The organism is Streptacidiphilus sp. EB103A, from assembly GCF_041261405.1.
Lineage (GTDB): Bacteria > Actinomycetota > Actinomycetes > Streptomycetales > Streptomycetaceae > Streptacidiphilus.
Window position 1 is genome coordinate 115,343 of record NZ_JBGCAQ010000014.1, and the last position, 57,671, is coordinate 173,013.

At 69.5% G+C, this 57,671-nt stretch carries 45 protein-coding genes (2 of these 45 running past the window's edge); 21 read left to right on the top strand and 24 right to left on the bottom strand.

Translation table 11 applies throughout. The annotated features are described in order from the left end of the window. The 6 genes from ABH941_RS23420 to ABH941_RS23445 all read left to right on the top strand — a co-directional run. Window positions 1-229, top strand: partial view of a toxin glutamine deamidase domain-containing protein gene (locus ABH941_RS23420; RefSeq protein WP_370131401.1) — the 3' portion only. Its footprint begins 578 nt before the window's first position; 229 of the gene's 807 nt are visible here — the last part of the coding sequence; its start codon lies off the left edge, out of view; the stop codon is at window positions 227-229. Window positions 230-355: 126 nt separating this feature from the next. After that, window positions 356-649 carry a hypothetical protein gene (locus ABH941_RS23425; protein WP_370131402.1) on the top strand — a complete coding sequence of 98 codons (294 nt, stop codon included), beginning with the start codon at window positions 356-358 and terminating at the stop codon, window positions 647-649. A gap of 111 nt (window positions 650-760) precedes the next feature. Beyond that, window positions 761-2,191 (top strand): ADP-ribosyltransferase, encoded by a 1,431-nt coding sequence (locus ABH941_RS23430; protein WP_370131403.1) that lies wholly within the window; start codon window positions 761-763, stop codon window positions 2,189-2,191. A gap of 160 nt (window positions 2,192-2,351) precedes the next feature. Beyond that, complete coding sequence (locus tag ABH941_RS23435) at window positions 2,352-2,564, top strand: hypothetical protein (RefSeq protein ID WP_370131404.1); 213 nt, start codon at window positions 2,352-2,354, stop codon at window positions 2,562-2,564. Window positions 2,565-2,668: 104 nt separating this feature from the next. Then, entirely contained in the window at window positions 2,669-4,009 is a 1,341-nt protein-coding gene (locus tag ABH941_RS23440; RefSeq protein WP_370131405.1) for an ADP-ribosyltransferase, read from the top strand. Window positions 4,010-4,076: 67 nt separating this feature from the next. Continuing rightward, window positions 4,077-4,394: a hypothetical protein gene (locus tag ABH941_RS23445; protein ID WP_370131406.1), complete on the top strand. Its 318-nt coding sequence runs from the start codon at window positions 4,077-4,079 to the stop codon at window positions 4,392-4,394. A gap of 1,565 nt (window positions 4,395-5,959) precedes the next feature. On the opposite strand, the gene ABH941_RS23450 is transcribed toward ABH941_RS23445, so the two are convergent. The 9 genes from ABH941_RS23450 to ABH941_RS23490 form a co-directional block, all read right to left on the bottom strand. Continuing rightward, a complete protein-coding gene (locus ABH941_RS23450) occupies window positions 5,960-6,952 on the bottom strand; it encodes a ParA family protein (RefSeq protein ID WP_370131407.1) in 993 nt (330 codons plus the stop codon). A gap of 9 nt (window positions 6,953-6,961) precedes the next feature. After that, the gene (locus tag ABH941_RS23455) at window positions 6,962-8,737 is read right to left on the bottom strand and encodes a ParB N-terminal domain-containing protein (RefSeq protein WP_370131408.1); all 1,776 of its coding nucleotides are present in this window, start codon (window positions 8,735-8,737) and stop codon (window positions 6,962-6,964) included. 2,530 nt (window positions 8,738-11,267) lie between these two features. Next, on the bottom strand, window positions 11,268-12,071 hold the full coding sequence (istB, locus tag ABH941_RS23460) for an IS21-like element helper ATPase IstB (RefSeq protein ID WP_370131409.1): 804 nt from the start codon (window positions 12,069-12,071) through the stop codon (window positions 11,268-11,270). A gap of 30 nt (window positions 12,072-12,101) precedes the next feature. Further along, a complete protein-coding gene (gene istA / locus ABH941_RS23465; protein ID WP_370131410.1) occupies window positions 12,102-13,577 on the bottom strand; it encodes an IS21 family transposase in 1,476 nt (491 codons plus the stop codon). A 2,449-nt stretch (window positions 13,578-16,026) separates the two neighbouring features. Beyond that, entirely contained in the window at window positions 16,027-16,404 is a 378-nt protein-coding gene (locus tag ABH941_RS23470) for a DUF6009 family protein (protein WP_370131411.1), read from the bottom strand. A 177-nt stretch (window positions 16,405-16,581) separates the two neighbouring features. Continuing rightward, entirely contained in the window at window positions 16,582-18,108 is a 1,527-nt protein-coding gene (locus tag ABH941_RS23475) for a phage/plasmid primase, P4 family (RefSeq protein ID WP_370131412.1), read from the bottom strand. A gap of 12 nt (window positions 18,109-18,120) precedes the next feature. Next, a complete protein-coding gene (locus ABH941_RS23480; protein ID WP_370131413.1) occupies window positions 18,121-19,275 on the bottom strand; it encodes a bifunctional DNA primase/polymerase in 1,155 nt (384 codons plus the stop codon). A gap of 527 nt (window positions 19,276-19,802) precedes the next feature. Further along, window positions 19,803-20,384: a GNAT family N-acetyltransferase gene (locus ABH941_RS23485; RefSeq protein ID WP_370131414.1), complete on the bottom strand. Its 582-nt coding sequence runs from the start codon at window positions 20,382-20,384 to the stop codon at window positions 19,803-19,805. Window positions 20,385-20,641: 257 nt separating this feature from the next. Continuing rightward, window positions 20,642-21,952, bottom strand: coding sequence for a helix-turn-helix domain-containing protein (locus tag ABH941_RS23490; RefSeq protein WP_370131415.1), 1,311 nt, complete (start codon window positions 21,950-21,952; stop codon window positions 20,642-20,644). A gap of 186 nt (window positions 21,953-22,138) precedes the next feature. On the opposite strand from ABH941_RS23490, the gene ABH941_RS23495 reads away from it, so the two are divergent. Next, complete coding sequence (locus ABH941_RS23495; RefSeq protein WP_370131416.1) at window positions 22,139-23,575, top strand: restriction endonuclease; 1,437 nt, start codon at window positions 22,139-22,141, stop codon at window positions 23,573-23,575. 34 nt (window positions 23,576-23,609) lie between these two features. Here the strand turns inward: ABH941_RS23495 and ABH941_RS23500 are convergent, their stop codons facing one another. Continuing rightward, window positions 23,610-24,155 carry a hypothetical protein gene (locus ABH941_RS23500; protein ID WP_370131417.1) on the bottom strand — a complete coding sequence of 182 codons (546 nt, stop codon included), beginning with the start codon at window positions 24,153-24,155 and terminating at the stop codon, window positions 23,610-23,612. A gap of 545 nt (window positions 24,156-24,700) precedes the next feature. Between ABH941_RS23500 and ABH941_RS23505 the strand changes: the two genes are divergently transcribed. From ABH941_RS23505 to ABH941_RS23515, 3 genes are all read left to right on the top strand, one after another. Beyond that, window positions 24,701-25,222, top strand: a complete 522-nt coding sequence (locus ABH941_RS23505) for an NUDIX domain-containing protein (protein ID WP_370131418.1) — start codon at window positions 24,701-24,703, stop codon at window positions 25,220-25,222. Continuing rightward, entirely contained in the window at window positions 25,219-25,887 is a 669-nt protein-coding gene (locus ABH941_RS23510; RefSeq protein ID WP_370131419.1) for a 3'-5' exonuclease, read from the top strand. Before ABH941_RS23505 ends, ABH941_RS23510 begins: the two co-directional genes overlap by 4 nt. A 428-nt stretch (window positions 25,888-26,315) precedes the next feature. Then, the gene (locus ABH941_RS23515) at window positions 26,316-27,050 is read left to right on the top strand and encodes a hypothetical protein (RefSeq protein ID WP_370131420.1); all 735 of its coding nucleotides are present in this window, start codon (window positions 26,316-26,318) and stop codon (window positions 27,048-27,050) included. A gap of 99 nt (window positions 27,051-27,149) precedes the next feature. Here the strand turns inward: ABH941_RS23515 and ABH941_RS23520 are convergent, their stop codons facing one another. Beyond that, on the bottom strand, window positions 27,150-27,695 hold the full coding sequence (locus tag ABH941_RS23520; protein ID WP_370131422.1) for a hypothetical protein: 546 nt from the start codon (window positions 27,693-27,695) through the stop codon (window positions 27,150-27,152). A 56-nt stretch (window positions 27,696-27,751) separates the two neighbouring features. Between ABH941_RS23520 and ABH941_RS23525 the strand changes: the two genes are divergently transcribed. Continuing rightward, window positions 27,752-28,117 (top strand): hypothetical protein, encoded by a 366-nt coding sequence (locus ABH941_RS23525; protein WP_370131423.1) that lies wholly within the window; start codon window positions 27,752-27,754, stop codon window positions 28,115-28,117. On the opposite strand, the gene ABH941_RS23530 is transcribed toward ABH941_RS23525, so the two are convergent. Continuing rightward, window positions 28,075-29,373, bottom strand: a complete 1,299-nt coding sequence (locus ABH941_RS23530; protein WP_370131424.1) for an MFS transporter — start codon at window positions 29,371-29,373, stop codon at window positions 28,075-28,077. The two genes, ABH941_RS23525 and ABH941_RS23530, sit on opposite strands and share 43 nt — an antisense overlap. Window positions 29,374-29,490: 117 nt before the next feature. After that, on the bottom strand, window positions 29,491-30,828 hold the full coding sequence (locus tag ABH941_RS23535; protein ID WP_370131425.1) for a tetratricopeptide repeat protein: 1,338 nt from the start codon (window positions 30,826-30,828) through the stop codon (window positions 29,491-29,493). A gap of 385 nt (window positions 30,829-31,213) precedes the next feature. On the opposite strand from ABH941_RS23535, the gene tmk reads away from it, so the two are divergent. The 7 genes from tmk to ABH941_RS23570 all read left to right on the top strand — a co-directional run bounded on the left by tmk (window position 31,214) and on the right by ABH941_RS23570 (window position 37,862). Beyond that, entirely contained in the window at window positions 31,214-31,897 is a 684-nt protein-coding gene (gene tmk / locus ABH941_RS23540) for a dTMP kinase (protein ID WP_370131426.1), read from the top strand. A 44-nt stretch (window positions 31,898-31,941) separates the two neighbouring features. After that, window positions 31,942-33,249, top strand: a complete 1,308-nt coding sequence (locus tag ABH941_RS23545) for a radical SAM protein (RefSeq protein WP_370131427.1) — start codon at window positions 31,942-31,944, stop codon at window positions 33,247-33,249. 85 nt (window positions 33,250-33,334) lie between these two features. Beyond that, window positions 33,335-34,510 carry a DNA glycosylase AlkZ-like family protein gene (locus tag ABH941_RS23550; protein ID WP_370131428.1) on the top strand — a complete coding sequence of 392 codons (1,176 nt, stop codon included), beginning with the start codon at window positions 33,335-33,337 and terminating at the stop codon, window positions 34,508-34,510. A 95-nt stretch (window positions 34,511-34,605) separates the two neighbouring features. After that, a complete protein-coding gene (locus ABH941_RS23555; RefSeq protein WP_370131430.1) occupies window positions 34,606-34,929 on the top strand; it encodes a MazG nucleotide pyrophosphohydrolase domain-containing protein in 324 nt (107 codons plus the stop codon). 276 nt (window positions 34,930-35,205) lie between these two features. Further along, window positions 35,206-35,889 (top strand): restriction endonuclease, encoded by a 684-nt coding sequence (locus tag ABH941_RS23560; protein ID WP_370131431.1) that lies wholly within the window; start codon window positions 35,206-35,208, stop codon window positions 35,887-35,889. Next, window positions 35,886-36,773 carry a restriction endonuclease gene (locus ABH941_RS23565; protein WP_370131432.1) on the top strand — a complete coding sequence of 296 codons (888 nt, stop codon included), beginning with the start codon at window positions 35,886-35,888 and terminating at the stop codon, window positions 36,771-36,773. The genes ABH941_RS23560 and ABH941_RS23565 overlap by 4 nt, the downstream gene beginning before the upstream one ends. 216 nt (window positions 36,774-36,989) lie before the next feature. Then, window positions 36,990-37,862 (top strand): hypothetical protein, encoded by an 873-nt coding sequence (locus ABH941_RS23570; RefSeq protein WP_370131433.1) that lies wholly within the window; start codon window positions 36,990-36,992, stop codon window positions 37,860-37,862. Between the two features lie 225 nt (window positions 37,863-38,087). On the opposite strand, the gene ABH941_RS23575 is transcribed toward ABH941_RS23570, so the two are convergent. Both ABH941_RS23575 and ABH941_RS23580 read right to left on the bottom strand, forming a co-directional pair. After that, window positions 38,088-38,612, bottom strand: a complete 525-nt coding sequence (locus tag ABH941_RS23575; RefSeq protein WP_370131434.1) for a hypothetical protein — start codon at window positions 38,610-38,612, stop codon at window positions 38,088-38,090. 303 nt (window positions 38,613-38,915) lie between these two features. Beyond that, window positions 38,916-40,349, bottom strand: a complete 1,434-nt coding sequence (locus ABH941_RS23580) for a glycosyltransferase family 4 protein (RefSeq protein ID WP_370131435.1) — start codon at window positions 40,347-40,349, stop codon at window positions 38,916-38,918. A 374-nt stretch (window positions 40,350-40,723) separates the two neighbouring features. On the opposite strand from ABH941_RS23580, the gene ABH941_RS23585 reads away from it, so the two are divergent. After that, window positions 40,724-41,932: a HEPN/Toprim-associated domain-containing protein gene (locus ABH941_RS23585; protein ID WP_370131436.1), complete on the top strand. Its 1,209-nt coding sequence runs from the start codon at window positions 40,724-40,726 to the stop codon at window positions 41,930-41,932. A gap of 198 nt (window positions 41,933-42,130) precedes the next feature. On the opposite strand, the gene ABH941_RS23590 is transcribed toward ABH941_RS23585, so the two are convergent. The 6 genes from ABH941_RS23590 to ABH941_RS23615 all read right to left on the bottom strand — a co-directional run bounded on the left by ABH941_RS23590 (window position 42,131) and on the right by ABH941_RS23615 (window position 50,340). After that, entirely contained in the window at window positions 42,131-43,027 is an 897-nt protein-coding gene (locus ABH941_RS23590) for a hypothetical protein (protein ID WP_370131437.1), read from the bottom strand. 125 nt (window positions 43,028-43,152) lie between these two features. Continuing rightward, window positions 43,153-45,924, bottom strand: a complete 2,772-nt coding sequence (locus tag ABH941_RS23595) for a hypothetical protein (protein ID WP_370131438.1) — start codon at window positions 45,922-45,924, stop codon at window positions 43,153-43,155. Continuing rightward, a complete protein-coding gene (locus ABH941_RS23600) occupies window positions 45,921-47,036 on the bottom strand; it encodes an AAA family ATPase (RefSeq protein ID WP_370131439.1) in 1,116 nt (371 codons plus the stop codon). Before ABH941_RS23600 ends, ABH941_RS23595 begins: the two co-directional genes overlap by 4 nt. 18 nt (window positions 47,037-47,054) lie before the next feature. After that, complete coding sequence (locus tag ABH941_RS23605) at window positions 47,055-48,452, bottom strand: VWA domain-containing protein (RefSeq protein ID WP_370131440.1); 1,398 nt, start codon at window positions 48,450-48,452, stop codon at window positions 47,055-47,057. Next, window positions 48,449-49,870, bottom strand: a complete 1,422-nt coding sequence (locus ABH941_RS23610; RefSeq protein ID WP_370131441.1) for a hypothetical protein — start codon at window positions 49,868-49,870, stop codon at window positions 48,449-48,451. The genes ABH941_RS23605 and ABH941_RS23610 overlap by 4 nt, the downstream gene beginning before the upstream one ends. Next, entirely contained in the window at window positions 49,837-50,340 is a 504-nt protein-coding gene (locus ABH941_RS23615; protein WP_370131442.1) for a hypothetical protein, read from the bottom strand. Before ABH941_RS23615 ends, ABH941_RS23610 begins: the two co-directional genes overlap by 34 nt. 605 nt (window positions 50,341-50,945) lie before the next feature. Between ABH941_RS23615 and ABH941_RS23620 the strand changes: the two genes are divergently transcribed. Then, window positions 50,946-54,497: a hypothetical protein gene (locus ABH941_RS23620; RefSeq protein ID WP_370131443.1), complete on the top strand. Its 3,552-nt coding sequence runs from the start codon at window positions 50,946-50,948 to the stop codon at window positions 54,495-54,497. Window positions 54,498-54,729: 232 nt separating this feature from the next. Here ABH941_RS23620 and ABH941_RS23625 read toward each other — a convergent pair whose 3' ends face one another. From ABH941_RS23625 to ABH941_RS23635, 3 genes are all read right to left on the bottom strand, one after another. After that, window positions 54,730-54,984: a hypothetical protein gene (locus tag ABH941_RS23625; RefSeq protein WP_370131444.1), complete on the bottom strand. Its 255-nt coding sequence runs from the start codon at window positions 54,982-54,984 to the stop codon at window positions 54,730-54,732. Between the two features lie 322 nt (window positions 54,985-55,306). Continuing rightward, the gene (locus tag ABH941_RS23630; protein ID WP_370131445.1) at window positions 55,307-55,678 is read right to left on the bottom strand and encodes an ImmA/IrrE family metallo-endopeptidase; all 372 of its coding nucleotides are present in this window, start codon (window positions 55,676-55,678) and stop codon (window positions 55,307-55,309) included. Between the two features lie 274 nt (window positions 55,679-55,952). Next, the gene (locus ABH941_RS23635) at window positions 55,953-56,519 is read right to left on the bottom strand and encodes a hypothetical protein (protein WP_370131446.1); all 567 of its coding nucleotides are present in this window, start codon (window positions 56,517-56,519) and stop codon (window positions 55,953-55,955) included. A gap of 431 nt (window positions 56,520-56,950) precedes the next feature. Here ABH941_RS23635 and ABH941_RS23640 point away from each other — a divergent pair, with 431 nt between their 5' ends. Then, window positions 56,951-57,671, top strand: partial view of a DUF2637 domain-containing protein gene (locus ABH941_RS23640; protein WP_370131547.1) — the 5' portion only. Its footprint extends 371 nt past the window's final position; 721 of the gene's 1,092 nt are visible here — the first part of the coding sequence; its start codon is at window positions 56,951-56,953; its stop codon lies off the right edge, out of view.

Here is a 57,671-nt window from a genome sequence, read left to right on the forward strand (position 1 = left end):
CGAGCCGGGCTCGCGCGGGATCGTGTACACCCGCTGGAGCAGCGGCGGCGCGCACGTGTTCAACGTGGAGAACGTCGACGGCACCGTGCGGTTCGTCGACGGGCAGCCCACCCCGCACGTGACCGATGCCTCCGGCTACTTCAAGCGGGCCACGGTCGCGGGCTACATGCGGGTGGACCACCTGCCCACCCCCACCGCCGGGGCCATGGAGCGCTACCTGGCGACCTGACACCCGCTGCGTCGGCCCGGCCCGGCGCGAGGACCAACGCCGGCAGCCGAACCGGAGGCCGGAGAACATTGACAGCAGTCATAATACACTGTAGATTAATAGATGAAACGAAATGAGAGGGGTCCCATGACCATCACGTACGACAACGCCCGCGACCTGGTCCGCACCACCCTTGGCCGCGACTGGACGAACGGCACGTTCTGCCTCGACGACCGCACCATCACCGAGACCCCCACCCACTGGGTCTTCAACGTCGGAGCCCGCGAGTTCCTCGTGGACGACAACCCCGCCTTCGCCGAGATCGGCGGCGTGACCGCCGTCCGCAAGGACGACGGCACCATCGAGACGCTCTCCTCGCTGACCGTGGCCACCGACCCCACCACCGCCACCCGCCCCAACCCCTCCCCCACCTTCGAGTAGCCCGCACCGCCGCCACCCGGCGGCCTCTGTCCACAGGCCAACCGCCGCACCGTGGTCGGACCCACCCGGTCCGACCGCCCCCGCCCCAGGGGGCAGGAAGCGAGCGCCCCTGTGTGCAGATCCCTGTCTTCCGGCGGACGGCGGTGCGGCTGCTCCCACCCCGCCGTCAGGTCCGCCACCCGGGTCCTGACCCCGCACCTGCGCCGAGCCGTCGCCCAGGCCGGCCCCGAACACCCCGCCGCAGCCGCCCTCACCCAGGCATCCGCCTGGGCGGAGAGGACCCGGCAGGCGGCCCGCGACGAGGACCCCGAACGGGCAGCCCTGTACGCCGGCAACGCCCGCACCTGCGCGGCCGCCGCCCGCACCCTGCTCAATGACCCCCAGCGGCGCCAGCGCTACCCCGACGCCACCGACCCCCGCCACGCCTACGCCCTGACACCCACCCCGCGCCCGGCCCCCGAGCCGCCGGCCGAGCCGCTCCCGCGGTTCGAACCGCCCACCCACGTACGGGCCGCCGCCGCGCTCGCCGACGCGACCGGCATGGGACCACGGGCCGCCTTCAGCGTCCGCGAGGACGGCGGCCACAGCGTCGCCTGGGGCTCCCCCGGCTTCGCCGGCTGCGCCACCGTCTACCCGGCCGACGAGACCGGCCACCCGCAGGCCCGCGTCGAGCTGCGGGGCCTTGACCGCGACCGCTACCAGGCGCTGGCCACCTCGCCGTGGCCCTACCGCACCGAGGGCGGCGCGGTCGTCTACGACCGCGTCCCGGCCGACCAGGCCGAGCAGATCATCAAGGCCGCCGCCACCGGCCGCCACGGCCGCCCCTGGGAGCAGCACGGCCTGCAGGGCGCGGGTCGGCGCCACCAGCTCGCCGAGCAGGACGCCGACCCGCTGCAGCGCGAGTCCGACGCCTGGGCCGAGGACCTCAGCATCCCGGAGCGCTCGTGGGTCGCCGAGTACACGGGCTCCTCCAGCGAGTACATCAACCGCCACCTGTTCACCCACAAGTCCATGGACGAGGAGGTCGGCGACAGCGGCGTGCCCATGCGCGAGATCGCCGCCGCCATGGACTCGGCCCTGGCCAAGGCCCGCACCGACGGGCGGCTGCACACCGTCTACCGCGGCTACACGCCTCCCATGGACGTCAGGCGTTCCGACACCGTCCAGCAGTGGGCCCGCACGACGTTCCAGGTCGGCCAGACCTACCGCGACGACTCCTACATCTCCACCTCCCACTGCCCGCAGAAGGCCGCCGCCTTCTCCCACACACTGTGGAAGCACAAGAAGGGGGCCGTGGGCCCCGGGTGGACCGCCGACGGCAGCACCTCCGGTCACTCCTCCCACAAGGTCGTCTTCGAGATCGTCACCAGCCACGGCGCGCCCCTGGCGACCATGTCGGGGATGAGGAACCTCGAGCGCGAGCGGCTGTTGCCGCGCAGCTCCACCTTCCGCGTCGTCGGCATCCACGAGGACACCCACGTCGCCGGCGAGCGAGCTGTCCTGGTCCAACTCGTCGACGTCCGCGACATCCCCCAGTACTGACCGCGCCCGGCCCCGCCGCGGACCGGAGCGGCAGCGGCGGGGCCAGCGGAAAACTGCGGTGCGGATGTCAGTGGCGGCTGGCACTATTCCCCAGGCACCGCAGCCGGGCGCCACCGGTTGACCAGCCATTGAATTCCCTGTATATTAATAGTTTCCCATCTTGCTTTCCCCCCACCTGGAGACCCTCATGGCCCCGCACGCCACCAGCCGGCTCGCCAACCAGCCCGCACCCCGGCCCCTGACACCGCTCACCCCGCTGCAGCCGCGGCCCACCTGGGAGGAACTCACCGCCCAGAGCGCCGAACAACCCCAGCCCGGCCCCCCGCAGCCGCCGCAGGTCATCGCCCTGTGGCACCGGCCCCACCAGCCCTGACCGCCGGCCGACCCCGCGCGACCTCTGTCCACAGGCCGCCGCACGCACCGTAGTTGGACCACCCGGTCCGACACCGCCCCAGGCGGGAAAGCGAGCGCGCAGCCTTGTGCAAGTCCCTCTCGGCCGGCGGCCGGCGGTGCACCTCCTCGCACCGCGCCGTCCGGGCCGCCCACCGAGCACTCCCACCGGCACTGGGCACCGCCGTCGCACAGGCCGGCCCCGACCACCCCGCCGCCGAGGCCTACGCCCGGGCCGAGGAATGGTCACGCAAGACCGCCGAAGCCGTCCGCGACGGCGACGAGGACAAGGCCCTGCACAACAGCCTGCAGACCCGCCGGGCCGCCGACGACACCCGCGACCTGCTCGACCGCCGCCCCGCCGGCGCACCCGACCCCGACGAGTCCCGGGACAACCGGCCTCCTGCGGCCGTCTCCGACACCGAGCACCGCCGCGCCGCGAACGCCCTGGCCCGCGCCGCAGGAGCCGACGGCCCCGTCATCGCCCGCGAAGACGGCGGCCAGAGCGTCGCCTGGAACCGCGAGGGCTTCGCCGGCTCCGCCACCGTCCACCCCGACGGCACCGACGGCCACCCCTACGCCCGCGTCGCCTTCCACGACCTGGACCGCGACCGGTACGACGCCCTCGCCAAGTCCCCCTGGGCCTACACGACCGACAACGGCACCGTCGTCTACGACCGCATGCCCGTCGACCAGGCCGCACAGATCATCCGAGCCGCCGCCGACAAGCGCCCCGGCCGGCCCTGGCAGCAGTACGGCCTGGACGGCGACGGCGAACGCGAAGCCATCGACCCCTACTACCGCGAGCAGTTCGTCGAAGAAGCCGAGGCTTGGAGCAGCGGCCTGGAAGGCGACGAGGAGATCTGGCTCAAGCAGTACACCGAGAACTCCTTCACCGAGATCAACGAACACCTCTACAGCGGCCGCGGCATGGACGAGGACGTCGACGGCTACGAGGGCCAGTCCATGCGCTCCATCGCCAAGCACCTCGACTCCGCCCTCGCCACCGCCGAGACCCCCGAGGAACCCCACCGCGTCTACCGCGGCTACACACCGCCCTACGAAGTCCGCGAGAGCGACACCGTCGTCGCCTGGGTCCGCAAACGCTTCCGCATCGGGCGCACCTACCGCGACGCCTCCTACATGTCCACCTCCCACGACCCCCACGCCAGCGTTGTCTTCGCCCATGACGACTGGTACGACGACGAGGCCCAGGAGACCCGCTTCGCCTCCCACAGCGTCATGTTCGAGATCGTCTCCAGCAAGGGGGCACCCCTGGAATCCATCTCCGACTACGACGAGTACGAGCGCCTCATGCCCCGCGACACCGCCTACCGCGTCGTCGGCATCCACGAGAACGTCCACGTCGACGGCCGCAAGTTCTGCATGGTCCAACTCGTCGACGTCGACGACGTACCCCGCTACTGAAGCGCCCCCGCATCGCAACCACTATCGTCACCTGCACACCAGCCCAGCACACCGAGGAGCCAAGGACATGACCCCGCAGTCCCAGCCCGAGCCCCGCACCTCGCGCCTCGACTCCCAGCCCGCACCCCAGCCCGTGGACACCGCGGTCCCCGACGACAGCCGGCCCACCTACGAGGAACTTCAGACGCAGGCCGCTGGCGCCGACTTCACCGCCCTCGCACCCCACCTCGACGCCCAGGCCCGCGAAGCACTCGGCCTTCCAGCAGCACCCGCCCCGCTCACGATCGACCGCGCCACTGCCGACCGCGCCCGCGACTACTTCATCGCCCACCCCGACCGAATCGCCGCCCTGCCCGACAGGGTCCGCGACCTCCTCGCCCTGTAGCCCACGACTGCCACATGATGCTGCTGCCTACGGTGCCCACGCGCCAGCAGCCGTCTTCACCAGGGTGCGCTGTGTCACCAGGAGCACTCGTCCGCTCCCCCACCGCGGCCAGCAGGCCACCTCGCACCGGCCAACTGCTCCTACACGACGACGATCCCGCCGCCTGGTCCGCTCGCCACCCAGGCTGGTCGAGGAAGACCAACAGCCCGGCCAAGCCCGCGCCTTGAAACAGAAGCTCAGCCTCCGCGCGCCCGGCGGTGCCAACCACCAGGAGGCAATGGGCGGCTGTAGTCACGAGGACTCCGGAAGGGTAAGGGTCCTGCGGGCGCGCTGCCCCAACGAGGGCGTCACGGCCGCGCCGGGCGGGCACGACGGTCCGGCGAGAGAGCCGCCCCAGTCCACACTGGGGGAGGCTGGCTGGCACCGGGGGTAGCGCCGTCGCTTCACCGGAAATCCCCCATGCGCGGCCGTCCATGCTGCTGCTCACATTCCGCCACGAAAGCGCATCGGTCAACACTTCCTTGCCGATCCCGACGCCGACTTCCAGCCCCAGATTTTGCAGCCGGGTTTTTTGCATACCGCGACGTGGATGGAGCGTCATGCGATGATCCATGGCGAAGCCCCCCTCTATACACTCCGATGGGCTTGCTAGCCGCTGGTTTGATGCCCCGTCTGAATGCTGGGTGTGGGCGCCAACGACGTAGAGACCAAAGGTTAACCATGAACAGGGGGTTCTTGAGACCCCATTCCGGGAATCACCACCTCCCGCATCGTGAGGTCCTGCTAAAATTCTTCGCGAATCAATCGGACATATCAGAATTCCACACCCTGCTAGCGAGTCCTATTGAGTCCAGGACGCACTACGGGGCCTGCGACGGACCGCGGGTGCACCTGTGCATCGAGCTCAGCTACGGGACCCGCTGACTTCCTCCGCATACTTGCGACCCACCCGCGGAGCATCGGGCGCTTCGCTCCAAGCTGACGCTGCAGGCTTGGGCGCCATGGCCCATCTCAATCCCGGGATTCGTGCCGGCGAGCAGCTTCGCCTGATCCACTCTCAGAGATACTCCTGGTCCGTTCTCCGCGCCCCGGCCAGGAGATGACCGCCGGCCCCGTGTAGCAAGGTAATGGAGTAGTCGGCTCAATCGCACTTCTCGCTCGATCTTCCCAGGTCGGCCAGAACTGGGAGGGGTACGTTCAGGCAACCCCGAACGCCGTCGTAACGCATGGGCGGCGACTGCAGGCTGCCTAGACTGCCCCGCGCGACGACTCTTTCTCTGCGGGCCAGTTGACCCGTGCGCGCAGGAGACAGACGGAGTTACGGCGAGGGCATGTTCTAACGGCGTTGCGCAACAGCGGGTCCTCTTGCATGACGCCGACGAGCCCTGGCACTGAAACAAGGCAAGGCACCGAGGCCTCCCCCATGTCTCATCCGCTTTTGGGGGCTCCGAACTACACCAACGCAGTGGCTGGGCTTCCTTGGAAGCCCAGCCATTGTCAACATGCGAGGCGGCAGGGACCGCCAGCTCCGCACAAAACCGCTGTCAAGCTTACGGATGCCGGATTCAGGCTGCGACGATGCCGAGTGACACGGCGGCAGCGCGGTAGTCCGCCACCACCTCACTTGTCGGGTCGTACTGGGACAAGGTGATCTGCTGGTCGTACGCTTCGCCCACGCGCACGTCCTCGCGAATCATTCCCTTGACGACGCTGCCGTAGGCTTCCTCGAGATCGGAGACTCGTTTTGCCGCAGCCCCGCCTTTGAAGCGGTTCACTGTCCCGTCCTTCTTCTTGTGCACGCGGCCGACGATGATGCCCACCAGCTCAGGGAACACGTCGTGGCCGTCGTAGATGTTTCGCACGGCTTCCATGGAGAAGCTCGCCTTCACGAGTGCTTCCATTTCCTTGCCGCCCGGCGTGACACAACCGATGATCTCGGGTGCCGCCACCATCACTGCCGAGAGCCCACGATCGAGAGCGGCCGGGCAGTCGACGAGGTACAAGTCGTACTGATTGGCATCGATCAGGGGCTTCAACTTCCTCCTGAGCCAGAAGCCACCCATCTCCTGTTTTGCGATCTCCTCAACGGCATCCGCCATCAACTCGGACCCCAGGACAATGTCGAGATTTGGAACGGGCGCGAATGCCTCCGGGCTGTGATCATTCAGGTCGGGCGAGACTCGGTAGCGGGCCGGGAAGATGGCGCGTTCCATCGGCACGTCGAGCTTCTTCTGCTTGCCCGGACCATCGGGCACCTTCTCCCCTGCCAGAACCTCGAACACCGTGCGCCGGTCCAGATTCGCCTTGAGGTCGGGGTGGTCTTCCGCGAGGTCATAGAGGTACGGTCGGCCCACTCCGGGCAACCACTCATACCCACAGATCTTGGACGCATTGCACTGAGAGTCCAGGTCGATGAGGAGAACGCGCAGGCCAGCCTCAGCAGCGAGCCCAGCAAAGGCAGCCGCAGTGGTCGTCTTGCAGGATCCGCCGGCCTGGTTGATGAAGGCCATCACCCGGTGCGTATTAGCAACGGCGGTTGTCTTGGCCAAAGAGGACACGTGAGTCTCCTAGGAGAGGGGCGCGGCGTGCGTTGTGCCCGACGTGAGGTTTCCCTGGGAAACTTCGTCGATCTTGGACTGTTCCCAGGCCGAGGGAACGTAGTGGCCGCGGAGCGACAGGAATTCGACATGCGCAGCATCAGCCGCTGTCCAGACATGGCCAGGAAGCGTGAGGCGCAGTTCACGGCTGGCGAGGGCAACGCCCAGGGCAGCTCGGGCGCTCAGCTTAGCGTCTTCCGCTGCCGAGATGGAAGCGAAGTAGGTTTCAGCATTGGACGCTTCCGGGCCAATGCCCACCGATCGAAGCCACTGATATGCCTTGAGTTGGGCCAATGCGAGCGAGTTACTGTCGTGTTCCAGCGCAACGGAGACTAGCGAGCCATGCCATTCGAGCACGAGCGAGGTGGCATCCTCACTCTCGAGAACCATCTGGCAGGAGAGCTCCCGCTGCTCAACGGCATCCTCCTGGCCGACTGCGGAACGGGGTGATGGCACGTTCGCTTCACCTCGCGGCTCTGTACCCTGGCCCTCGGCCGACTCTGCGGGGCTCGCCACACGCGTCGCTGACGTCTCGTGAGACGGCATGGTAGCCCGGGAGGGTGAAGCCTCTTCCGTGGCCGACTCGGGCGTGTCGTCGGTCGCCCCTTCCGCAGGGCGCTCGGCGGCATCCAGGTCACCTTTTCCTTCTTCAGCCTCTACTTCCTCAACTGCCGCAAGCGGTGCAGCAGACGGCACGTACTGAGCAGAAGGCTCGCTGGCCGACTCAAGCGCTTCATTGGACGCCGGCTCTCCGGAACTCCCAGCAGCGCCCGAGTCACCCTCACCGGCCTCCGCCTCTACTTCCTCAACTGCCGTGAGCGGTGCAGCAGACGGCACGTGCTCGACGGAAGGCTGGCCGGCCAGCCCCGAAGCCGCCGTCGCTGGCGCGGACTCAACTTGCTTGTCCGTCTGCGGGATCTTCTTCGGAAACAATTCTTCGATCGCGCCGTCAGCGGTGAGTGTCCCCTCTCGCATCAGTTCCAGCACGGCGACCTGCTTGGCTTGTGCCTGGGTTCGTGCCTCCTCGTCGGCGAAAGCCGCAGCCGAGCAGAGCTGGGCGATTGCGTACGCGTCGCGCGGGCCCACCTCACCGCGGTGCGTCGCGTCCTGCACTTCACGAGCCATCCGCAGAAGCGAGAGGCGCTTGGAGGTCGTGCCCTTGGTGTACTTGAAAAGTCGCTCGCCAGCAGCCTCCGCCGTGATGCCCTTGCGCTGCCGGTAGTCCTGGATGGCCTCGGCCTGCTCAATCGGGCTGAGGTTGCTGCGCTCTTCGTTCTCCTCAACCATCGCCTCTTCGACGGCAAGTGTGCGAGCAATGTCATCTCGCAGGATCATCTTGATCAGAACGCCAGCTGCTTCAGCGCTAGCACGCCGACGGTGTCCGAAGATCGCTACCCACTCGCGCTGTTCCGTGTCGGGGTCGCATTCCGGGTAGTGCTCCACGAAGACCTCACGGTGCATCACCGCGCCCGGTTCGAGCACACCCTTGGACTTGATACTCGCGATAAGCGACGAGAGATCACCCAGGTGCTTTCGTGGATTGAGCGGGCACGGCGCGATGGCCTTCGGGTCCAGCTCGATTGTGTCGCCGTCAACAGGCAGGGCTGGCTCGCTCTCGGCGCCTTGCGGCGCACTGAACGTCCCTGCTGCCACTGTCGCAGCGATTCTGCGCTGGAGGATGGTATTGCTCGTAGCGTCGGGCGTGCCTCCGCCTTTGTTCCCGTTGCCGAGGACCCCGCGTGCCATGCGCCTTCTCCCTAGTGTCGGTGACTGCTGCGTCCACACGATAGCGGCCAGTGCGGCCCGGGGAACGCCCACCCGATGCGCGAGAGGGCGATTCATCCGAGATGTCATGATTCCGATAGTCGCGAGTTCCTGTGGTCTGGTCAGGCGCACCCGGGTGAGTACGCCTGCCCGCTCGGCTGGTCATGGGTCAGCAGGGGGTGGACGGACCTGGCGACACCGACGCTGGTTCGTCGCAGCCCGGTCGTCTCGCACAGATGCGGATGGCTAGTGACGTGATGGCTGGGCAGGGCACTGCATGGGTATCGCGGCGGTCAGCTGGCGTGGAGAGCATCGCCGATTGAGTCCGGTGCTGGCCCGTTCTCTCGAACGGGGCGGACTGAAAGCCTCAGCACTATGGCGTGTTGCCGCAGTACACCGCTCCGCTTCCGAGTCTGTCCGCCGGTCAGATCTTCCGCACCGTCAGCAGTGCATACATCCTGGGCATTGCCAACGCGGCGGTGGTGCGGTCACCGAACACAGCGTGATGCCAGCAACGCACGATGGTAGCCAGGCTGGCCTCATAAGAGACGGCCGCCAACCCCCATCTGGTAGACCCCCCTCCCCCAGCGTGCCGGCCCAAGTTTCCCCGGGAAACATCTGCTGCCGATCACTGGCAAGAGCTGGCACGAATGGAATCACCTCCTTCACATCCCCCTGGTTGGCTAGGCACCAATGGATCTCACATCGCCGTCCATCGGAGGTCGTGGGAATCGAGCGCCGGCTCATTTCCCTCACCACCACATCCAGGGGCCTGCGTCCGCAGCAGAGCGTGCCGCCCTGGGACAGCGCCGACAGCTCGATCACGGGCTGAAACTGCGTGCCCAAGCAGAGGCTGACGACGGACCGCCTATAGGAATCCGCGCCGTGGAGCGTCCGGACGCTAATCCGCACGGGGACCAACCTGGCGCCGTGACGAGACCCACCCTTCACCAAGCTAGCCCCGTCCGCCGACGCCGCAGCGATCTCGCCGAAGCGCCTCACCGCGGGCCTAGCCGGGAGCAGCCGGGGTCGTAGGCACATCGACGAGGGAACCGGCCACGGACACGGATTCACTGCAGGCAGCGCGCAGCGACTCACGCAGCCACATCTCTGGCGGTGGTGTAGCAGCCCGCGTCCCTGTAGCTCTCAGCGGTCGGACCGGAGCGTGTTGCTCAACGAACCACGAGGCGAACTGACTAGTGGGGTCGCACAGCGGCTCCGATACTCGGCGGGGGAGTCCTCCGGATGTTTCCCCGGGAAACATCCGGAGCCGCACGATGGCTATCGATGGGGCGCTTGAAGGCTGCCCCTGGCCCAGTGTCGCCCGGTCTGGGTTGAGGGTTGAGCGGGACTCATCATCCAGCGCCAATCGGCCGCCATCCCGTCACTCTCGCTGAGCCTGGGGACTCGGACGAGGATCATTCAGGACGACTCGCTAGAGCCTGCAGTGAGGCTCCGCTCCGCTCTGCTCCGCGAAATCTTGAGTGCTGGCGGTGGCCATGGATCGCCCAGGACTGTCGGCAATCCCTGAAGGATCGATCGCGAGCTGATCGCTGGTCGCAGATGTATCTCGGGCAGCGCCGACGCCGTCGGAAGCAGCCATCAGTTCTTCGCGGTGCGAACGTCCCGGGGTATAGCGGAAGAGACGAGGCTAGTTGGATCTGGCTGCCGCTCGCGCGGGCGAGACGCTAAATGATCGGGCCCGAGACTGCAGAAGTTTCCCGGGGAAACTAGCGCATCTAGATCTCACTGGTCCGCGCAGCGGTTGCGCCCCCACATCGACTACCGCTCGGACGGGCGGACAGGGTGCCCCACGTGTGCGTTCCTATCCAGTCGTTTGGCAGGCAGCGATGTCCAGGGCTCGTTCTGCGGCACCGACGGCCGGCTCATGGAGGTTGAGACCGCAGAGAATGCCCATCGGGCTCTTCTGAACGAGCAGAAGCGGGTCGCTGATGAGCTGGGCAGGTTAGGGGTCGTGCGGACAGCCTTGCTCCAGCGCGGGCCGACTTCGCCGAGCTTGGGGTTGAGGAAGTGAGCGGGCGACGATCGGCGACGCGTCCAGTCCACCGATTGCACGGGCGCCCTGCAGGCCCTCGACGAGTCGGACATCGCGACAGAGGAGATGCTGGTGGTCTACGGCAGGACGATGGTGGAGATCGAGGAGGGGACGGCCTCACCGAGCGAGGTCCATACGTAGGGCTTGTCGTCCACGCCAGCAGAGGAGCCACGCGTTGACGCCCAAGGTAGCTCGCGAGGCGGAGCTACTGCGACAGGACGCCATAGCCGCACTCGGCACTGCCCCGAGCCTGATTTCCACAGCCCGGCCTGGTCGAGACCGCTGCTTCTGCGCGGAGCGGGGTGAAACGGCGCTCCTGGGGTACCACGGAGGAGCGTCGATCTGCCGACAGTGTCAACGGTCATTGAGATGCCCAGGTGGGCGGTCATCTGGTGTCCAGGCTGGTGGCCATCAGAAATCCAGGCCTGTGGCCGGTGGTGTTCCTGGGGGTGGGGGTCAGTTCAGGGGGACCACTCCCTTGCCGGCGAGGGCCTCGGCGAGCCGGTGGGAGTCGCCGGTGGTGGTCACCAGGTGAGCGTGGTGCATGAGGCGGTCGGTGCTGGCCCCGGCGAGGGTCTTGGGCATGATCGTGTCGAAGCCCGAGGGGTGGATGTTGCTGGTCACCGCGATGGAGCGTCGTTCGTAGGCGGCGTCGATGATGCGGTAGAACGCCTCGGCAGCGTCCTCGCCGACCGGTAGTAGGCCAATATCATCAATGACGATCAAGTCGGCCCGGCAGATCCGCGCGACGGTTCGCGCGGTGGACCCGTCGACCTTCGACTTGCCGATCGCCGCGGCCAGGGTCTCCAGGGTGAACCAGGCCACCCGCAGGTCCTTCTCGATCGCGGCCTGGGCCAGGCCCTCGGTGAAGTGCGACTTTCCGGTTCCCGACGGGCCGGCGATGACCAGGTTCTCGGCGCGGCCGATCCACTCCAGGGTGGTTAGGGAGTTCTGGGTGGGTTCAGGGATGGTGGAGTCCTCGGCCCGCCAGGAGGCCAGGGTCTTGCCGGTGGGGAAATTCGCCGAGTGGCGTCGAAGGTGGCGGGTCGCGGCGTCGCGGCCGGTGACCTCCTCGGCGATCAGCAACCGCAGGACCTCGGCGGGGTCCCAGCGTTGCGCGCGGGCGGTGGCCAGCACGTCGGGTGCGGCCTTGCGCATGTAGGGCAGGCGCATCCGGCGCATCAGCTTGTCGAGTTCCTCGGGGATGGCCGGCGGGTTGGGAAAGCTCATGGCGGTGCCGTTCTCTTGAGTGACGTTCAATCAGGCTGCTGTGCTGGGCGGCCTGTCGGCTCAGCGGCCCAGGGCCTGCCAGCCGATGGTGCCGTTCTGGGCGGAGTGGGCCTCGTCCGCGCGCACGACCTGCCCGGCCGGCTTGTTCGCGGCGATGTGCTCCAGGATGGAGACCAGGTCGTCGTCGGCGAAGCGCCCGGCCGCTGCCGCCAGCCCCAGGGCCTGGTCGACCTTGTCGCCGCCCAGGACGGTGGCGAGCTCGACGGCGTGGGCCATCTTGGCGCGGATCCGGACCGTGCCTGCGGGTCCCGCCTCCTTGAGCCAGCGCCCCGCTCCCGGTCCGATGCCCACGAACGCGATCTCCGCCTCCGAGCGCGGTTGCAGTCGGGGCTGGTGGACCGAGCGACCGTCGGGATGGTCGGGGTAGTGCGCGTCGATGATCTGCGGAACGCCGGGCGTGGACAGCTGGTGGCGCCAGATCTCGGACAGGTCACCGGAGTTGGTGCGGGCGGTGATCGACAGTTCCTCGCCGACCACCCGGCACCAGACCCGGGCGCCGGTATATCCCGGCGGGGTCGAGTAGCGCACCGCTTGGAAGCTGATCGTGCGGTCCGAGCCGACCACCCGCTCCTCGCCCAGCGCGAGGGCAAGGGGCTCGGTGGGCAGGACGTGCAGCGTGGTGCGTTCGATGTCCAAGCGGTCCGCCGGGATCTGCCCGGTCGCTCGGTGGCGGCGCGTGTTCACCGCATCGCACCAGGTCAGGCAGGCGTCGGCGAGGTCGGCGAAGGTGTCGTAGGCGGGCAGCAGGTTCGCGTCGGTGGGCACCAGGTCGGCCTTGGCGATGCGGACGGTGGCCTCCGCGCCGCCCTTGGATTCGGGGTCGTAGGGCACGCAGGACACAACCTGGCAGCCGTAGTGCCGGCCGGCGGCGACCATCTGCGGGTGCCGCACCGGGATCCCGGCGATGTGCTCGACGGTGACGGTCTTCGCGTTGTCGGTCAGCACGTAGGTCGGGGCCCCGCCAATGCGGCGCAAGGTGGTGTCCAGGCAGGCCACCAGGGTGCCCAGGGTGCAGTCCCAGACCGGGATCACCACCCGGAAACGGGACCAGGACAGCCATGCGCAAAACAGCCAGGTCCGACGCCCGCCGATGCGCGGGCCCTCGCCCCAGTCGAACTGCAGCCACATCCCCGGCTCGGGGATCCACGGACGGTAGGTCCGCCGCTTGCCGGCCCTCCACGCGTTCTTCGCCGCATTCACCGCCCGCCGGGTCGAGCGCGCACTGCCCCCGAAGCCCATCTTCACGAGCTTGTCGTGGGCCACATCCGCGCGGATCGTCGCCTTCGACTGGTCGACCCAGTCCTCGACCTTCTCCAGGAATGCGTCGATCATCTTGGGCCGCGGCTCGCGCTCGTACGGGTTGCGCCCGCTGGCGCGGGCCTCGACATACCGCTTGACCGTCTTCGGGTCGTGTCCTGTCAGGGTGGCCGCCGACCAGACCGTCTCGGTCAGGTCGTACGCCTCGAATATTTCCATGATCTCTCTGTCAGACTTCGTCACAGGACCTCTCCGGCCGGTTCGCTGTTGCTTCGCAAACACCAGCAAACCGGACGGAGGGGTCTTCTTCAGATAAGGGAGCGATCAGGAACACCGCAGGCCGGACGGCCATCCACCTGGATTTCTGGTGGCCATCAGCCGGGACTCAACTGGCCGCACACCTGGACTCTGCCATGGCCGCCGACACGACAGTCTGACCAGCGCCATTCGTCCTCGGATATGAATGCGCCACGGACCAGGGGTCGCCGAGAAGCCGTCCACCTGTGGAATCACCAACCGGGTACTGGACCGGGCGACCGGGCGCCCCGGCCCATCCATTCGCCCACCTACTGAACGACGTGCTGGACTCCCGGCCGAGAATCGGCCACTTGATTCGCGCAAACATACCTCGGGGCTGCCTGGCAGAGTGCCTCAAGTGCCCGCAGTTCGCAAGAGTTGGAGAGTACCTGATGCTCGATCTCGCACATGGACATGCGGGCGGACATCAACCTTGCGGGTCCGACCCGGTACTCGTGGTACCGACGTCATGGACTCATCACTGGAGCGACATGCCGACCGTGTCGCAGAGCGCCAAGGTGGAAGATGGTCGAGGACCCACTGACTGAGCAGGCCACGGGTCGCTCCACCTGCCACCACAGTGTCAGCGGCCTGCCGGGGGATCGCTGCTGTGATCTATGCGAGTCGTTCAAGTTGGCGGGGATGGGCATCGAGCCACGTCAGTTGTCACGCACGCTGTCTCCCCTCCGATCTCATCAGCTTCGGTGCCACAGGAGTTGCCGGCGAACAACCGGGTCGAGTGGCTAGTCAGAAGGTCACGCCGGGGTTTCAGGACAGCCTTGGGATGCAAACTGGCAAGCGCCGCGAGACCACGCGACGAGTCGATTTCCATTGTGGAAATCCAGCCGCAGTAGGCTAGGTGCATGGAGAAACGCCAGCTCAGGCGGGGTCACCGTCGTCTTGATCCCACTACTCCCCTTATCAAGGCGCGTCCTTCGGCAGGGGCTGCTGGAGCCCGAGCCGCATCCGAATTGCGTGCCCTTTTGGTGGCGTGCGGGTCGGACGAGACTATGCTCCCGACGTCGGACGAACCGATCCAGCTTCTCCTTGCTGCTGGGCCCCTGTCGCGACGCATCGCTGATGAGAGCTCTCGGAGGACGGCACTCGTTCTTCGCGTGCTGCTATGCGAGTGGGTCAGGGGAGAGCTGGATGGCATGCAACTGCGCGCCGTGGATGACGCACGACGTGATGGTGCCGAGTGGGCTGAGCTTGCTCCTGCGCTGGCCGTCGAGACGGCGAGCGGTGCTCACAAGCGTGCTTCCCGGTTGCGGGCGGAGGCTCTGGGTTCACCAGGTGAGCCATCAGTTCGGCGGACGCCGGAGGCCGTCGTTGCTGTACTTGCAGACCGGGCAGCGGAGGAAGCCAGGACGAGGGCGACAGCGCTGGAGACGCGGAGGAATCAGGCGCGCATCCTGGACTCGGCGCATGCCCTCGTAGAGGCCCGCAGCGCCCTCTTGGTGGACGAGGACGTTGAGTATTGGTTGGACGAGGTCCTGGAGACCCTGGACAACGTCTCCAGGCGCGACGGGCCGACCGAAGTGCAGTTGGCAGCTCTCACCGGTTGCATGCGTGCCACGCTCCGCGGTGTTACTCGTCTGGCCAGGGATCGTGGTCAGGCCGCTGCGTCGAACGCAGCCAGTCAGCGCACCCTGGAGCAAGTTCGGCGTCTGCTCGACCGTGAAAGATCGTGACACGTGCCTCACTGCCCAGCAGAGTGAGCGCTATGCGGCCCTCGCCAGGCAGCCCGATGCGGGTTGCCCATTGGTGCACTGGGTGGGGGAGTGGTCGGAAGGGAGGACGTGCGTGCCGTCTGGGGCGTGCCGACGCGCCCGTCCCCGCATGGGCGGGACACTGGGCAGAACCGACCATCTCCGAGCCGGGATTAGGGCGGTGCACCGCCTGCCAGGGGGAGGGCTCTTGTGTGAGTGCTTGTCGAGCGGATTAAGGCACCAACTTGGTTCAGGCACTCCACAAAGCTGCAGTTCACAGCGCTTGTAGACTGGGCTCAGTGCCTGAAGTGCCCGTAATTCGAGGTTCGGAAAATGTGGGTAGGCCGCAGCGTCGCGTGGAGTCTGCCGACTGATCCGCAGCTCACGGTTTCCAGCCCTACTCACCGGCGGTCCAGCCGTAGGGTGCGGGGGATCGGCATCGGAATTCGTAGGGCCACTACATAGCTCCTCCACTGCGACCAGATTCAAGGAGCGAGCACGGCCCAGGACACCCAAGTCCTATGGAACACGGGGGCGGCACGAAGGTAGGGGTGCGGCAGGCGCCGGCGGACTCTGGTGAAGGGGCACTGGGAGTGTCGCCAGCCCAGGCGAGAGATGCGTGAAGGGCACCCGCGGTGCAGGTGCCCTTCTGATTGGCTTGCCTACGCAGCGCCCTGCGCTGCGACCTCATCTGGATGCTTGCCGAGGACACCGATACTCACTGTGCCCGGCACGATTGCTTCCGTCGGCGTCCCCACCTGATAGGGGCCGCTCGGATTGGCATCCAGGTCGTTGTTGTTGAGGTAGAAGACCCGGCGCAGCCACTTGTGCGGGCTGTCGGGAAAGCGCGGGTCTGCCGCCGCCCGGAGATTGCCCCATCCCAGCAGCGTGCCGTCTCTGTGGAATTCCGGCTTGCCTTGTCGCCGTCGGGTCCGCTCGATGCGCTGGCGGATGTAGCTGTACCTCGTGGGGTCGACGCCAGGCATCCACTCGATCGCGACCTCGTCTTCGAGATCGGCGTCGGTGATGAACACTGCCATCGTGGGTGACCTTCCTTGTAAGCAGGGTGTCGACCTGCTGGCTCTGCAGTTGGGACTGGTTTGTCTATTCCCCAAGGCCCTTGGTCGCATGCTCACACGGGCGCACTACCCGCATCATACGGGGCGCGCCCAGGCGTGGGTAGCAGACCGCCTGGGATGTCCGGATTCCATGGCGTCTCAACCGTCTTCCTTGAGGCCCAGGCCTGGGTAGTACTTCTTGCCGTTGGAGCGAGGTAGATCGTCGGGGGACTTGATCCCGAGGTCCTGGCGGACCCGTCCGTGGAAGGCGCGCTGGGACGACGGCTGACCGCCGATTCCCTCATCACGCCACCAGTCGCTGTACGCAAGGTAAAGCTGGGGCTGGAGTACTCGGATGGCTGGGTCGTTGGGGCGCCTCACGCACATCTCGGCGATGAAGCGACCAACGTGGTCCTCAGTCTTGGCGTACTCCTGCGTGGCCATCCGCACGATGGACGGCCCTTCGAGTGCGTCCGGATTTCGGAGGTAGCGCTGTGCACCTTCGATCAGAAACGCGAGGATGCCAGGCCCCTCCTCCTGGACGAGCTTCTCGGCGAGGTTGTGGACACGCCGATCTTCACTCACGGTCCTGGTGAAGGGGACGAGGCGGAGCCGACGCCAGAAGGCTGGATCTCCACCCGTGGGTACTTCGGGCTTGTGGTTACCGATGAGCCAAAGGTGGTGGGTCATCTTGAAGGTGTAGAAGTCCTTACGCATCCGACGCGCGGAGATGTCGCCGGAGCTCGTCAGGGCCTTAACGCGTTGCTCGTTGAAGCGGTCTGTTGCCTTGACCTCGTTGCAGAGCATGATGCGCCGACCGTGCAGCTCGGTGAGCTCAGTTGCATGCTCGGCGTAGGGCTTGGTCATCAGGAAGCCCTCAGGTGCCACTGCGGCGTAGTCGCCCATGAGCTCGACAACGGTGTCGAGAAGTACGCTCTTGCCGTTCTTTCCAGCGCCGTGCAGGAATGGGAGAACGTGAGCTCCGACGTCTCCAGTGATGGAGTAGCCCATCAAGATCTGGAGGTAGTTGATCAGCTCCTGGTCTTCTCGCTCCTGGCCGAAAGTGTCGTAGAGGAAGTTCTTCCACCGCGGTGTCGGCATCTTCTCCGGTGCGACCCGGGTCATGCGAGTATGCCGGTCCCTGCGGGAGTCGGGCGGAGTGATCTCGCCGGTGCGCAGGTTGATGATGCCACCGGGGGTGCAGAGCAACTCAGGGTCGGAGTCCATCTGCTCGGCCTCGAGGGATACCTCTTCGAAGGTGGCCGCCTGAGTCAGCATGGCCTTCATACCGGCGGTGGACTCGCTGCTGCGGATGTGAGCATCGACGGCCTTCTTGTCGAATCCGCGTTGGGCGAGATTGAGGCGGTCGATGTAGGCGCCCAGGGTGCCTGCGGTGTGTAGCGCCTTCTTCTCGCCCTCGCCTCGGGACCACCGGCTTCCGTCCCAGACATACCAGCCGACGTCGGTCACGTGCCGGAAGGTGCCGCCATGGAGCTGGACGAACAGCTCAGCGTTCCACCGCTCGGTCAGTCGACGGGGGAGTCGGATCTGCGTCTGCTGACCTTGGGCTGGGACCTCGGCACCGGACGGGTCAGGACTGTCGGACAGGTGGCCCTGGTCGTCGAGCAGAGCCATCTGCGCAGCCGCCGCGGGTGCATCGAAAAGTGCCTCGGTGGCGCTAGTCATCTGGAGCGGTCCTTAGTCCTGGAAGGGGCGGCTGGCCCCAGCCTGGATGCCTGAGTTGATGATTGCGGTGATTTGCCGGTGGTGAGGGCGAGCATGCTGTGCGGCGCTCTGGAGGAGAGCGACGGCGTCGTGATGGTCTAGGGTGCCGGCGGCGATGAGGCCGCCAGCGGTGAAGGCAGCCCGGTTAAGCTTCTCGGTGAAGGCGAAGCCCGTGGCTACGTTGGCGCAGGTGCGGATGTCTTCGAGTAGCGATGCCAGGCGCGTGGCCGCTGGAACTGTTCCGCGCCGCGGGGACCGCGGGGCGGGCATACATGGCAGCTCCGGCATTGGTCTGGGAGCCCTGTCGGCGTGGCCGGTGCGTAGGAGCTCGTCGATCAGCCAGTCCGGCGCCGGAGCCGGCATTCGCGCGGTGCCGTACGCGAGGTACCCGCCGGACCTGGTCATGGTGCCGGGGGCGACAATAGAGCTCCGCATTGCTTTGACGTCCACTTGCCATGCGAGGGCGACAGTCCCGTTGGTGCCCACGGACGACCGCAAGTCTGGCTGGGTGGGTAGCAGACGGTAGTACACGTGCATGCCGTGCTGCGGTGTGGCGACACGGAGTGTCGTGTCGTCGTCAGTTGGACTCCGCTGCCCGCGCAGTGCTGCCAGAAGAGCGAGTGTGTGGAATCCGTTCGCGAGACCTGTCAGGTCTACTGACGCGGGGATGTTGATCCCAGGCAGCAGCGCTGAGCGCTCAGGGACGACCACTGCATGACGGTCGACGTCCAAGACGAGAAGCCGCCCCGGGCCGGTGGAGATCGAGACACCGAACGCTGGGTTGTGGGTCCACCACTGGTGGATTCGCTCGGGACTCGTTGTCGCCGCGTGGAAGGCGTGGCACCAACGACCTGCCTCGATGCACCCACAGTCGCGTGCAGGGTGAGCTGGGCTTCCGTCAGATCGTGGCTGGCAACGACCGCAGTTCGGAGCCGGTCGCTTCGACAAAGGAGACAAGGGCCAGACCGGCCAGTCGCGGCGTGCCCACCAGAGGGCGACATCGAGGCTCCGTGAGTGGACGGACGTGCCCGTCTGCTGCCCTTCCATCGCCGACTTGAACCGTGCCTTTCGGTTGCTCACTGATCCGGGCACAGGCGGGCCAGTGCCCGTAGTGCCTGAGATCCGCATGTTGCGGTGACAGGAGCTTAGCGCGTGGCAGTAGGTAGGCGTGGGATCTGCGTCGCGATTTCCGGAGTTGAGTCACTTCGGACACTGCCCGGGGCGGCATAGAAGGAGTTACAGAGCTTTTGCCCCATTTTGCGAGTGCCCGAAGTGACTCAACTCCGAAGTTCATCGAAGAGGTGCCCAGCGAGGTGCTGAAGGAGTGCCTGAAGGCACTTCGGCCCTTGCCTTGGCGCGCGGTATACACCCGCCCCGCCTCCGGGCCAGAGGCTTGCTGACCAGCAAAGATACCTTCATGAGTTGGCTATCAGAGAGTCCAGCGTAGAGCCGAAGAAGTGCCTGAAGTGCCTGAACCGCCAATTACCTTCCTGCTGAGCCTTCTTGTGTACACACGCCCGTGAGTGAGTTCTGGTGAGCTGTAATATGCCGGACAGGCACTTCAGGCACTCCGCCAGCTGTGGCAAGCCCCTGAGCTGGGCATTTGTTTGTGCCTCAGCTTGTTACAAGGTGCCTGAACCGACACTGAGGCCCTCTCACCGGAGGTCCTGGGGGTCTTTCAACGCATTAACCTCAGAGTTTTGGCCAGTGCCTGAGAGCTGTGATGGAGGTTCCGCCCGCTGCGGAGGGCGAAGTGTCTTGCTCAGCGCCCGATTGATCAGAGGATCGCGGCCAGCGACGTAGGGCTCGATCAGGCCGTATCCGCAACGGGTGTAGAGGGCAAGGGCCGCATGGTTCTTGATACCGGTCTCCAGGATGACCTCGGACATGCCGTGCTCACGGGCGTCCTGCTCCAGGGCCTCCAACATCCGTCGCCCGTAGCCGCGTCCGCGGGCGGGCGAGGTCACGTACATGCGCTTCACCTCTGCGGTAGCAGCTCCGGCGGTCCGCCATCCTCCGCAGGCCACGGCGATCGCGTCCTGGCCGGTGGCGAGGAGGAACAGGCCGTGGGGAGGCGCGAACTCCGCGGCGGCGGTGGCCCCGGGGTCGTCGGCTCGCCCGTAGAGGGCGAGCTGTTCGCGCTGGAGGGCGCGAACGAGCGCGTGGGCGGCCGGGCTGTCGTAGGGGACGGCGGTGATCGTCAATGCATGCGCCGCGGTCGGGGGCGTCTGGGTCATGCCGCCGATAGTGCCGTGCTGACGGCTTCGGGTGCATCAGTTCCGTAGGTGGCCCGTCGGGGCCTGCCCGCTTGGGCGATCACATTCCGTCAGGACAACTTGCAGCCAACGGACAGGCTGCAAGGGATGCAGCCGCCCAGGGGCATGGCGCCGAGCGGCCGCCTCGGTGCCGCAGGCATCCAAGCCGACGCGGACACGGTTCGTGCCTCTTGCCCTGGTGCGGGCGTGGCGAATGACGCGCTACAGAGCCTGCAGTGTCACAGGGTGGAGTGGAAGGTGGTCATCAGCACCTTGGTGAGGGCGTCGGCTACGGCCGCATCCACCGCCGCGGTGTGCCGCTGGTGGGTGGGGGTGCCCCGGTGGAGCCGGTTGGCGTGGCAGTAGGCCGTCGACAGGTTCAGGCCCATCGCGACGACGGCGCCCAGCTCGTCGCGGTCGGCGTCCTGGCCGTTCAGCTGGCTTGCCATCACGGGGGAGGCGAAGCGGGTGATCGCGTTGCACATTTCACCGAGGATCGCCGGCCAGTCCCCTCGGTGCATGAGTGCGGGCAGGGTCACCGGCCCCAGGGTTCCGCCGAGGTCGCCGGGCGTTCGGGTGGGGCCCGAACGGGTACGCCGGGAGAGCAGGTCGGCCCCGGGATCGTCCAGGCCCTCACCCAGGTCCAGGAACCACATGCCGTTGCCGGCGCCGGGGCGGGTGGTCTCGTCGTGCCACACCGGGTGGGCGCGCAGCCGGGCCGCGTCCGTGGTGGCCCGGCGGACCTGGACGCCCTCGGTGCCGCAGTCGTCGGCGGGCGCTTTCCAGACGTCGGTGGCGGCGACCGTGCTGGCGGGGGTCCCATGTGAGCGTGGCGCTCCGCGTCGTTCCGGTGGTCCGGTGCGGTCCAGCAGCCGGGTGAACTCCTCGGCGCTGAAGCCGTAGGCGGCACTGAGGGCTTTCCAGTCCCGCGGACCGGGGATCGCCGTCCCCGACTCCCAGGACGCGACGGTGTTGACCGAGACGCCGCCGACGGCGGCTGCGACCTGGGCCCGGGTGCGGCCGGCCCGCTCTCGGCGCAGGAACAACTCACGCGGGACGATCGGGAGCTGCACCGCCCAGGTCAGCAGGTCGGTGGCGGCCTTCACCGGTGCTTCGGCGTCGCAGCCTTTGACCAGGCGGAGGACGATCCGTGCGAACTGCCTGCGCTGGCCAGCGGACTGGTCGGGCGGCGATCCCGCGTACACGCCCAGGGCCTGGTCGGGGACCTCGTAGAACCGGAAGTCGGTTCCCAGGTCGCCGCCGAAGATCTCGTCGGTGTCCTCGTGAGACTGGTCCGCCGATTCCTTGAGGCCGGTGATCGACAAGAGCGCCACGATGCCGTCCAGCGTCGTCCGGTCGGGGTCGGTGCCCGGCAGGCAGATCCGTACCAGGCGCGCGATCGCGCGGTTGAAGCCGGTGGGATCGGCGCCGGGCTGGGGCAGGTTCTCGGCCAGGAAGGCGAACTCCAGCAGGGCGGCGCCCCGTCGGCGCCGTACGTCGGGGTGCAGCGTGTAGGGGGGGACCTGGCTTGCGCGTTTCGGTGCGATCACCGCTCCAGCGTGACCGGCCCCGTCCCGTAGCGGCAAGGTTCCGCGAAAACTCTGGCATCGGCGCAGCGCACGCTCTTCTTCCGGAAACGGCGGCGGCGCCCGGCAGCGGGAGCAGAGGTGAAGGCAGCGCGGTGGCCGCCGGGAATCTGGCGGGGTGCGGTGCCTGTGGGGTCGACAATGGCGGGTGTGACCGACGATGTGGCGTTGCGCGAACTGATTCTGCGGTACCGGCGGCTGAGGACGATGGGCGGCCGGCAGGCCCAGGGGCGCGGGCAGGAGTTCAACACGTTCCTGCGCGACCTGCTGCGCGCCTGGGGCCTGGAGGCCCATGCCGACCAGCGGGGCCTGCGGAACCGCGACGAGACGGACGTGGGCTTCTCCGTCGGCCGGGCGTACTACATCCTCGAGGCGAAGTGGACCAAGGAGCCGATCAACCTCGACCCGGTGGCGAAGCTGTACCTGCGCTTGAGGGTCCGCCCGCCCAACACCGCCGCCGTCCTGGTGTCGATGGCCGGGTTCACCGGCCCGGTGCGGGAGTTCACCGAATACCACCCCGAGATCATCCTGCTGGACCGAACCCACATCGAGGCCATGCTCACCGGCCTGGTGGACCCCGACGTGCTGCTCCACCTCCTGTTCTCGTGGACCAGCCGGCGCGGCGGCTCCTACGTCACCGCGGCGGACCTCCTCCTGTCGCCCTACCCGCCGAACCTGCCCGTTTGGACCGGCCCCGGCGATTCCGTGTCCCCCGTCCCCGCTGTCACCGGGTTCGCGGACACGGTCGGTGCGTCGGTGGTGCTCACCGCGGAACCGCAGGAGGACCACTTCACCGGCATGTCCCTCGCGTCGGACCGATCGCTCCTGCTGACCTGCGGCTCCGGTGTCCAGCGGCTGGACCCCCGCTCGGGCCGCACGTCCTGGGAACTGCCCCTGGCCGGTACCCGCACCGCGGTCGCACCTGGTGCGAGCGGCGGACTGCTCGTCGCCTGCGAGAGCGGCATCGTCAGCTGGGACGGGGAGCAGCTGCTGCCGGTCGCCGGCGCGTTCCGGCCCGGGAGTCAGCTGATCACCGGCCCCGCCGGCAGCCGCTGGGTGTTCTCCACCACCGGCCCGACGGGCGATGTATGGAAGGGCTCGCACACCTTGACTCGGATCGGTGAGCGGGTCGGTGACGAGACTCACTGGCCGATCGAGTTCTCCGGTCAGGTCAAACGAGCGGCCCTGACCGGGACGGGGGACCTCTACCTCGGCAGCGGCTACCAGGGCGGTGTCCTGGAGGTCGGCGCCGGGATGAGGCTCGATGACAGCAACTGGTTCATTGCCGCTCCGCTCCGCGACCTGACCGCCCTGCTGGCCGTGGGGGAGCACACCGTCCTCAGCGCCGGCGCTTCCACCGAGGCCGGGCAGGTCGCCCTCTACTCCACCGACCTGAGGACCGGCCGGCACAGCGAACTGGTGACCGTCGAGGGCAATGCCGCGACCGCGCTGGCCGGCGACGGTGAGGGCGGCTGCTACCTGCTCCTGGACGCCTGGATTCCCCGCTCCACCCGGCCGCGCCCGGTGCTGATGCACCTGGCGGGTGCGGCCCAGGACATGCAATCTGCAGCCGTGCCCGCGAGCTGAAGCCGACCGGTGACGCCCCGGAGCCCGCCGGTCTCTACCGCGAACTGCTGGCCGTGCTCAGGAGCGTGACACCCGGCACCAGCTCCACCTCGTCGTCCGCCGCGGTCGGTGCCGGGTACTCCAAGAAGTCCCCGGCGCCGGCGAACATCAGCACGCGGGAACATCCGGTACGTGAGAAGACACGGTAGTAGTCGCCGATGTCGACGGCAGCGGGGCAGACCCGCGTCTCGCTGACCGTGAGCAGCCGGGAGAGGTACTCGGCGTCCGGGTGAAGTCGGGAGAGGCATTCGGTGAACGCCAGCTCCGGGGCGAGCGCCAGCCCGGCCTCTCGGGCCAGGTCCGGGCCCTGGACTCGGCCGCAGGACCCACAACGGACCCTCCACTGGTCCCAGTCCGCTCCCGGGTGCAGCCAGCGTCCGTACCGGGACCACGTGCCGGCGTCGAGCATCGCCCGCGCCGGCGCGAGCCGGGTGATCCGGTTCCCGCGCCGGGCAACGCCGCGTGCGTCGGTGTAGGACAGGCCCTGGAGATCGTCCAGCTGGCGGGCGGCCCGCTGGACCTTGCGATTGCGCTGAGGCATGGTGCTTCGCTTTCCCGGCTCCCATGCCGCCACCGAAGGCAGGCTCGAATCGCACTGACATCCGACGCTGGGTCAAAGACACTGCCCCGAACCGCAGTCCACGGGCTCCTTGCGGCCACCCCGGACGGCATGGGCGTCATCGGGACGAACCAGGCAGGCGCAACCACCTCGACGCAGACCCTACCGTTCCCCGTCCGGCCCCGCAGACAGCGCCACACCCGCACCGCCCCAGCGCCCGCCACCGCGCCACCGCCGGTCCCTGCCCGACGACAAGAGTGTCCGCACCCGCGCAGAAGGCCATGCTCGCCGCCTGGCCGCCGGATCCGCGGGCCAGGACAGCGATCGCGACGTCCGGCTTCAACCGCCGGGCCCGCCACGAGAGATGCTCGAACACGATCGAGTGAGTTCCGCCCATCGCCCCCGCGCGCCCGACGCACCCCCCTTATTCTGTTGGGTGTGCCCGCAGCGCAGAGCCAGAGGACGCAACCCCGCCGGTGGGCGCGCTGCGACGCGGCCACCGCCCTCGACAGCACCGGAGCGTGCCCATGACCGCCCCGCAGCCCCAGGCCGTGGACTCAGTCGTCGTGCGCGCCTGCGCGGTGATCTTGAATGCCGGGCAGGTCTGCTTGATCAGGCGACAGCGGGAGGGCGGTGAGCAGTACTCCCTCCCAGGAGGCATGGTCCGTCGTGACGAGCTCACCGTCGACGCTCTGGCTCGCGAGCTCAAGGAGGAGTTGGACCTCGACGTCACCGCGCTCCCCGCGCCGCCCCGACTGCGGTGGACACAGGACCAGCTGACCACCCGCCCCGGTGACCACTCCCTTTTCCGCCGCTACCACCTGATCTACCTCCTCGACCTGCCCGACAGTGCCCGCGGCGACCTGGCCCCCACCGAACGCGACGCGGACGACATCACGCAGGTGTGCTGGGTGCCCGCCGACGATGCCGCCGGCCTACACCTGTACCCGGGGGCCATGCCCGCGTTGCTGGCCCTGGCGAGCGTGCTGGCGCCCTCCGACCTCGTCGAGTTGCCGCCGCTGACGGACCGAACCTTCACCTGGCGGTGACCGGCCCGCCCCGTCTCGTCGACGACCCCGCCTTCGCCAACACCACGCTCCTGGTCATCGACTTCGAGGCGACCACCCCGGCCGGCCACCGTCCGCAGCCGGTCGAGGTCGCCGCCCTGGGCCTGCGGCACGTTCCCGGCCACGGCCCGCAGCCGACCGGCTTCCGCTCCACTTCCCTGATCCGCCCGCCCGACTTCGCCCCCGTCACCAGCGCGATGACCCGCACCACCGGCATCCGGCCCCAGGACGTCGCCGACGCCCGCACCGTCGACCAGGTCCTCGCCGAACTTGACGCCACCGTCCCGGCCGGACCGCTGCTCCTGGTGGCTCAGCACGCCCCGGTCGAGGCCTCGCTCCTTTATGATCACCGCGACCACTGCCCCCGACTGGCCCGCACCCCGCTGCTGGACACCCGGCTCCTGGCCAAGGCCCTGCACCCGCTGCTGCCGTCCTTCGGCCTCGACGCGCTGATCGCCGCGTTCGGCCTGCCCAGGCCAGCCGACCGGCACCGGGCCATGGCCGACGTCGACGTCACCGCCCTCCTGCTGCGCCGCCTGCTTACCGACGCCGCCGCCGGCACCCGCTACGGCACCCTCGCGGACCTGCTCGCGGTGGCCGGCCGCGAGGCCAGAGCCGCGCGCTCCGAGCAGCAGAGCCTGTTCTGAATCCGCTCCGGTCATCTGCGGAGCAGGAGGCGGTGATGGGCCAGGAGCACCTGGGTGTACACGGCTCCCGGACACTTTCGTGACCACTGGGCTCGCAGCGTCGACGCTGGCGCAGCAGGCCCGCTCAGTCCATGCGCAACCGTCAGCCGGCCCCGGGAGCGCGCCATCCGGGAACTGCCCGCGCTCACTACGCCGGCGCGACCGGTCAGTCCGGGCAGGCGCCTGAAGACCGCACCCGGGACAACAACCGGCCAGCTGGTGGCTGATCTCTGCCTTCCTCCTGCCCGCGCCTCGGGGCAGCACGAGAATCGGAGTACCGGCGTGGGAGGAAGCCGTCCGATCCGCGCGAACCACCGTCTCTCCCGAGACCAGCACCGTGTCTTCTGGGCCCGGCCGGCCGCCGGGCACGACCGCATTGGAGCGCCACGTTGACCTTCGAGCCCGCCGACCTGAACCTCACCGACCCGACGAAGAGCTACCTGGAGTTCGTCCTGAACACCGACCCGCGCCTCGGGATCGCCTCGGCGGCGCTGAATGCCGACGTGTCCATCGAAGCGGTCCAGGTCCGGACGGCTGCGACGCAGGAGTGGCTGGGCCGGCTGGTGCGCTGCGAACCGAACGCGATGCACTGCACGCTCGTGGAGTCAACGGAGATCCCCACCCTGTTCCACCCGTGCGTCGAAGAGGACAAGGACAGCCCGGCGGCCGTGAACGGGTCGGGCTGTGTGTGCCGCCGGTCGTTCTACGACCTCGAGTTCGGGCTGCCCGTCGTCGGTCAGCACTTCAAGCACCAGGGCCAGGGCGGCACAGACCGGTGGTCCTACCAGACCTACGCCCCGCTGGCTCTGCGCCCGAAGGACACCTTCAGTAGCTTCCTCGTCGGCCGCGGTCTGTTCTGGGCCCGGACGAGCGAGGGTCTGCTGGCGATCCTGCCGCAGCGCCGGGCCGTCGGCTACAACGTCGGCTACAGCGGCGGTAGCGGCCCGGAGGCCCTGGCCGCCTACCTCACCCAGGTCGCCGACACTGACGGGAAGGACACCACCGTCGGAACCCCCTACCACCGGGCACACCCCGCGATCCTGGAGTGGACCGAGAGCGAAGCGGCGGACCGCGGCACGAACGAGCTGACGCTGCGGGACCTCAAGGCCATGATGAACGGCTGACCGCAGGGCTGACGGCACGGGACCAAAGCCCTCGCTGAGGTCCCCTGCGGCACCTGAAGGTCCCCCGGAGATGGGGCCGGTGCAGTTGGGCAGCACTCGTCAGCAGTCGACCCCGGCGTTGCGCCAGGCCACCAATACGTCGTCAAGAACGGCCCGGTGGCCGGGGGAGACCTCCTGCTGCAGCAGGAGGCGGGTGAGCAGTATGTCGGCGCTGGGCAGGTCGAGGGCGAGCACCGCGAGGATCCTCTCCAGGACGGCGATCACGCCGCGAAGGTCGGTTTCGTGGACGACCTCGAGGTAGTCCGACAGCAAGTCGGCCAGGCGGGCACCGTCGCTGCCGGGGCTGCTGCCGGAGGCTTCAACGAGGGCTGCGCGGCAGGCCCGGACCGCCTCCAGGGCGTAGACCGGCACCGACGCCGCCCGCAGGTTCTCGGGGCTGTGGTCATCGGTCGCCAGGTCGCCCACCGCCTTGGCGGCGATCTGCCAGGTCAGGGCTGGCGCCAGAAAACGGGTGTCGTCCGCGGTGCGCGCCGCGGCCGACGCCACCGTCCCCAGCACCTCACCGACCAGACGGGTATCGGAGCTGAAGGCGAGGCTTGAGGGCAACAGGACGGGGTGCTCGCTGTGGGCGTGAGGCTTGCTCATACGAAGAGTCCGTCCACAACGGACGCCGCTTGTGCCGTTCTGAAAGGATGTGCACCGTGTTGGATGATGACGAGCTGATCGAAGGCGTGTTCGTGAGCCAGGCGTACGCGCTGGCCCCGCTGAGGTACCGGGCCGACTACTCCGACCCCCGCTCGTACACACCGCTGGAGCCGGTCTACGAGGACCTGCGCTCCGCGCAGCAGCGCTGCGAGGACGAACTGCGGGCTGCCCGGTCCGACGGCCCTCAGTTGGAGTTCCAGTGGGTCCCCAACCACGACGAGCACGCCGACTACCCCGCGGTGCACTGGAGCATGAAAGTCCGGACCCCACAGGTACGGCAGTTCCTCGCCCTGGGCTACGCGGTCTCCGTGGTCGGCTCCTACACCGACGGCGTCGCCTTGGGCGCCCTTGAACACGGCTGAGCGGGGGCCAGTCCGCGGCGCCTCCTCGCACAGTCCGGTGCCGTCCCGGCAGTGCGGCTGTGCCGCGCCAACCATACGGCCACCGTCCAACCGGTCACCGCCAAGGCCACCATGGCGATGCCGCAGCCCAGGAAGCTGCTGCCGGGTGCGAACGCGGCCAACGCCGGCAGCACGCACATCCCCGTCATCCCCGCCAGATGCAGACCGGCGCTGTCCACAGTGATCAACCGAAGTCTCTCCCCTGCGGGTAGACGCGACAGCGCTGTCCGCAACTGGATCGATCCCCAGGGCACCGTCAGACTCGACAGGGCGGTCAGGACAAGGACGGCCGCCAGGTCTCGGGCCAAGGCGTAGCCGGCGAGCACCGCGCCGCGCACCAGCCAGGACGCGCAGTAGGAGTGGAGGAACCGCTTGGGCAGCGCAAGATTGCCCACCAGCAGGTTCCCCACCACGGACCCTGCGCCCATGCAGGTGACCACCAGCGCGTACGCGTCGGGCCTAGTGTGTAGCCGCGAGGCCAGCAGAATCGGTACCCCCACCGTGGTGATCGCATAGAGGAACTCGCCGGTCCCGTGCAGTCCCAACGCGCAGGCCAGAGCTGGATGGCGCCGCAGGGTCGGCCACGCCTTCGGAGCTGGTGCCGGTGACGGCGCTGCAGTTGGCGTCACGCCAGCAGCCAGCCACCTCGGCTGGCGGGCCAGCCACCGCAGGGCGACAGCGGACACCGCGAAGGTGCCCGCGTCGATCAGGAAGAGGCGTTCGGCGGGGAGGAACGCCAGCAGCACTGCGGCCGCTCCCGGTCCCAGGATCCAGGTGAAGCGGCCAGTGAGATCCATCAGTCCGTTGACGTGCTGGACCTGGTCCTCGGCGACGAGCTCAGGGACGAGCGCGGAACGGGTTGGGTCGGCCAGGGCGTCCGCCGTCCCGATCACCATGATGACGGCGACGGCGGCGGGAAAGCCCAGGAGGTGCCACAACCACGGCAGGGCACCGACCACGCCGATCTGGGCCGCGTCCACCAGGGACAGGGCCCGGAACGAGGCGAGTCGTGCGACCAGGCGTCTGCCGAACGTGCCGATCAGCAGGTGTGGGATCGACTCGGTGACCACCAGCACACCCATCGCGACAGGTCCCGATGTGGCGAGCACTGTCCACATCAGGGCGAGCGTGAAGAACCGGTCGCCGAACACCGACAAGGTCTCCGCCAGCCACAGGACCAGAACGGAGCGCCTCTGCAGTAGCCGCAGGTATCCCACGGTCCGTCACACTAGGGACTGAAGCGGCCCGACGGGGTGGGACCCGTCACTTCTTCACCCGATCGAGTACCCCGCACGCGGCGGTCGCCGTGCGCGCCGGCTCCTCGCGGCGCGACGTCAAGCGGCGCGGGCCAGCGGCAGCGCCCGTTCGATCAGCTCGCGGGCGCAGGCGGTGCTGAGGTGCGGGCGCAGGGACGCGATCATCGTCCGGACGCGGTCGTCGGCCCTGCCGGACTGGACGTGGGGGTAGTCGTCGAGGGCGCTGTGCCATTCCCGGCAGGCTTCCTCGAGCCGTCCGGCTTGGAGCTTCCATTCGCCGAGCATGGCGCGGTGGCGCACTCTGGCACGGCGGTAGACCAGGGAGCGCATCTTCTCGGACAGCTCCAGTCCTTGGATGGCCGTGGTGTGGTCGCCAAGCAGGAAGTTGACCTGCGCGGTGTGATAGTTCATCGAGGCAGGATCGTAGGAGCCGTGGGCTGTCGCTGCGGATTCCGCTTTCTCCATCGCCGCCTCCGCCTCGCGGATCTTGGCCAGGGCGGCGCGGCGATCGCCGGTCTGGGCCAGGGCGTGGGCCTGCTGTCCGGAGAGGAAGGCGCGCATCCTGGGTCCGGCGTGCTGCGATACCGCTGACGCGGCGTCGGCGAATCGGAGCGCTGCGGCGCCGTGGCCGAGCTCGACGGCCTGGACGCTCATGCCCCTCAGGGCAGTCCTGTAGGTGACGGGGTCCTCGGCCGCCAGCGCCAGTTCGAGGGCCTTGGTGTAGTAGCGCTGGCCGAGCTGGTCTAGGCGTTCGTCGACGGCCATGTACCCGGTGAGGTAGAGATGGTCGGAGGCCGCGGACAGCAGCGCCTTGCGGATTTTCTCGCTCGCGCTGGCCCGCAGGTGCGGGACGATGGTGTTGACGAGGAACGCTGCCGCGAGGGGCCGGACGGCCCGCCCGCCGTACTGGTCGTCCATCTCGCTGAGTCTGCCGGTCATGCCGGTGACCGCGTCGACCTCGGCCATGCCGATGCGCCGGTGGGGGTCGGTCCGCAGTTGCTGGAATCGTCCCAGGCCATCGGGCCAGCCCGGGACGGCCAGGGCGACGGAGTACAGGCCGGCGCTGAGCACGCCCCTGCGGGTGGGATCCATATCCAAGCTCCCGAGGTCGATCAGTTCCGCCACCGTATCCGTGCTGACGGCTGGCGGGTCGCGGCGGTCGCGGAACCCGGCGTCCGCAGCCGAGACCGGTCGGCCGAGCCTGCGGGCGAGGGTTTCCAGGACGGCTGCCTGTGACTTGGGCATCGGGCGGGTGCCGGTGAGCCAGTGGGAGACGGCGGAGTCGTCGTACTTGAGTCGTTGACCGCCTTCCGTGCCGGTGCGGTTGACCGCGCGGGCGAACTCTCCGTTGTTCCAGTGGGTCTCGGTGATCAGGGCGGCGAGGGCGTGGTTCGGCGTTCGGATGCGCGGTGCCACGGCATCAGCCTCTCCGAGCGGGGTTTCAAGGGTTTCAGCCTTCAGGTGTGTCCCTACCGTATTCACCGACCGCGCACACCTGTTGACTGTTAGTCAGTTGCGTTCGGGCACCGCAGGCAGCCGCCACCACCCGCGGGTGGTCCGTCCGTTGCGGTGTCCGCGCGCTGCCGGGACGACCGGGGGTGATCACAGGCATGGTCCAACGCACCATCGGGCACCGAGCACCGCTGAGCGCCTGCCCCAGGGCCGGCCGGACCACATCCGTTCCTGGGAGCCAGCCCGCGTCCGCATGCCCGAGATCGACCTGCGGCGAGGAGCCCGTTGGACGCGGGTTCAACCGTGGAGGCCCTGCAGTTGGTCCGCACCGATTCCTGGAGGAAGCAGCATGTCCCCGCGCCCGCGATCCGACGGCACCGACACCCCCGACGTCCTGATGCGGCAGCCGGAGCCCTGGCCCGAGACCGGCGGGCTGTTCATCACCCTGGACGGTCCCAGCGGGGTCGGGAAGACGACCATGGGCGCCCGGCTGGGGACGTTCCTGGGCAGCAGGGGGCTGAAAGTGTGCGCCACCACGGAGCCCTCGCACTCAGCGATCGGAGAGCTGGCCCGGTACGGCACCCACGAGTACCACGGGATCGCACTGTCGCTGCTGATCGCCGCCGACCGCTACCACCACGTCGAGACAGTCGTCCGCCCGGCGCTGGAGCGCGGGGAAGCGGTGGTCTGCGACCGGTACCTGCCCTCGTCCCTGGCCATGGACCAGCTCGACGGGGTGCCGCCGGACTTCCTGTGGAACATCCATCGCCATCTGCCGTGGCCGCATCTGGCGATCTTCCTGACCGGCCACTGGCAGCTGTGCGCGACCCGGGCTGCCGGGAGGGGCAACCACAGCCGCTTCCACCTCGCCGACCAGGCCGCCAAGCAGAGGGAAGTCGAGCTCTTCAACCAGGTGGCCGACCAGCTCGCCGCCGCCGGCTACCCCGTGTGCCGGTACGACATCGGCGACCAGGACCCAGACACGGTCCACCGCGCCCTGGCCGAGCAGGTGGCCGCCCGCCTGGGCCTGTGAACGCCGCACCGCCCACCGCCCGCACCTTCGGACCAGGAGACGGCATGAGAGTGGTACTGCTCTACCCTGAGGTCTACGACATGGCCCGCTTCCGCGAGCAGCGCAAGGAGTTCCCGCCGTTCGGCGTGCTGTACCTGGCGGCGGTGATCGAGCAGGCCGGCCACGAGGTCGCCATCGAGAAGGTCACCCCGCACCGGACCCGCCTGGACCTGAGCGGCTTCGACGCGGTCGGCTTCAGCCTGGCGTCGTCGGCCACCTACGGCATCATGCTCAACGCCCGCCGGCGCAGCGCGATCCGCGAGGACGCGCTGGTGATGGTCGGCGGGGTGCACTGCAACTTCTACCCCGACTCCAGCCTGCGCGACTTCGACGCGCACGTCGCCGCCGACGGCGAGTCCGAGGAAACCATCCTCGCGATCCTGGAACACTACCGGGCCGGTCTGGCGAGCGTCCCCGGCATCCTGTACCGCGACGGCGACCAGGTCAGGCGCACCGCCAAGCGCCCCCTGCTGCGCAACATCGACAGCCTCCCGCTGCCAGCCCGGCACCTGCTGCCGCGTCAGGACATCGTGATCACGGACCGGCTGGCCGGGACCGACCTGGCGATGGCGCACGTGATGTTCTCGCGCGGCTGCCCGTTCCCGTGCAGCTTCTGCGCCGCCGGGCAGACCCGGATCCAGTACCGCGGCGGGGCCAGTGCCCTGGCCGAGCTGGAGCACCTGATCGAGGTGTACGGCATCGAGGGCTTCGCCATCGTGGACGACAACTTCATCGTGGCCCGCCAGAAGGTCGGCGACATCTGCGACCACATCGCCCACCTGGGCCTGCGGTGGTCGGCCCTGTCGCGAGTCGACACCGTCGACGAGGTATTGCTCGCGAAGATGGCCCGCTCCGGCTGCATCGAGATCAAGTACGGCATGGAGTCCGGCAGCGAGCAGCTCCTGAAGGCCATGCGGAAGAACACCACCCGCGCGCAGATCACCCGCGCCATCCACATGACCAACGACGTCGGGATCGCGGCGAAGGTCTTCGTCATCCACGGCTTTCCCGGCGAGAACACCGAGACCACCGAGGAGACGGTGAGCCTGCTGAGCGAGCTGGGCGCCGCCGTCAGCCGGGTCTCGCTGTTCCGGTTCGTCCCGCTGCCCGGCACCGAGGTCTACGACCGGGCCGACCTGTACGGGGTGCGCGGCACCCACCTGCAGCCCGACTGGGACGGGGACTGGGAGAAGTTCCACATCCACCACAACACGAAGAGGTGGTGGGGAAACGACCGCGAATGGGAGGAAATCGAAAGAACGCACGACCGGTTGAGGCAATTTGTCGAGGCGGGATGGAACACGCAGGGGTGAATTCAGGCGCAGCAGGCCGTCCTGCTAGGCTCCGCGCATGCTTGCGCCAGCCCGATCATTACCGGCAATTCGCCCGCTGGACGAGGTGACGTCACGGGGGCTGTGGAATTGGGTCCTGCGGCGCCAGGGCCTGGCGGACGAGACCCGGCTCGACTCGGTGGAATCGATCGCGCGCGCGAGCCTTGGCCTGCACGCCGCCAGGCTCCCCTCCCCGTTCGCCACCGTCGCCGCCCGCAGCGCCGGTACCGCCGTAGCAGCCAGCCTCTTCGCGCCGCCGACCCGCGAACGCGTCATGACGGTCCGCTGCATGCGGAAAACCCTCCACACCCTGCCGCTGGACCTCGCCGCCGCCGCCCACGCCGCGACCCGCCACTACCGCGAGCGCGACGCCCTACGGGCGGTGACCAACGCCCACGAGAGCCTGGCCGACGTCGAGGCGGCCATGGACGAACTGGCCGTACTGCTGGGAGCGCACGGCCCCCTGCACCACCGCGAGATCGAACGCCGCCTGGCCGGCCGCCGCATCAGCACCCCGCGCGGCCGCCTCGCACTCAAACTGGCCTGGGAGCGCGGCGACATCGCCTACCGCAACACCTCCGAGGCCTGGAACCGGGAGCTGCGCACCTTCGCGCTGACCAAGCAGGCCTATCCCGCGGCGAACCTGGGTCTGGACCGACACCATGCGACCGCGCTCCTGGTCGAGGCGTACTTCGACCGCTACGGCCCAGCCACCCTGGCAGACGCGGTCTGGTGGTCGGCCCTGTCACGGACCGCAATCACCGACGCCCTGGCCCGCAGCAGCCGGGAGGTGGCCATGGTCACCACCGCCTGGAGCGACCAGCCGCAGTACATGTTCGCCGACCGCCTGGAGGAGTTCCTGACCACCGACCCCTCCGCCCACCGGGCCGGGGTGAGCCTGCTCGCGCATGAAGACGTCGCCCTCAAGGCGTACTTCGAGACCAGGACCCGCTACCTCGGTGCACTGCAACCGCGGCGGGCCTTCAACCAGATCGGTGAAGTCCTGCCCACCGTCGTGCACGACGGGACCGTCATCGGGACCTGGGCCTGGGAGCCGACCGGGCGCCGCGTCGCCACCAGCCTGGTCGCCGGCGCAGCGACCGCCGAGGTCCGCAGAGCCGTACGGACCCGCGCCGACCAGCTGACCCGGGTCCTACGCGGCCGGTGGACCACCGCCCGCCCGACCGGAGCCCCGCAGATCCCGGGCCAGACAGCGCTACTACCACACCCGGACCCGGTGTAACGGGCGTCCGCCGATCCCGGGCAGGCGATCAAGAATCGGCTGCTAGCCTGCTGCCCCGGCATCTCCGAATCCCCGACCGTACAGCGAGGCTCCGCGTGATCCCTCTCGAACAGAATCAGTCGCTCGAAGAAATCCAGGCCTATGTGGCCGACATGGAGAATGAGCGCGGTTTCAGTACGAGACCGGTTATCGAGCAGTGCCTGCAGCTCGGCGAGGAGGTCGGGGAAATCTTCAAAGCCGTGCGCAAGCGGGAGAAGATGCGCCTGGACCCGAACTCGGCCGTCGGTGACGTCGGGGAGGAACTGGCGGACGCCCTCATCTACCTCTGCGCGATCGCCAACCGCCTCGACATCGACCTCGCCGGCGCGCTGAGGAACAAGGAAGCGGTCAACGAGACCCGCACCTGGGTCTCTGCTTGACTCCACCCACGGCCCTGCGCGTTCCTGCCGCACTGGACAGCGCCGAAACCTTCCTGGCCGCGCACCGTCAGGCGTTCCAAGACGCCCTGCGGTGAAGACCGGAGCCGGGCGTCGATGATGAGCCCGGCCCCGGGCACCGCTCCAACATCCACCGCTGCCAGATGAGCCTGACCTGCGGGGGAGTCGGACCCTGCACCAACTGTCAGTGTCCGGTGCTGCAATGAAGGGATGCGGGGGCAGCGCAGGGCCGCCATCCGCCGGCTGGAGGGGGCGTACATGTCAGGGAGTACCGAGCGCGGGTGGGAGACCATCGCCAAGTGGATTCTCATCTTGGCTACGGGGGACGCGGTCGTCGAAGACTTCAGTGGCTGGGCGAACCGCCACCTCTGGATCACCATTCCAGTGCTGTTCGCGGTGGGCGTGTTAGCCGTCCTCGCCGGTCCGCGGCTCTTGGCGCGCTGGCGCAACCGGCCGCTGCCCCATCAGCAGTCCACCGCGCCGGCGGCCTCCGCACCACCGAAGGTGGCGACCTTCTCCCTCGCGGACTTGGACGCCGTCACCTGGAGGCGTTTCGAGCTCGTGGTGTGCGAGCTGCTGGAGCGGGACGGGTTCCTTGACGTCCAGCACGTCGGAGGTGCGTCCGACGACGGAGTGGATGCTGTGGCCTGGACCCCGGACGGGCGCAAAGTGGCGTTCCAGTGCAAGAAGTGGGTCTCGGAGATCGGCCCCAACTATGTGAGAGAGCTCAAGGGATCCGCACAGCCCCTCTACGACGCGGACGTCGCTGTGCTGGTCGCCATCAACGGCTGCACACCGTCGGCCGTTGACACCGCACGCAGGGTCAAGGTTCACTTGGTGCAGCGGGACGCGTTGGCACGTTGGGCGGCCGGAGAGCCACTGCGAGTCCTGCTCCCCGTCCTTACTCCCCGTGAACCGGTCCCGGTGACGGTGAGCGCATGACGCTGCGACAGGAGGGCGTCGTGGACGACCGCTTCGGCCGGTGCGCGGATTCCCGTTCTGCTGCCTTCGCGGCGATCGCCGGACGATGGACCCGCCTGCGCCAGTGGGCGCCCGCGGGCGGTGTCGAGCGGCGGCGCGGTCGACGTCTGCGCTCGAAGCCGGCCAGGCGCCGCGGCACGATCGACCGCCACCACCACCTTCGGCTGCTCGCCTGGCGGGGCCTGTACCGCACGCCGGAGGTCCTCGGGATGGTGCTGATGCTGTGCACCATCGGGCTGCTCGCCGGCCGCTGGACCGGCTGGTGGCCCTCGCCCTTCCACCTAGCCGTCGACTGCGTCGGGCCAGTGGGCTTCTGCTCCTACGTGTACTTCTCGACCCGGAGAAGCATCCGCGCCGACTGGGACGCTCGGCTGGCCGCCGGGCCCCAGCTGCAGCTGACCCTCGATCAACTTACTGCTCTTGGACCCATTCCGTTCGAGACCGCTGTTCGGGACCTGATGCGACGAGACGGCTTCCGCGCCGAGCAGGTGGGCGGTGCCAATGATGACGCGGTCGACGTCTGGGCCAGGGACATGGACGGGTGGGTCTGGGTCGTGCAGTGCAAGCACCGCCGTGACGGGCTGGCAAGCAAGCAGAGGACCGACGCCAAGGTGATCAGAGAGCTGAAGGGAACAGCCAGCGACATGCACCGGGCCACCTTCGCGATCGTGGTGACCAACGGTCGCTTCACGGCCAACGCAGTGGAGAAGGCCGCCGTTCTCGGCGTCCACCTCCTCGACGGGATCCAGCTCGCGCAGTGGGCCACCCAGGAGCGGTCGCTGCGGGACCTGCTCGGGGTCCCGGCCCCACTTCGTCACCCGGCCGACTTCGAGCGGAACAGGTGACCGCACGCCGAACGGGTCCGCCTCGGCAGCGGCGCCGAAATCCGGCTCCATGACGCTGTTCTGCCAAACGAGGAGGCCGTGCCCGGTACATTCACCGACGACCCCGCCACGGGCTCGAGGAGACGTGCGCTGCCGCAGCGGCCCCACGAAGCCACGGCGGGGGAGAGGCCGTCGGGGTCGGCCGGGGCCGGACTCCAGCAACCGAACGAGGTATGCATGAGCAACGAAGCCGTGAAGTACGTCCTTGGCCTGCAGATCCCGGACCCAAACGCGAAGCGGGTGTTCATGGTGCTGGCCGGGCTCACCGCGCCGTCGGCCATGAACTCGCCGATCATGGGCCTGGAGCTGAAGGATGCCGACATCCCCGCCCTCGCCGAGCGCGCCGGTCTCTCGGCGGACGACTTCCGCAACCTGCTGCGAAAGCTGAAGACCCTGGTGCGCATGGACGTCCTTGAGCACGGCGACTCCTGGGAGATCGTCTACGGCCCCTCCCACACCGACCGCGAGGCCACCAATCAGCCCCAGGCAGCGCCACTGGCACCTGTCCGGTCCGCGGCACCGAAGGGCCCGCCGGCCAGCTCCATCACCCATCCCCGCTACTGGCTGGTGCACACCCTGCCGTGGCCGCAGGGAACGGCATCGGTGCGCGAGTGCGCTCTGGCGCACGCCCCCTCCCTGATCCCGCGCCAACTGCTCGGCGCCGACGCGACCTCCGTACTGCTGGTCGCCGACGCCTACCAGCAGCAGACCGGCCTGCGCACCGTGTTCTTCAGCGACCTGACCCGATGGCTGGGCCAGCAAGGACGGACCTGGGCCGACGTGAACCGCGCAGACTGGGAAAACGGCCTGACGCAGCTGCAGCAGACCCCGACCCTCGCGCTCTACCTCGGGCTGAGCCAGTTCCACCACACGCTCGTCGGCGACCCCTCGCTGGAACAACTGGTCCTCTACCAGCCCGGCCAGCAGCCGTACGAAGTCACCGATGAGGACCGCCGACAGGTGCGGGACTTCGTCGATGGCGTCCTGGCCCGGGACTGGCCCGGCTACGCGCAGAGCATGATCAACGCGGGGAAGATACGCAACGGGTGACGCAAGGAGGCAGAGAAAGGTCGGCGTCGGCCACCGGGGACTCGTGACCGCGCGTGGCACTCGCCTCGGGGAGCCATCACCTCACGTTGCCACCGCCCGTGCAGTGCTACGAGCTGCACGACGTTGACCTGCTGCAGCGCCACGGGCGGCTGCCACCACGGCCGGAGCCCCGGTGCCGCCGGCGTTCGGTGGACCTCTGACCGATCTCCGGTTGAGTGGCCGACATCAGTTGTGGTGACCCAGTGTGGGCAGTCCGCCGTTCAGCGCCCGAACGCTGTGGCCGCGGTTCGCCTCTCGCCTGGCCGCGAGCATCTGCCGTCCCAGAGCCCTCCAGCGGTCGGCCTCAGCTTGGCGGCCGGCTTCGCGGGACATGACAGCCAGGGCGAGGACCGCTGACCTGGTCCGAGCGAACAGGACGTCCGCAGCCATCGAGACCTGCCCGGTAACGGGCACAGCACCCGCCGGGCCGCGCACGCAGAGCACCGCGTGCCCTTCATTCCCGGCAGGTCGCACGTAGAGATGGGCGCGGCTGCTTCCGGTGGCGATCGCGACCAGCGCGAGCAGCGTCGGCTCGTCATCGGGCATCAGCACACCCTCAAGGCCGGCCGCGTGCGCCCCGCCCAGTGCGGCCGCGGTGATGACGCCGGCGTTGCGTTGGACCTTCATCCGCATCGTCGGCCGCGCCTGCGGCTGCTCCCGGTCGACCCGAGCAGACCGCCGTAGCCGTGCTGCCCGTCCTGGCAGGCTCATCCGCTGTCCCCTTTTCACCGCACCGGTCCGCCTGATCGGTCTGACAGCCATAGTCCATGACAGGACGCCGGGATCACCATCGCGCAGGCCCAGCACCGAAGCGTTGCCCCGGCCGGAGGTCACTTTCCACGGGTCGGGCGCACCTCCGCATCCCCGGTGCGCCGCTCCGGCGTCCCGTCAGGCCAGCCACGGAAGCATGGGTGCGTTCGGCCCCGCGCCTCTGTCCTTCGGCCTGGGTGTGATCGATTGCAGCTTTCCATGGGCCGGTCCAGGGCAGCGGCTCGCTCGCCGTGCACGCGGGAACTAGGGCTGGCGGCCAGTGAACTGGTCGAGGTCGTCTGCATAGGAGGACAGGAGGTCGTCGCCGTAGCCGGGAATGGCCTCCAGGCGCTGCAGGAGGCGGGCGAGGACGTATTCCAGGTGCCCCTGTGGGTCGGGGGCAGCTGGTCGGCTGAGGCCACCGGGTGCTGCGGTGGAGCGCGGGATGCGGTCGTAGGCCAGGTCGGGGACGATGTCGGCGCCGCGCAGGGACTCGGCCAGGGTGATGCGTGCGATGGTGTCGCCTGGATCCAGGGTGCGCAGCGCCGTGGCGGCAGTGCCGGCCAGGGCGGTGCGGTCTTCCAGGGAGTAGACGGTGACCGGGGTGCAGGCCCGGTCCAGGGCCCGGGCCACGGTGCTGGCGGTGGCGTCCCAGCCGGGCAGGGTACTGCGCCGCTCTTCGGCGGCTGCGCGGAGCTCGTCGCGCAGCGCGGGGTCGGTCAGCCACTGCTGCAGCACTTCGGTCCAGGCGGCCGGGTCGTGGGGATCGAGCAGGCGGCCGGGCGGTCCCAGGGAGGTGCTGTACAGGGCCTCGTAGGTGCCGCCGGTACAGGTGGCTGCGACAGGCAGGCCGGCGGCCAGTGCCTCGCCGATGACCATGCCGTACGTCTCGGCTACGGAGGGCAGCAGGGCCAGGTCCGCATTGGCGTACTCCGCCGCCAGCGCCTCGCCGGCCAGCGGGCCGGTGACGGTGATCCGCTCGGCCAGCCCGGCCTTGGTTGCGGTGTCGCGCACGGCTGCCACGTAGTCGGGCGCGCGTTCGGGGCCGACCAGGCGCAGCGTCCATGGCAGGTGCGCCAGCGGCTCCAGTGCCTGGACCAGCAGCATCTGGTTCTTCGTCGGGGTGATGGCGGCGACGCACAGCAGGCGGGAGGCGCCGGGGCTGCCGGTGGCCAGCGGGGCGCGATCGGTGCCGGGCGGCGCGGCAGTCGTCGCCTGGTAGGTGAGGTTGTAGGTGCTGCAGATCCGGTGGCGGATGTGGTGGCTGGTGGTGACCGTGCCCGCGCACCGGCGCAGCATCGTCCGCTCCGCCTCTTGCAGGTCCACCGCCAGGACGCGGTCCAGGCCGACCTCGTCCGCGAGCGGCATGTGCACCAGCGCCACCATCGTCAGTCGTTGCGCGGCGGTGTCGATGATCTCGGGCACGCAGCAGCCGACCAGGCCGTCGATCAGTACCACCGACCCTGTCGGCAGGTTCTGCAGCAGCTCCGCGAGTCGGCCGCGGTCGGCTTCCGAGGGCAGAGGCCAGCCGCCGGGGACCGGGTGCATCCGCACATCCCAGCCATACTGGGGCAAATGCCGCGCCATCGTCGTGTCGTAGACGTTGCCGCCGCTGGGGTTCGTGGGGTCCTCGACGCTGGCCGGGACGACGAAGTGGACCATGCCCGGCTGCTGCCTGCTGCCACCGAGAGATGTCATGCTCACCAGGATGCCCGCTGGTGCCCCCCGAAGACGTGGAGTCCAGGAAAACCACGAACCCACCGCGTGAGCCGGACTCGATCAGCAGTCCATGCCTCACATACCTGGACGATGGTCGGCTGACCTGCCGCACAGGACCGCAAGGTCCAGAGGAGAATCGGCAGTTGACCGGTCTTGCCCGGAAGGCGCCGGGCCGATTGCACACTTTCACCTGGTGTCCGTCCGCCGGGAGATTCCATGGCCACGCACCCACCCCATGCTGGCCGCCCACCTGGAGAATCCCGTGGCCGCTGACACCCAGGATGGGCAGGACGCCCATGGGGGCATGAAGGACAGCGGGAAGGGATGTGCGGGCGGCCTGCCAAGCTGCCGCAATGGGACATCATTCATATCTGGTGATCGCCGGGCACCACTTCTTGGCGTGCCGGGACAGCTACATCCCTGAGGTGGCGGCGCTGTTCACCGAACAGGACCGCATGCTGGTGCGTACGGCAGGGGCCGAGGGCCCGCAGACGCAGTTCGGATACCGGTCTACGGCCGCGGTGCTGCGCGAGCGGCTGCAGGTGCTGGGCTGTACCTCGGCCCGAGCACGCGCTGACCTGGACGCGGAGATCGCATCCTGGAGCGAGCGCTCCGGACCGGCATCCGACTGGCGCGGTCCGGTCCCCCTGGCGGAGCAGGTACTGGAGGAAGCCCGGCGACGTCTTGGTACCCACTTCGACTCCCTGTCCGTGAACGACCTGCTGAAGATCGATCCCCAGAGCGACCCGATCCACGCTCTCAGCTGGCACATGAGCCCCCGCAGTCTGGTGCGCCTTCTGCTCGACAGTGCACCGGACCTTGCGGCCTTGACCGTGGACCTGGACCTGAGCGAGCTCACGGGCTGCTGTGTGGAGATGGACCCGGACCTGCCAGTGGCCGGCCCGGCCCGTGAGGAGCAACTGGCCGATGCCGCGTTCAACGCGCCGCTGCTCATCCTGACCGAAGGCGTCACCGACGGCCGACTGCTGGCGGCGGGTATGGAGGTGACCCACCCGCACCTGGTTGGGTTCGTGAACTTCTTCGACTTCCCGGGCACCAACGCGCAGGGCGGCGCCTCGCAGCTGGCCAAGACCGCGACCGCGTTCATCGCGGCCGGGGTGGCGAACCGGTTCGTCGTCCTGGCCGACAACGATGGCGCCGCCCACACGGACCTGGCGACGCTGAAGACGCAGTGCCCGCCGGAGCGCGGCGTGGTGGTGCACTACCCGCCACTGGAGTTCCTGGAGTCCTACCCCACCGCGGCTCCGGACCGCCAGGGCCTGGCCGCCGCCGACGTCAACCAGCGTGCTGGTTCACTGGAGATGTACCTGGGTCGGGATGTGCTCACCGAGTACGACGGCCAACTGATGCCGGTGCAGTGGCTCACATGGAAGCCGAGTGTGGGTTGGGTCCACGGCGCGCTGGCTCCCGCGGACAAGAAGGCGGCGCAGAAGCGCTTCAAGGCCAAGGTGAAGGCCGCCCGAGCAGGACTGGCCACCGGAGCCGAGGACTGGAGCGGGATCCGCGCGATCATCGACGCGATTGTGCGTGCCGCCGGCTGACGCTCCCGGCCCCGCGGCCCGAACCGACGCAGACACCCCCAGCGGGGCCCCCGGGCGTGGTTCCGTGTTCCGACCGCACCGGCGGTTCTGGCGCCGGGATCTGGTGGCCCGGTGACGGGTGAGCAGTGACACAGGGAGCGGAGCGGTGTAGGCGCTCCGCGTGTCGGTGCAGCCCAGGTGAGCGTAACCCGCTGGGCGTCAACGACCGGGCAGGTCGACGACCACTGGTGAACCGGCAGCCTCGATGATCGTTCGGTACAGGACGGTGTCACCCATGATGCGCGCGTAGTACAGGGCCAAGGCCAGCTCGGTGGGTCGCAGCAGGAAGCGCAGCCGGCCGTCGGGGTCTTCTTGCGGGGGTGTCCCGAGGCGGAGGTTGGCCGCGGTCAGGAGCGCTGCCCACCGCTGCGGGGAGCAGAGCACCACGGTGGTCTGCCGGTGGCGCTCGATCTGGTCCATGGCCGTGGAGCACTCGCGGGCGGCGGCGCGGCCGCTGGTGTGATCCCGCAGCAGCCTGCGCAGGCTGGCAAGCTCCTGGCTCGCGGTAGGGCGCGCTCCCCAGGTCGGGGGCAGCAGGGTGTCCCACTCGCTGACCGGGACCAGCATCGCGACAGACTTTCCAAGGTGTGCGGGACGCCGTGTGCCAGGGTCACCGCGGTGGGCGTCGCGGGCGTCGCCGTCCTGCTGAAGGTCGATCAGTACCTGGTCGCCCGGTGCCCGGGCGGCGGTGAGGATGCCCTGGTAGAGGGTGGCGTTGCCCATCGAGCTCGCACACCACAGCATGGCCGACAGTTCGGCCGGGCTCATGGTGAACGTGATCCGCCCGTCGGGTTCCTCCTGTGGGATGGAGCCGAGCCGGAAGTCCGCTTCGGTGAGGATCTGAGCCCACAGGTGCGGCGGGCAGGTGACCTGGCCGGAGCGCCGGGCGCCGGTGAGCCGTTCCTGATCCTGGCGCAGTCGGTGGGCGGCGGCGCGGTCGGTGGTGCAGTCCCGCATCCGCTGGACGCCGCGGCGCCACTGTTGGCGCAGGGACGGGCCGTTACCCCAGGTGTTGGGCAGGAGGGCGTCCCAGCTGCTGATCCTGCCGTACTTCACGAACCCTCCCCGTAGTCGGCCGCCGGTCGTGGGCCGCTGCCGATGATGATGCCCTACGCGGCTGCGCCCCTGATGGGCGCGGTGGCGGTGGCACCCCGGCCGGGATGTCACCGCCACCGCTGCGCTCAGGCGTTCAGCAGGGCCGCCGCCGCGGTCGCGGTGTCCAGGTGGCGGGCCAGCAGCGGGCTGCCGCCGGCGGCCTCGGTTGCCCGGGGACCGGCGCAGCCCAGGAGGTCCGCGACGGCGTCGCAGGCCGCCGGATGTTCGGCGAGCAGTGCGAGCCCGCCCTGGCCCCCCGTGGTCCGGCGGCTGCTGCTGGATGGGACAGCGGTGGCCAGCCAGGGCGGGGTGAAGGCATCCAGTGCGTCCAGGCGGCCGGGGAAGACCCGGGCTGCCTCGCGGACCAGCAGCGGTGCGAGGTCGGACGCGCCGGCCCGCAGGCCGGTGATCAGCAGCGGCAGCCACGGCAGCAGGACGGGGTCGGGCAGGCGGGCGAACGCGGTGGAGATCGCCTCGACGACGAAGTCGACCAGCGAAGGCACGGGCTCCAGGGCGTGGACGAATCCGCTGATGTAGCGCGGGTAGGCGGGCAGCGTCAGGGGGTTGTTCAGCAGGGAGTCGCAGCGCCGGCGAAGGTCGGTGCGCGTCAGGCGGCCGAGGTGAACCTGTGCCGCCCACAGCAGGGCGAGCTTGTCCGCGTCCTCGGGGTGCGCCTGGGCCAGGGCGATCTCCATCTGAGTGCGGTCGCAGCCCAGGGACACGGCCACCGATTCCAGGTTGAACAGGAACCCGAGCATCGCCGCGACCTGGCGTGCGGTGGCCTCCTCGTTGGTGAAGGCACCGGGGAGCAGGGTGCAGTAGTGCGCGTAGCCGGCCTTGACGAACGATTCTATCCACGGCGGCAGGACCGGCTCGTGGGTGCGGTAGTAGGCCAGCAGGCGGCGGATGCGGTGCAGCACCTCGGGAGCGGTGTCGACGGTCCGTTCGTGGGCCAGGACGTCCAGAGCGCGGGCGCCCAGTTCGTCGGCCAGCCGGCCGCTGCGCAAGAACACCAGGGCGTCCTCGACGGTGCTGAGCACCTCGGCGGCGGTGGCCTGCGGAGCGTAGGCGGTGCGGCGCAGCCGCTGCTCCAGGACCTGCTCGACTGTGACGCCCTGGTACCCCAGTTCGATCAGGGCGCGCTGGTGGGTGCCCAGGGCCAGGTCCCAGGACTCCTGGATGGAGTGTTCGCCCAGGCGCCGTTCGCCCATGATCGGGCGCACGGCTTCGGGGGGCATCAGGCAGCGGAGCATCCACAGCAGGTCCGAGCAGGGCGAGAGTTCGGGCCGGTTGGCGATGTCCAGCAGGGCGCGCTTGACGCCGCGCTTGTCCAGGGGGAGGTTCAGCGGGGCGAGGCGGTCGTGGACGTCGCGGGCCAGCGGCGGCAGCGCCTTGTAGCCGACGCGGCCGACCCGGTCACCGCCCATCATGATCTCGACCAGGCGGGTGACGTTCCTGCGCCCGGGCACCATGTCCTTCTCCAGGCAGGTCACCGCGCTGTCGAGAAAGTCGTAGGGCGTCGGCTTGGCCCGGTCCCGGATGCCGGCCAGCAGGATCGAGGTCTCGAACACCGCGATGGCGTCGGCGGTGGACGCCAGGTATCCGGCCGTCCGGGCGGCGCGGACGATCCCGACGCTCCAGTCCATCAGCTCAGCGGCGTCCAGCGGGTCCAGCACGGGGGGCTGCTGCAGGAACCCGGACAGGTGGTCGGCGATGGCGGACGGTCCCGCCGGGGCGGGTGCGGCCGCGGTCTTGCGGGCGCGGGAGGAGGCCTTCGTTCCGGCCTGGCCGGCGAGCCGGAAGGGAGTTACCTTGGACCGCTTGATCAGCTTGGCCCACTGGGTGGCGGCGATCGACACCGAGCCCGGGGCGAGCGCGAACTGCGCTTCGATCGCGGTGTGGCTGGAGGGGATCAGACCGTACTGCCAGGTCGTGTCGGTGCGCGCGGTGATGGTGAAGCTGTCCGTCCCGTGCAGCCCGAACTCCTGGACACGGCTGGCCGCGTGGGCGGCCCCGCACACGTACAGGCTCCGGGCCGGATCGGTTCCGCTGGCGGCCAGGTGCTGGCGGATGCGGGTCCACATGTACCGCTCGCGGTCCTCATCCACAACAGCGCGGTGCGCATCGCCCGGTGCCAGGCGCCGGAACAGCGCCCCGATCAGGAACAGGGCCTGCCGGTAGGTGTCGTGGTCCGCCCCGGCCAGCGGCAGCTCGACGTACTGGTGCCACCACTCCGACCAGTGCCGCACCCGGCCGTTGCGCAGCAGGTGCTCCTCCAGGTCCGCGAACCTCGGCCGCAGGTCGCCGACCTGCACACCGACCGCGTCCCCGTGCAGCTCCGCCTGCTCGCCGCGCTCCTCGGAGCCGGTGCCGGTGCGGTTGTCCCACTGGAACACGTGGTCGCTGGAGCGGTCGACCAGGACCAGTTCCACCCCGGGAGTCTCCAGGGCGTAGGCGATGGCCTGGTACTCGGCCGAGGCCTCGGTGATCGGGGCGATGACCGACAGCGGGGCCCAGGCGGCGGGGAACCCGTCGATGTCGCTGGCGAACGCCTGCAGGGCGACGGGCAGGTGGCACTGGCGCAGCTCAGTCAGCAGCGGCGCCAGGTCCTCGCACAGCTCCAGGTAGACCACGGCCGGCTGCTTCTCGCGCAGCCGGCGCGCCATCGCCATGCCGGAGGCGGGGCTGTGATGGCAGACCGGGAAGATCTCCAGCGGCTCGTGGACCGCGCGGTCCACGTCGTCCACGATGCCGCGCAGCAGTCCCTCCAACGCGTCGGGGCCGTCGGCGAACCGCGCGGCGGCGGAGTCCAGCTGGCTGCGCAGCGCGTCGAAGGCGCTGGCGGTGGCCGCGGTCATGCCAGGCTCGCCATCGCGTCGCGGCCGCCCTGCAGGAACTGCGGCCACAGGCCGCCCTCGGCCACGCTGCGCGGCTCGACGACGCCGTGCAGGTACTTGTTGAGGATCGCCGGGTCCTCGGGGGTGCGCTGGGTCAGCGACCCGACCAGGGAGCCGGCCAGGGTGTGCGCGCTCAGTTCCTTGTCGCCGTAGTAGCTGCTGTGCAGGATCGCGTCCTCCAGGACGCCGATCTGCTCGGCGGTCGACAGCGCGGACTCCAGCTTCTCGTCGTCACTGCCCGCGGCCGCGGCGGCGGCGCGCAGGTCGGCGAAGCTCTGCAGCAGCACGTCCAGCAGCGCCGGCGGGACGTCCAGGTCGATCTCGTGCTGGCGCAGGACCTCCTCGGTGCGGAAACGCACGATGTCCGCCTCGCTGTCCCGGTCGGTCACCACGGGGATGGTGACGAAATTCAGGCGGCGCTTGAGCGCGGAGGACATGTCGTTGACGCCGCGGTCGCGGCTGTTCGCGGTGGCGATCAGGGAGAACCCGGGCTTGGCGTAGAGGATGCCCTCGCTCTCCAGTTCGGGCACCGCGATGTACTTCTCCGACAGGATGGAGATCAGGGCGTCCTGGACGTCGCTGGTGGAGCGGGTCAGCTCCTCGATCCGCCCGATCGCGCCGGTCTCCATCGCGGTCATGATGGGGGAGGGGATCATCGAGGCGCGGGACTGGCCGCCCGCGATGACCGCCGCCACGTTCCACGAGTACTTGATCTGGTCCTCGGTGGTGCCGGCCGTGCCCTGCACCACCAGGGTGGAGTTGCGGCTGATCGCGGCGGCCAGCAGTTCGGCCAGCCAGCTCTTGCCGGTGCCCGGGTCCCCGATCAGCAGCAGGCCGCGGCCACCGAGCAGCGTCACCACGGAGCGCTCCACGATGGAGCGGGCGCCGTACCACTTCTGCTGGACCGTGCGGTCCAGGCCGTCGGCGGGCGCGGAGCCCAGGACGAACGTGTTGATCATCTTCGGGGACAGGCGCCAGTTGGCGGGCTTGGGGCCGGTGTCGATCGACTCCAGCCAGTCGAGCTCGGCGGCGTACTTGGACTCGGCGGGGGCGCGCAGCAGGGTGTCGGTCATGTCAGCGGTGTCCATTTCTTAGGCGAGGAAGGTCTTGAGCTCGGTCACGAGCTTGCGGATGTGACCGGAGATCACCGGGGTGCCCAGGTCCTTGAAGCGGTCACGGAACCACGGGTTGACACTCCCGCGACCGGCGGAGGTGACCGAGCCGACGGGGATGAACTTCGCCCCGGAGCGATGGATCGCGGCCATCGACTGGAACAGCGGCTCGCTGCTCCACTCGTAGAAGTCCGAGATCCACACCACGACGGTGTTGCGGGGCTCGGCGATCAGCGGCTGGGCCAGGGCCATGGCGACAGTGCCGTCGGTGCCGCCGCCCAGGTTGGTGCGCAGCAGCGTCTCGAAGGGGTCGTGCGCCCAGGGGGTGAGGTTCACGGCCTTGGTGTCGTAGGCGATCAGGTGGACGTCGACCTTCGGCAGGCCCGCGAAGATCGAGGCGAGAATGGTGCAGTTGACCATCGAGTCGACCATCGACCCGGACTGGTCCACGACCACGATCAGCCGCTTCGGAGTGGTCTTGCGGGCCGTGCGGCGGTAGTAGAGCCGGTCGACGAACAGCTTCTCCTGCTCGGGATTCCAGTTGATGAGGTTCTTCTTGATCGTGCGATCCAGGTCCAGGTTCCGGTACACCCGCTTGGGCGGCACCGAGCGGTCCAGCACCCCCGTGGAGGACTTCTCCACCTCGGTCCGCAGGACCTGCGCGACCTCGTCGACGAACCGGCGGATCAGCGCCTTCGCACTGGCCAGCGCCACACCCGACAGGTTGCCCTTGTCCCGCAGCAGCTGCTCCACCAGTCCCATGCTGGGGGTGAGCTGCGCTGCGAGCTTCGGGTCGGCGAGCACTTCGCGCAGCCGCATCCGCCTGACCAGGTCGGCCTCGATCGAGGCCAGGTCCGGTCCGATCTGCGGCACCAGGTGCGACAGGTCCGGGTGGGAGGGCCCACTGCCGCTGCCGGACCCGGCACCCGCCCCGGGGGCCGGCCGGGCGCCGCGCAGGCCGCCGCGCTCAAGGCCCATCGACCGCTCCAGCCAGCCGGCGTCGGACTGCCACTGCGCCAGCTGCCCGGCGGTGGAGGGCCCGCTGCTGGTGGCGAACGCGTTGACCAGGACCTTCGCGACCAGCGCGGCGCGTCGGACCTCGGCGGCCCGGTCGCGGCCGCCCTGGTCGGGCTGGGGCACCATCAGGTTCTCGAACTCGGCGGCCAGTTCGGGGTAGCGCTGCACGATCGCGTCCAGCGAAGCCTGCGGGTCCTGCAGCATGTCGGGCAGGCCGATGTCGCGGACCACGGCCAGGCTCGCGGTCTCCAGCGACGGTTGCTCCTGCTGGTCGAACAGGCGCGCGAGCATGCGCCAGAGCAGGACCTGGCGTCGGCTCTCGTCGCTGAGCTGACCATCAGCGGGGGTGGTGGTGGTCATGTGCGCAGCAGCTTTCCGGCGCGCTCACGCAGCACCTGCACAGCGTCGGTGGCGGCCTTCTCGGCCCGGATGCCGTCCTTGTCGGTGGTGCCGTCCGCCCACGCCGAGGTGTGCAGGGCAGTCGCGTTGCGGCCGGTGACGGCCAGGGGCTGCAGGACGAACCGGCCCGCGTCCCAGCGCAGCAGCCCGATGCACGCGGTGGAGGCGGTCACCGAGCGCAGGGTCAGCGGGCAGGCGGCCGGGATGCGGTCCACGTCCACCGCCAGGGTGTGCCCGCCCGCGGTGAACACCACGTCCCCGTCCTGCTCCGTGGCCTGGTAGCCCTCCAGGAACATCGGTTCGGCCAAGGCGGCCGGGTGCCGGTCCAGCGGCGCCTTCCAACCGCCTTCGGCACCGGCCAGGGCGACGCGGGCGGTGGCGAACGGGTCGGCCGCAGCGCCCGTGCGGGCCAGGGCCTCACTCCACAGGAGGTCGCCCTCGGCGGTGACTGGCATCGCGGTCACCTCCACGGACCGGCCCTGCGCTGCGGCGGCCAGGAGCGACAGGTGCGGGCGAAGGAGCTGCCACACCCCGGCGCCGACGATGGTGTCGGTTTTCGCGGTGGAGACGCTGACGCGCACCAGCCGGGTGGCGCTGCCGTCGGCGGGCTCCAGCACGGCGTGGACCTGGGCCTGCGCCGCGGTGGGGTGCTCCTGCAGGTCCACGCCCAGCGGAAGCAGCCGGCCGGTCACCGTCCGCTCGGCGATTGCGGGCGCGTAGGTCGGATGGGCCAGCAGCAGGCCGCGGGTCCACAGGTCGGCCCAGCGCCGCAGCGGGAACTGGTCCATCGCCGCCCCGGGGCAGCAGGCGGCCAACTCGGCCGCGAAGCCGTCCAGCAGCACGGCCAGCCGGCGCAGGCCCAGGTCGGGGAGCATCGCTGCCACCACCGGTGCCGCGCCTGCGGCCAGGTCGTGATCCAGCCCCTGCCAACCGGCCCGGGCCACGTCGCACAGCCACGACCGGGCAGCGGACAGCAGGTTCACCGGCACCGTCTCGGAGACCGGCGGGGCGGCGGGAGCTTCGGCCGTGTGGCGACCGCGTCCCGTGGCCTCGTCCACGCGCTGGGCCAAGGCGTCGTGCGCGGCGCCCAGCAGGGCGGTCCGTGCAGCGGCCAGGGCGAGGAAATGCTCCTCGGACGCGGTTCCAGCCTCGGTCTTTTCGGCGGCCTGGGCCACCAGCAACGCCAGCGGCGAGGCGGCGACCGCGTCGGCCAGGTCCGCGAGAGCCGCTGCCTGCGCGGGGCGCGGCCGCATCAGCCCGCCGATCAGGACCCGGTCGAATGCCTCGACCACGGCCAGAGCCCGGTCCAGCCCTTCGACGGGGCCGACGAGTATCTGCACGCTCATCAGGCGGCCTTCTTCCGAGTCGGCGGGAACCACTGCATCTCCGGCAGCGGGACCAGGACGGGTGCCAACTCCAGGTACGCCAGTTGGTGCAGGAACCGGGAGAAGACGGAGGCTGCAGCTTCCCGGCCGGCCTGCGGGGGCCGGGCGGCGCTCATGACCGCGACAGCGCTGCGCGCCCCGGCGAGTTCGTCCCCGTCGATGCGCAGGTAGCGGGCGACGCGCTCGGGACCGTACTGGACCTGGGCTTCACCGATGAGCTCGAGAAGGTGCTTGCAGAACGAGCCGCGCGCCCCGCCGCAGGGCCTGTTGTTGTTCGTGGAGCACGAGTAGGCGAAGTCGCCGGCGGAGACCGACGAGACGTACACGCGGCCAAGGTCCGATCCGCTGGACACCACGCCTTGCACACGGCCGTCGGCCAATTCGACGAACGGGACTTTGGCGAGCCTGCGGGGCCGCGCGGGCGCCACCACGCGGGCCGTGCTCGAGTTCTCCCACTGGGACAACGAAGCGCCTCCTTGGACTGGGCAGGAAGAAAGAGCGGTTCTCCGCCGGAGCGGCGGAACAAGATCAACCTAGTACCGACCACTGACAATTCAGGGGCCGCGCCAGCCGCGGCCCCACCGCAGTGGCATCGAGTTGGTCGGCGGGGATGAGGTCCCGGACATGACGACCGGACAGTCGCAACCGGGTCCCTGGCCATCACCGACTCACCAGGGCGAACCCCACTGCACGACGGGCCGACAAGCGCTCACCCCGGGCCGCGGCGTCGCCGGTCTGACCTGATGACCACCGGACGTGAACGGGAAAGGCAAAGCAGTAGAGGGAGGCGGCACCGGCGCCGTCGGCAGAGGACACGTCACCCACACAGGTGGACTTCAGGGGTCGGTTGTGTCGGCCAACGCGGATATGGGATGGTGCAGGTGGCGACATGGACGCCATGCTGTTCAGCCTGCCCGCCCGGTCCGCGGCAAGCCGGCACGCAGCTAGAAGGGGCGAAGAGCCACTCCGGAGTGTTACGTAGCAGGCAAGGACGCCAACCCCTCAGCGTTGGCCACCATCCTCCCTTTGCGCTACGCAGGACCGGGCAGCCGTGGCGGAGAGGCACCCCATGCGAGTCGATCCCGTACGTCTGCTGGCCCGTCAGCGAGCCACCGCCACCGGCGAACCCCACTCCGTCGCACTACGGGAAGTCCTGGCCCAGCAACCGGGAACCCCCCTGATCGCGGCGGCCACCCACGACCAGGCCGTCTTCGAAACCCAGGTCCTCACGCGCTGGCTGGAGCGCCTGACAGCCGAGCAGCCCTGGCCCGTCCTGGCGGCCACCGCCCGCCCGCAGGAGCTCAGGCTCCGCGTCGACCCCGACCAGCTCGCCCTCCTCCTCGACGCACTGCTCCGGCACGGCGACGCGCCCTCCCCGCTGCCGGCCCTGCAGGTCGCGCAGGCCCGCCAGGCCCTGCGGCTCACCCAGTCGCCCGGCACCCTGATCGTGCTCAGCCACCTCACCCGCGACGTCCTGGCCTCCGTTCGGGAACTGGCTCGGGACCTGGACCCCGGCGGCGACGGGCGGCGCCGACGGCCCGCGGCCGCGGTCGAACGCGCCGCCCTCGCCCGCGAGCACGACCGCCTGGCCCCCTGCGCCTGGCAGGGCTCCGCCCTGCTGCGCCGCCCCGCCCTGATCACACCCGGCAGGGACCGGCGGATCGCCCCGGTGCCCGGGCCGTACCTGGTTCTGGACCACCTCGGTGAGCCCTACCTGCCGTGGGCAGCAGGAGAGGTCCCCGAAGTCTGCCGTCCCACCGACGGGGTGTTCGCGGTCCCGGTCGTGCGGCGCGGCCTCGAGACCGCGGTGTGGGAGGAGTTGGCGTACTTCGCGGCGGAGGACATGGTGATCGGCGCTGCCGCCGTCTACGCCGTAGTCGACCCCGGCCTGCTGTCGCCCGAAGCACGCGGGAAGCTGAAGCCGGGCATCACCGCGGCGGTCGTGCCCGCCGGCCAGGGCCATGCCGTCCTGGACGGCCATCCGGACGGTCGGCCCGGGGATCCCGCACTCTCGGTCGCCGACCGCGACCGAGCCGCGGGCTGGCTGCTGCCGCTGGACGTCCTGAACGTTCTCGGGCTGAGCTCCACCGACGCCTGGCGCCTCCACGGGGCACCCCACGGCGACCTGTGGCGCACCCCGCCGGACCCGGCCGCCTCCGCGCGCGGCATCTACGACGGCAGCAGCACCATCGACCTGTGGAACCACTGCGCCGGAGCCCGGGTCTCCGACGCCGTCATGGCGGTCGTCACCGCCAGCCGTGACGTGGACACCAGTGCCATCACCGCGGTCCTGGCCGACCGGGACGGCACCTGCTACCCGGTCGCCTGGAACCACACCTTCGTCAGCGCGGAGGACCCGAGTGAAGAGCAGGATCTGCTCGGCGCTCTCGCCTGCTGCCTCCTGGGCGTCGAGCCTCCCACCGTCCCCGACGCGCGCCACGCCTGGTTCGCCCTGTGGCTGCACCGCCTCCAGGTTCTCGAGCGCCCCGCCACCGCGGCGCTGCTGGCCCCGTACAAGCCGACCGCCCTGAGCGCGGCGCACCCCATGACCAGCGCATCGGACTGGGACGAGATCCGGGCCACCGCGCAACGCCCGCCGACGACGCCCTGGCCGCTGACACAGGCGGACGCCGCCTGGGCCCACCCGGAGGCCCTGCTCCAACTGCTGCACCACCGCTGCGATTCGGCCCACGTCCTGGCCATCACCGCAGCCGCCGACTCACTGCCGCACGAGACCCTGGCCGACGTCCTGCTCACGGCCACCGACCTGGGACTGCCCCTGCCGCCGGTCCCGAACACCCAACCGGCCCAGCCGAAAACCGGACCCGCCGCCCCCGACCAAGCAGCGGAGCTGGATCTGCTGCTCGCCCTGGCCCGTCCCCACGCCAACCCCCGCGCGCTGTTCGCCGCCCTGCACCGGCCCGCCTTCCACTGTGCCCTGGCCGACCAGGTCGAACAGCATGCCGCGCACACCGAGGACCCCGCCGGCCTGGACAGGGCACTGAACTTCCTTGACCAGCACGCGACCTCCTCCCACCGTGCCGTTGCCGCGCTGCTGCGCGGTCGCGCCGCCGAGGGCCGCGGCGACGCCGCAACCGCGCGCCGACGCATCCTCCAGGCACTGGATCTGGACCCGGAACTGCGGCCGGCGCTGTGCGACGAGGCCGAATACGCCGCCTGCGCCGGCGAGTACGACCGCGCCGCCCTCCTCCTGGAACAGGGCCGGCATCCCCTGCGGCCCGGCCTCCTGCGGGAGCTGGGTACCCTTGGCCGGCCACCGAAGCGGCCCAGCGGCACCCAGTCCCACAAGAAGCCCTGCGCCTGCGGATCCGGCCGCACGTACAAGTCCTGCCACGGTGCGGCGCCCGACCGCCACCCGCTCATCGAGCGCGCCCACCTGATCCACCACCTCGCCATCGCCTACATGCAGCGCCCCCGCTTCCAGCGCCCGCTCGACGAACTCCGAACCCCCCTGACCCGAATCCACCAGGACGCGGCCGGCTACGACCCCACCACCGTGGCCGCCGACCTGCTGCTGTTCGAACACGGGCGCATCAAGGACTTCCTGAGCGCCCGCGGCCCCCTGCTCGCCGACGACGAACGCGACCAGCTCGACTCGTGGGCCGACAGCCGACGGCTCCTGTGGGAGGTCCGCGCCATCGACCCGGGCGTGAGCGTGGAACTGCGCACGATGCCCGAGAGCGCAAGCGTCACTCTGGCCGACAGGATCCTGTCCGGGTCCGTACGCCGACTCGACCTGCTGTTCGCCCGGCTCTTGCCGACGCCCGGCGACAGCGGCCACGCGCTCTACTCGATGCCGATCGCCGTCCCGCGCGACGTCCGCAGCGAGTTCGTCCACGCGCTGGGACGCGAGACGGCAGACCTGGTGGAGTGCACCACCGCCGTGTCCGTGCCCCTGCGGCGCCACGCGCTGAACGAGGACGACGAGCCGATGGTGGACTGTTGGGTCCGGTTCGAGGTCCCCGACCCCGACGGCTTCGATGAGCGGGTCCACGCCCTGGTGCTCGACCCGCCAAGGGAGCGCGTAGCGCGCTGGCTCGCTGAGCAGCCGGAAGCCTTCTGGCTCGCCACCGACCAGCAGGAGGTCTCATGGGTCCGGCAGCACGAGGACGGACGTCTGAGGGTTCTGGGGCGCCTGCTGCAGGTGGACGCGACGATGTGGGAGGCGACGGCGAACTCCTGTCGCCGACTGGACGCCATGACCGAGCACCTGCGGGTGCTCGCACCGAAGGCCAGGCTGCTCGGCAGGGGGAGTGAGGACCACCAGCACGATCCGTCGACCCGCCCGATTCCCGCGGACGTCGCACCGCCGGCACCGGTGAGCCTGGAGACGTTCATCGTCCTGGAGGATGTCGGCCGAACGTCCGACAACGTCACCTCCGAGATCACGTCCGCCGTGGAGCGCGAGATCCTCGAGACCCCGTTCCTGGGCGGCGGCCTGACACCGGCGCAGGCCGTGGCGGTGGGCGGCGAGGCCCTGCAGGAGCTTCTGCAGTGCTTGGACGACATGGAGTGGGCCGGCAACCGACCCACCGGTTTTGCCGCGACGCTCCCGGACCCCGACCGGATCAGCAGGGCGCTGGGGATCAAGCGGACCTGACCGGTCACCTCGGCATCGGTGTGGTGCCCGGCCCCGGGCACCGCACACCGATGCCACTCGCCGTCGCCTGGGACCAACGGCCCGGGGAACCGTGTGGCACGCGGTCCGATCCCCAGCAGGGCCCTGCCCCACCCGGGGCACACCGACGAAACGCCATGTGCCGCACCGGCGAAACTCGGTTCCCTGCCCTTCTACCACTCGATCTTGACCGGCGGGGTGGCGGCAGTTGCCGTCACCGCTGTTGGAAGGCGTCCACGACATCCCACATGTCGACGTGCAGGAGGTCGGCGACCTGATGGGCGAGCGGGGGGCCGAGCGGGAAGCCGACCCTGTGGTGGATCAGGGCCGTCTCGCAGACCGCCCACCGTTCGGCACTGCTGGGTGCCACCCCAGGGTCCGGCAGTAGTCCGTCGAGTGTCTGCGCTTCGGCGGCCCGGTCGGCCAGCCATCGGCCGAAAGGCGAGTCCCTGGTGTACTGCGGATCCATGTGGCCTCCTTGTGCCTTGGGTGGCTACCCAGGACGACTGCCGCTGATTCACCACCGAGGAGTGAGGGTCGAGTTCCGTCGCGGCTGGCCGTCCGAGCGGCGCTCGACCGTCAAGATCACCTGTCAGAGGACATCTATCCGTCGCGGGACAGGCGCTGCCGAATTGCTGGGATCTGCGCGCGACGAGCGCGGGATCCGAAGATCGGCAGGCCAACGCCGACGCTGGTCATCAGAGATTCGTCGGTGCACCCCCGGTGGCGGGCACAGGGCCGGGCTCGGGCACCGGCGGGAGACGGAGCCGCCGGCCCGGTCCGTCAGGTCCTCAGACCAGGACCCGGCGAGCGGCGAGCCGGGCGAACTCCTCGGCCTGCTCCTCGCTGCGGCTTCGAGCTGGACGGTGCCGGTGCGCCGTGCGTCCGGCAACGGCCGGCGCCTTCGGCGGCGCCAGCAGCAGGTCCGCGGTGAGGAAGGCACCGTCGGCGGGCTCGTGAAGGAGGTGGCCGAGCTGATGGGCGATCGCCCACGCCCGTTCACCGGGCGTGGAGTCCTCCCGGATGACGATCAGGTCGGTGTCCGGCATCGACACGGCCATGCCCCAGCTGGTCGCGTCGCTGTCCTGGGGAGGAATGCTGTGGAGCTGGATCGGCCGGTCGCGCAGCAGCGCGGCCTGGAGCACCAGGTCCTCGATGGTCACCGGACGACGACCGCCGGCTTTGCGTTGCAGAGCGTTCCATGTCCGCCGCGCACGATGTGCCGCCAAAATCCGTCGCATCACATTCCCCCGTTCATCACCGGGAGGCGCGTGTCGGCCTGCCCCAGCTGAGGCGATCAGGCTAGTGCACTGACCTGCGGGTCTGACCGGCGGGTCACCGGCGACCGATGCCGCGGACAGAGCTCTGCTCGGCCCGCAGCGGGCCGCGTCCACCCGCGCGGAAGCCGGGCAGGTGGACGCCTGATGGCGGCAGGGTTCAGGACAGCCACGCGGCCAAGGCGATCGCGTCCGCGCGGGACAGGACCGCCGCGGGGCTGAGAACGCCGGCGGCGTCCGGCTCCTCGTCCTCACGCAGCGCCGGCAGGTTGAAGCCGTACACCAGCAGGGCCCCTCGCCCGACGCTGAACAGAACGAGCTCGGGAGCCGCGACGCGGCCGCGGATCCCCGTCATCTCCAACGTGGCGTGGAACCACCGCTCGCCGCCGATCGGTGTGGACCCGCGTCGCAGTTTCCGCAGCAGTGTCATCTGCGTGCGCTGGCACCGTGCCGCGGGCACGGGGAAGAAGTCCCCGCCGAACTGCGCGCGGCCCGCCAGAAGGGCGTACTCGTCCAACCACTGGGCCCACTGCTCCACCAACGAGCCGTAGACCTCGCCGATGACGTGCGGCCCGCCGTTGCGGAAGCCGGGGCCGGCACCGGTCATGGGAATGAGATTGCGGCCGCGCACCAGCACCGCGGAGCCGCTCGTGTGCCCGAACGTCAGCTCCTGGAGCGGAGTTCGCCGCCCCCGGTGCATCTCGCCGCCACCCAGCCGAACGGACATGCTCCGCTCATAGGGCAGGGGAGCCAGAAGGGAATGAAGGTCGTCCATCGCAGTCTCCACCGTATCCTCGCCGATCACCCACCGGGGCTCTGGCCGTGACGCAGGGACCCGGCTGTGCGGGTCCATCCCCGAAGAATCGGGAAGGCAGGATATTCCACGAAGAATCGGGAGTAAACGATCAACAGGTGGTAGGCGCCACCCGTGGTCAGACTGTAGCGCCGGCACGCCGCGGAGGCGCAGGACACGCCGAACGAGCCCGATCGACAGGGCCTCGCCTCGGTGACGCCGTCCCGGCCGCGCAGAGGCGGGCCGCATCCGGCGGCGTCTTGGGGTCGCCGGTCCGCTGGCGGGCTCTGTCCACAGGCACGGGGGACCACGCTTCCCCCAGGTACCAATCTGGGAGGAGAGCCGGCGTGGAACGAGGGCACGACCTGACCCGCACGCAACGGGGCCTGATCGCGGTCGTGGTCACCGGGGCGTTCGTCATTGCCGCGATCGGCTTCGTCGGGTCCTACGGGGCCGTACGTCAACTTGCCCAACGGAAGGGCTTCGGAGCGTTCTCCCTGGTCCTGCCGATCGGCGTCGACGCGGGGATCTCGGTGCTGCTGGCCCTGGACCTTCTCCTGACTTGGCTGCGGATCCCCTTCCCGCTGCTACGGCAAACCGCCTGGCTCTTGACCGTCGGATCCGTCGTCTTCAACGCCGCCGCATCCTGGGGCGACGCCCTGGCCATGGGCATGCACGCGATTATCCCGGTCCTGTTCATCATCGTCGTCGAGGCCGCCCGCCACGCCATCGGCCGCCTCGCCGACATCACTGCGGACCGGCACATGGACTCCGTGCGTCTGGTTCGCTGGATCCTGGCCCCCGTCCCCACCTTCGCCCTGTGGCGGCGGATGAAACTGTGGGAACTGCGCTCCTACGACGAAGTCGTCGCACTGGAGCAGGCCCGCATGGTATATCGCACGCGGCTGCGCGCCCGGTACGGGCGGAACTGGCGCCGAACCGCACCCGTCGAGGCCCTCCTCCCGCTCAAACTCGCCCGGTACGGGGTGCCCTTGCAGCAAGGCGCCGGGCAGTTGGAAGCCCAGGAGAGCACCACCCAACTGCCGCCGTCCCCACCTCCGCCTGCCGTTACCACGCCACCCGCAC

Bases quoted from the DNA above. Each gene is read 5' to 3' on its own strand.
- ABH941_RS23580 (WP_370131435.1), bottom strand. From the start codon at position 40,349: ATGACATCTCTCGGTGGCAGCAGGCAGCAGCCGGGCATGGTCCACTTC.
- ABH941_RS23585 (WP_370131436.1), top strand. From the start codon at position 40,724: ATGGGACATCATTCATATCTGGTGATCGCCGGGCACCACTTCTTGGCG.
- ABH941_RS23470 (WP_370131411.1), bottom strand. From the start codon at position 16,404: ATGGCAGTGTTCATCACCGACGCCGATCTCGAAGACGAGGTCGCGATC.
- ABH941_RS23505 (WP_370131418.1), top strand. From the start codon at position 24,701: ATGACCGCCCCGCAGCCCCAGGCCGTGGACTCAGTCGTCGTGCGCGCC.
- ABH941_RS23625 (WP_370131444.1), bottom strand. From the start codon at position 54,984: ATGGATCCGCAGTACACCAGGGACTCGCCTTTCGGCCGATGGCTGGCC.
- ABH941_RS23570 (WP_370131433.1), top strand. From the start codon at position 36,990: ATGAGCAACGAAGCCGTGAAGTACGTCCTTGGCCTGCAGATCCCGGAC.
- ABH941_RS23480 (WP_370131413.1), bottom strand. From the start codon at position 19,275: ATGCGGATCTCAGGCACTACGGGCACTGGCCCGCCTGTGCCCGGATCA.
- ABH941_RS23560 (WP_370131431.1), top strand. From the start codon at position 35,206: ATGTCAGGGAGTACCGAGCGCGGGTGGGAGACCATCGCCAAGTGGATT.
- ABH941_RS23475 (WP_370131412.1), bottom strand. From the start codon at position 18,108: ATGACTAGCGCCACCGAGGCACTTTTCGATGCACCCGCGGCGGCTGCG.
- ABH941_RS23635 (WP_370131446.1), bottom strand. From the start codon at position 56,519: ATGTCCGTTCGGCTGGGTGGCGGCGAGATGCACCGGGGGCGGCGAACT.
- ABH941_RS23600 (WP_370131439.1), bottom strand. From the start codon at position 47,036: ATGACCGACACCCTGCTGCGCGCCCCCGCCGAGTCCAAGTACGCCGCC.
- ABH941_RS23425 (WP_370131402.1), top strand. From the start codon at position 356: ATGACCATCACGTACGACAACGCCCGCGACCTGGTCCGCACCACCCTT.
- ABH941_RS23500 (WP_370131417.1), bottom strand. From the start codon at position 24,155: ATGCCTCAGCGCAATCGCAAGGTCCAGCGGGCCGCCCGCCAGCTGGAC.
- ABH941_RS23485 (WP_370131414.1), bottom strand. From the start codon at position 20,384: ATGACCCAGACGCCCCCGACCGCGGCGCATGCATTGACGATCACCGCC.
- ABH941_RS23520 (WP_370131422.1), bottom strand. From the start codon at position 27,695: ATGAGCAAGCCTCACGCCCACAGCGAGCACCCCGTCCTGTTGCCCTCA.
- ABH941_RS23595 (WP_370131438.1), bottom strand. From the start codon at position 45,924: ATGACCGCGGCCACCGCCAGCGCCTTCGACGCGCTGCGCAGCCAGCTG.
- ABH941_RS23565 (WP_370131432.1), top strand. From the start codon at position 35,886: ATGACGCTGCGACAGGAGGGCGTCGTGGACGACCGCTTCGGCCGGTGC.
- istA (WP_370131410.1), bottom strand. From the start codon at position 13,577: ATGGAAATATTCGAGGCGTACGACCTGACCGAGACGGTCTGGTCGGCG.
- ABH941_RS23620 (WP_370131443.1), top strand. From the start codon at position 50,946: ATGCGAGTCGATCCCGTACGTCTGCTGGCCCGTCAGCGAGCCACCGCC.
- ABH941_RS23605 (WP_370131440.1), bottom strand. From the start codon at position 48,452: ATGACCACCACCACCCCCGCTGATGGTCAGCTCAGCGACGAGAGCCGA.
- ABH941_RS23575 (WP_370131434.1), bottom strand. From the start codon at position 38,612: ATGAGCCTGCCAGGACGGGCAGCACGGCTACGGCGGTCTGCTCGGGTC.
- tmk (WP_370131426.1), top strand. From the start codon at position 31,214: ATGTCCCCGCGCCCGCGATCCGACGGCACCGACACCCCCGACGTCCTG.
- ABH941_RS23445 (WP_370131406.1), top strand. From the start codon at position 4,077: ATGACCCCGCAGTCCCAGCCCGAGCCCCGCACCTCGCGCCTCGACTCC.
- ABH941_RS23455 (WP_370131408.1), bottom strand. From the start codon at position 8,737: ATGGCACGCGGGGTCCTCGGCAACGGGAACAAAGGCGGAGGCACGCCC.
- ABH941_RS23545 (WP_370131427.1), top strand. From the start codon at position 31,942: ATGAGAGTGGTACTGCTCTACCCTGAGGTCTACGACATGGCCCGCTTC.